Below are 57,671 nucleotides of genomic sequence, written 5' to 3' on the forward strand. Positions count from 1 at the left end.
ATCTGAGCCATGATCAAACTCTTCAATTTAAGTTTGATGCTCGTGAATTAAACTTCGTAATGAATTACGTATGTTCACTCAGAGACTTGGTATTCATTTTTCGTCCGGGGACGTTAAGAATCCATGTCACTTTGAGTGCCCACACAGATTGTCTGATAAATTGTTAAAGAGCAGTTGCAACGCGGCTTTCGCTCACCGTTGCGAGGTGGCGTATATTACGCTTTCCTCTTTCAGAGTCAACCCGTTATTTCAGGATTTTTTCTCTTCAACCGACCGGGTTGTCTGTGAAGTGATTCACATCTGCCGTGTCGATGGAGGCGCATTATAGGGAGCTGCCGAGGAATGACAAGTGGAAATATGCATTTTTATTTCGACCGCTCACCTTTTCACCAGAACGGCTATTTTTGGTGCTTTTTTATCTCTTTTGGCAGTTCGGCCAGGCTATTAATCACCCAATCCGCGGCATTTTCAGCTTCTGGCGTAACAGGCTTACCCGTGCGCACTAATATTTTGGTCCCCACACCTGCAGCTGCAGCTGCCTGCATATCTTCCAGTTTATCGCCCACCATATAAGAAGCGGCCATATCGATGTGCAGAAACTCTTGCGCGGAGATAAACATTCCCGGATGCGGTTTACGGCAATCACAGGTCTGGCGATACGCTTCTACGGTTCCCTGAGGGTGGTGTGGGCAATAATAAATGCCATCAAGATCGACCCCGCGATCCGCCAGCGACCAGTCCATCCATTCTGTCAGCGTCTCGAATTGCGCTTCGGTGAATTTACCGCGCGCAATACCAGACTGGTTCGTTACGACCACCAGCGCGTAGCCCATCTCTTTCAGCTGGCGCATTGCCTCTATAACGCCTTCGATAAATTCGAACTCATCAATCTCATGGACATAACCGTGATCCACATTAATAGTGCCATCACGATCGAGAAAAATTGCGGGTACTGATTTTGCCACCGGTTTGCTCCTGAAAAAGGCCTGTTGAGCTAGTATCTCATGAAACGCAGCGCAATAAAGTGCTCATCGTACAGAGTTGGATTGATTTAGACGTCTGGATGCCTTAACATCCGTTTTGTTTACGGTCATCACCCGTATCTGGCAGAACAAAATGCCACGGCTAACTTACATACGATAAAAATAATCTAATGATTAAACTTTCCAATATCACCAAAGTGTTCCAGCAGGGGAACCGAACCATTCAGGCGCTGAACAATGTCAGCCTGCATGTTCCTGCTGGTCAAATTTATGGCGTCATTGGCGCATCGGGTGCAGGTAAAAGCACGCTGATCCGTTGTGTTAACCTGCTTGAGCGTCCAACCCAGGGTAACGTAGAAGTTGGCGGCCAGGAACTTACCGCTCTTTCAGAGAAAGAACTCACCAAAGCGCGTCGTCAGATTGGCATGATCTTCCAGCACTTCAACCTGCTGGCTTCCCGCACCGTTTTCGGCAACGTCGCCTTGCCGCTGGAGCTGGACAACACACCGAAAGAAGAAGTGAAGCGTCGCGTTACCGAACTGCTCGACCTCGTGGGTCTGGGTGACAAACATGACAGCTACCCGGCAAATCTGTCTGGTGGTCAAAAGCAGCGTGTGGCGATTGCCCGCGCACTGGCTAGCAATCCTAAGGTATTGCTGTGTGATGAAGCGACCAGCGCACTGGATCCGGCTACCACGCGTTCTATTCTGGAACTGCTGAAAGACATTAACCGTCGCCTCGGCCTGACGATCCTCCTTATTACGCACGAGATGGATGTGGTGAAACGCATCTGCGACTGCGTGGCGGTCATCAGCAACGGTGAACTGATTGAGCAGGATACCGTCAGCGAAGTGTTCTCCCATCCGAAGACCCCGCTGGCGCAGCAGTTCATTCAGTCGACGCTGCACCTGGATATTCCGGAAGATTATCTGGAGCGTTTGAAAACTGAACCCGCGGCAGACAGTGTCCCAATGCTGCGCATGGAGTTCACCGGTCAGTCCGTTGATGCCCCTCTGCTTTCCGAAACCGCGCGTCGCTTTAACGTGAACAACAACATTATCAGCGCCCAGATGGATTACGCCGGTGGCGTGAAGTTCGGCATCATGCTGACGGAAATGCACGGCACACAAGAAGAAACCCAGGCGGCAATCGCCTGGCTGCAAGAACACCACGTAAAAGTAGAGGTACTGGGTTATGTCTGAGCCGATGATGTGGCTGCTGGTTCGCGGCGTTTGGGAAACGCTGGCAATGACCTTCGTATCGGGTTTCTTTGGTTTTGTGATTGGCCTGCCGGTCGGCGTACTGCTGTATGTCACGCGTCCGGGTCAAATCATTGAGAACGCGAAGCTCTACCGTACGCTCTCTGCGCTGGTTAACATCTTCCGTTCCATCCCGTTCATTATTCTGCTGGTGTGGATGATTCCATTTACCCGCGTGATCGTTGGTACGTCAATCGGTCTGCAGGCGGCCATTGTTCCGTTGACGGTAGGCGCTGCGCCGTTTATCGCCCGTATGGTGGAAAACGCCCTGCTGGAGATCCCGACGGGTTTGATCGAGGCCTCTCGTGCGATGGGCGCAACACCAATGCAGATCGTCCGCAAGGTACTGCTGCCTGAAGCACTGCCAGGCCTGGTGAATGCGGCCACGATTACGCTTATTACTCTGGTGGGGTATTCCGCGATGGGTGGTGCCGTAGGTGCCGGCGGTTTAGGCCAGATTGGCTACCAGTACGGCTATATTGGTTATAACGCTACCGTAATGAATACCGTTCTGGTATTGCTGGTTGTGCTGGTTTACTTAATCCAGTTCTCTGGCGATCGCATCGTCCGGGCTGTTACTCACAAATAACGTTACACACAACACAAACTCGACGAGTTAAGGATAAAACATGGCGTTTAAATTAAAGACCTTTGCAGCAGTAGGCGCGCTTATTGGCTCTCTGGCACTGGTGGGTTGCGGTCAGGACGAAAAAGATCCAAACCACATCAAAGTGGGCGTTATCGTTGGTGCAGAACAGCAGGTTGCTGAAGTTGCCCAGAAAGTGGCGAAAGAGAAATACGGCCTGGACGTTGAGCTGGTGACCTTCAACGATTACGTTCTGCCAAACGAAGCGCTGAGCAAAGGCGATATCGACGCTAACGCCTTCCAGCATAAGCCTTACCTGGATCAGCAGATCAAAGATCGTGGCTATAAGCTGGTAGGTGTCGGTAACACCTTCGTTTATCCGATTGCCGGTTACTCCAAGAAAATTAAATCATTGGACGAACTGCAGCCGGGCTCTCAGGTTGCGGTGCCTAACGACCCAACCAACCTCGGTCGTTCCCTGCTGCTGCTGCAGAAAGTGGGCCTGATCAAATTGAAAGACGGTGTTGGCCTGCTGCCAACCGTTCTGGATGTCACCGAGAACCCGAAAAATCTGAAAATTGTTGAGCTGGAAGCCCCACAGCTGCCACGTTCTCTGGACGATGCGCAGATTGCTCTGGCCGTTATCAACACCACTTACGCCAGCCAGATTGGCCTGACGCCAGCGAAAGACGGTATCTTCGTTGAAGATAAAGACTCCCCGTACGTTAACCTGATCGTGACTCGCGAAGACAACAAAGACGCGGAAAACGTGAAGAAGTTCGTACAGGCTTATCAGTCTGACGAAGTTTACCAGGAAGCCAACAAAGTGTTTAACGGTGGCGCGGTTAAAGGCTGGTAATCTCACCTCAGTGTAATATCATCAGGACGGGCTTATGCCCGTCTTGTCATTTGTGCAGTCAACTGATTCAATATCTGACGTTTTGATTATCCATTGAGGAATTATTATGCGTGCTTTACCGATCTGTCTTTTAGCACTCATGCTGAGCGGCTGTTCTATGCTAAGCAGATCTCCTGTTGAACCTGTTCAAAGCACGGCAACCCCGCCAAAAACAGAGCCTGCGAAACCGAAAGTGGTTCGCCCTGCGCCGGTTCGCATTATCACGAAAGCTGACGAACTCGTCGGTAAACCGTTCCGTGAACTGGGTGAAGTAAGCGGTGAATCCTGTCAGGCAACCAATCAGGACTCTCCGCCGAATATCCCGACAGCGCGTAAACGCATGCAGATTAACGCTGCCAAAATGAAAGCCAACGCGGTTCTGCTGCACAGCTGTGAAGTCACCAGCGGCACGCCGGGCTGCTATCGTCAGGCGGTTTGCATCGGTTCTGCGCTGAACATTACGGCGAAATGAGTGCATTTCAGTTTGAGCAGATAGGCGTTATCCACTCTCCCTATAAAGAGAAGTTCGCCGTGCCTCGCCAGCCGGGTCTGGTGACCAGCGGCGGGGGCGAGCTTCATCTTCTGGCGCCTTACAACCAGGCCGATGCGGTACGCGGGCTTGAGGCCTTCAGCCATTTATGGGTGGTATTTGTCTTTCATCAGACGATGGAAGGCGGCTGGCGACCAACCGTGCGCCCTCCTCGTCTGGGTGGAAATGCGCGAATGGGCGTATTTGCGACTCGCTCGACCTTCCGTCCAAACCCGATCGGGATGTCGTTGGTTGAACTGAAAGGCATACGTTGTCAGAAAGATCGGGTGATACTGGAATTAGGCAGTCTGGACCTGGTGGACGGCACGCCGGTTATCGACATCAAACCCTATTTGCCCTTCGCGGAAGCGCTCCCGGACGCGCGCGCAAGTTATGCTCAGGATGCACCGCAGGCGGATATGCCTGTCTCTTTTACCCCTGAGATCGCCTCGCAGCTTAGCCAGATGGAGAAGCGCTATCCTCGTTTGCGGAATTTTATCACCGAAGTGCTGGCACAGGACCCCCGTCCAGCCTACCGTAAAGAAGAGGAAGCAGGAAAAATATACGCCGTCTGGCTGCTGGATTTTAACGTGCGCTGGCGCGTCACCGGGGCAGGTTTTGAAGTGTTTGCCCTTGAACCCAGGTAATTTTGTTCTCCTCTCTTTTGGCATCTTTGCCACACTGGTAAACTAAACCACTTTTTTTGTGTCAGGCTGGTGTTTCAGCCTGTTCCAATCGTCGAAATGGAACCGTAACAACATGCGTACTAGCCAATATCTGCTCTCCACTCTGAAGGAGACGCCTGCCGACGCCGAAGTGATCAGCCATCAGCTGATGCTGCGCGCCGGGATGATCCGCAAGCTGGCCTCCGGGTTATATACCTGGCTGCCGACCGGCGTGCGCGTCCTGAAAAAAGTCGAAAACATCGTGCGTGAAGAGATGAACAACGCCGGTGCTATCGAGGTGTCCATGCCTGTGGTTCAGCCCGCTGACCTGTGGCAGGAGAGCGGCCGTTGGGAACAATATGGCCCAGAGCTGCTGCGCTTCGTCGATCGCGGCGAGCGTCCATTCGTTCTCGGCCCAACGCATGAAGAGGTCATCACCGACCTGATCCGTAACGAGCTGAGCTCTTACAAACAGCTGCCGCTGAACTTCTTCCAGATTCAGACCAAGTTCCGTGATGAAGTTCGTCCTCGTTTCGGGGTGATGCGCTCTCGCGAATTCCTGATGAAAGATGCTTACTCTTTCCATACCTCTCAGGAATCGCTGCAAGAGACCTACGACAAAATGTACGAGGCATACAGCAAAATCTTCTCCCGCATGGGTCTGGATTTCCGCGCTGTGCAGGCTGATACCGGCTCCATCGGTGGCAGCGCATCCCATGAGTTCCAGGTACTGGCGCAGAGCGGTGAAGACGATGTGATCTTCTCGGACTCTTCAGATTACGCCGCGAACATCGAATTTGCAGAAGCGCTGGCACCAAAAGAACCACGCGGCGCTGCAACGCAGGAGATGACGCTGGTTGATACGCCAAACGCGAAAACCATTGCTGAGCTGGTTGAGCAGTTCGGTCTGCCGATTGAAAAAACCGTCAAAACGCTGCTGGTGAAATCTACCGAAGGCAGCGCTTACCCGCTGGTTGCCCTGCTGGTGCGTGGCGATCACGAGCTGAACGAAGTGAAAGCAGAGAAGCTGCCGCAGGTCGCGAGCCCGCTGACGTTTGCAACAGAAGCGGAAATCCGTGCCGTGGTCAATGCAGGTCCTGGCTCTCTCGGCCCGGTTAATATGCCGGTTCCGGTTGTTATTGACCGCACTGTTGCTGCGATGAGCGACTTCTCCGCCGGCGCTAACATCGACGGTAAACATTACTTCGGTATTAACTGGGATCGCGACGTGGCGACGCCTGAAGTGGCAGACATCCGTAACGTGGTCGCAGGCGATCCAAGTCCGGACGGTCAGGGCACCCTGATGATTAAGCGCGGTATCGAAGTCGGTCACATCTTCCAGCTGGGTGACAAATACTCTCGCGCACTGAACGCCGCCGTTCAGGGTGAAGATGGCCGTAACCAGATCCTGACCATGGGCTGCTACGGTATCGGGGTCACTCGTGTGGTCGCGGCGGCCATTGAACAGAACTACGACGAGCGCGGCATCGTCTGGCCGGACAATATCGCTCCGTTCCAGGTTGCGATTCTGCCAATGAACATGCACAAATCCTACCGTGTGCAGGAGCTGGCTGAGAAGCTGTACGCCGAGCTGCGTGCTCAGGGTATCGAAGTGCTGATGGATGACCGTAAAGAGCGTCCGGGCGTGATGTTCGCCGATATGGAACTGATTGGTATTCCACACACGGTGGTCATCGGTGACCGTAACCTCGACAGCGATGAGATCGAATACAAATACCGTCGTAGCGGCGAGAAACAGATGATCAAGACAGGCGATATTCTTGATTACCTGGTGAAAGCCATCAAAGGCTAAACAAAAAACCCCGCTCAGGCGGGGTTTTTTAATGGATAATCGTCAGCTTATTGACTGTTACAGTCTTTGCCTGCGATAAATTTCGCCTCTTTATCCACCACCAGCGTTTTCACGCTCTCTCCGCTATCCGGGTTTGGCTCCAGCGTAAAGTGACCATCTACGGTCAGCAATACCGGCTTGCTGTCATTGCCACGCGCCACGGCGTAATCACGTTCAAGCTGCGCGTTGTTCGCCACGCTGACTTTCTTACCCGTTGCACAGTCGGTAAAGATCACCGCATCCGCCATATAGAAATACATACCCCGCATTGGCATCGGCGTAGCAGGCAGGGCCGCTTTCACCGGCGCAAGCGTATAATTGAACTGGGATTCAATCGGGTTGCCCTCGCGGTCGAGCATCTCCATCCCCTCACCTTTGGCGCGGAAATACGTTTTCTCACCCGTGGTATCCGTCAGGACCAGCTTTTCCGCCGTACGCGCCCAGGTTCCGTAGGTCGCAAACGAAGAGGGTTCTTTAGCGCCCTGATAACGCTGGTTCATAACCCAGGTGCCGTCTTTTTGCAGGAACAGGGACGTTTCGATGCCTTCACAGTCTGCACAAGGCAATACGCCGCGCCAGCTCTGCTGCATAGGCTTTAACGCTTCATTCTGCGAGGGCTGCAAAACCTGCGTTTCAGAACGGTTGTTACACCCGAAAAGCGCAAACAGCGTACTCACTGCCAGCGCTGAAAATAATGCTTTTTTCACAATGAATTCCTTATGAAAAGTGTGTTCCCTTTCGTCACTCCATCGGGCGACGAACTTTACCGCGTAGTGCTTTCACTGTGGATTTTTGGGCTTTCGAGGACAACCGACGCTCTTTCGATGCGCGGGTTGGCCGCGTTGCCCGGCGGCTTTTTTGTACTGCTGTTAATTCTTTAATAACGGCCACCAGCCTGGCTATCGCCGCTTCCCGGTTTAACTCCTGGCTGCGGTACTCCTGGGCTTTAATCACGATCACACCTTCGCTGGTGATCAGGTGATGGCTGGCAGCAAGCAGACTCTCTTTATAATACTCTGGCAGGCTTGATGCCCGAATGTCAAAACGCAAATGGATCGCCGTTGACGCCTTATTGACGTGCTGTCCACCCGCCCCCTGAGCACGGATGGCGGTGATCTCCAGCTCATTATCAGGGATGCTGACGTTTAGGGACAAAACAATCATGACGCAGGCTGCCAGGCCGCCAGATGAATTTCCAGATTATTCTGAGAATCGGAGAGCCAGATGGCGCCGTCCTGAATGGTTGCCTGCAGCACCATCGTCCGGCCGGCAAACTCACTGAGCTGCGCCAGCTGTTCATCATCCAGATACCAGACGGTGAGATTTTTATACTGCGCACATTTATTCTTGTTTTGTTGCCACCAGATCTCCGCCGCGCGCTGGTTATAGGCGAATAACGCCACTTCAGCGGACTGGGTACAGGCCTTTTTAATCCGACGCTCGTCCGGCAGACCGAGCTCGATCCACAGGTCGATGCCCAGATGATCGTTTCGCAGCCAGGCTTCTGGCTCGTCCTCTGCGCTTAAGCCGCGGGTAAACTGCAGCCGCTCGTTGGCGTATTTAATCCACGCCAGCAGGCGCAGCATCATACGCTCCTGGGTTTCGGAGGGGTGGCGCGCCAGCGTCAGCGACGCATCCAGAAACTGGTTGCGATCAAGATCGGCCACATTGACCACTGCTTTATAAATTGTCGCTTTAAGCGCCATGAGAGAACTCCATTCGAATCAGGGGCACATTGTAGCGAAAACAGAGGCAAAAGGCTGTCACGCGGTGATAAATCACACCTGTCAAGGCGCTGATATTGCTTAAATGAGTATGGTATAGTCACCTTGCTAAACCGAGTTTATCTTCGTAGGCTTAATGATATCTCACAGTAAGTCAGTGCGCTGGCGGGAGGGGATGTGAATAATTATTGTGAGTTAATTCGCAAACGGTATGCGGAAATCGCCAGCGGAGATCTGGGGTATGTCCCGGACGCGTTGGGCTGTGTATTGAAAGTGCTTAATGAAGTGGCCTCTGATGAGAGCCTTTCAGAGTCGGTCAGGGAAAAAGCAGCGTACGCTGCGGCGAATTTACTGGTGAGCGATTATGTCGATGAATGATACTTATCAACCCATCAATTGTGATGACTATGACAACCTCGAACTCGCCTGCCAGCATCATTTAATACTGACGCTGGAGCTAAAAGATGGCGAAGTATTGAAGGCAAAAGCCAGCGATCTGGTTTCACGTAAGAACGTGGAATATCTGGTTGTTGAAGACGGCAGTGCAGCGCGTGAGCTACGTCTGGATAAAATAGCCAGCTTCAGCCACCCGCAAATCGGCACCGTCGTGGTGAGCGAATCCTGATGACACTTACGGGCAGCCTGGCTGCCCGTTACACTTTCTGCCAATCAAAACTGCCCCCTTCTTCTGACCATCCCTCTTCCGTGATGAAAACCCCGGCAGCAGCCATCAACGTTTCACCGTAAAACAGCAGTGGCGTGGTATCACGTCGCCACGGCGGCACGCTGCACTCCTGCCATATCTTCTTAAGCTTCCGTCCCCCGTTGCGCCCGACAATATGCAGCAAACCACCAGCCTTGAAGCGTACGGTTACCGGCTCACCAGGCTTCGGCAGACGCACATGACCGGACGGGCTCAAAGAGACGCTCCCTGCATCACAGGGCAATATCAGCGGTACCTCTGGCGACGCCCAGTCGAGTACCACCTCGGTCAGTGAAGGCGTGGATTTGACCCACCAGAGTTTGCCTTTATAGCGCCTGACCTCAAAACCATTCAGATACACGCAGGGGGAAGCATCTTCCCGCGCCTGCGCGACTTCGTCCCAGATCCGGCTCAGCATCGCCCGCGACGGCATCGCTGCATGATGAGTAGCCAGCCAGCGGCGTAACAGTGCGGCGCGACGCACCGGGCTCATCGCCTCCAGGGGCGCTATCGCCAGTGCTCCGTCTTCAGAAATCAGGTCAGCCAGATCCGCACTCAACAGTTCATCCAGCAACAATTCCTGTTCAGCACACAGCATGGCGCTTCTCGCTGTCGCGTCGGCGAAATGCGGCCAGCGCTCGCTCAACAGCGGCAGGATGCGCAGGCGCAGGAAATTACGATCGTAACTGTCGTCCTGGTTACTCTCGTCTTCTATCCAGTTCAGCTGATATTCCCGCGCCCAGGCTTCCAGCGACGCCCGCGTCTCGCCCAGCAGCGGGCGCAGCAATTGCGTCCCGGCAAACTCAGATCGTGCAGGCATGGCGGACAGCCCCGCCGGTCCGCTTCCCCGCTTAAGCGCCAGCAAAAAAGTTTCGCACTGATCGTCCCGATGCTGAGCCGTGACCAGCGCTTCGCCAGGAAGTAATGCCGCGGAAAAAGCGGCATAGCGGGCTTTCCGCGCCTGTGCCTCGATGCCCTTCCCCTCATCAATGAGCGTGACGCGCTCAACGATGAACGGGATCGCCCAGGCCGCACACAAGGCTTCACAGTGCGCCACCCACTCCTCAGCGTGAGGACTTAATCCATGATGGATGTGCATAGCCCGAAGCTGGACGTCAGGCTCCCGGTCGCGCCAGCGTTTCAGGCGATGGAGCAGAACGGTGGAATCCAGGCCACCGCTAAACCCCACCAGCAGCTGGCGGTACGGTGAAACAGCTTGTGCGATAGCGGGTAAGGTCATAGGAAATTACACATAAAAAATGCCCGAACTGAGCGGGCATTATCACACAGGACAAACATTACTGCTGGTAAAGCTCCAGCGGCAAACCATCCGGGTCGTTAAAAAAGGTAAAACGCTTGTCGGTGAAGGGATCGACACGGATCGGTTCACACGTCACGCCGTGCGCTTCCAGATGTTTTACTGCGTTATCCAGGTCATCAACGCTGAAGGCAAGATGGCGCAGTCCACAGGCTTCCGGGCGCGACGGGCGCGCAGGCGGGAAGGGAAAAGAGAACAGCTCAATCACATATTGCCCGTTTAAAGCGAGATCCCCCTTCCAGGAGTCACGCTCCTCGCGGTAGGCCTCGCTCAACAGCGTAAAGCCAAGAATGTCAGAATAGAAGGCCTTACTTTTCGCGTAATCGGTAGCAATGATCGCAATATGGTGAACCGCTTTTAAACCCAGCATAGCTTCTCCTTTTTATGATGCCTGAACGTTACAACCGAGAACCCGCACCTGGCAAGCGGTCACCCTTATTTTAGGACTCGCACCCAGTAAACGCCGTGCTCATCGCGCTTCGCACCGTGAATATCCGTCTCGAAACCCGGATAGTGACGCCCCACCGAACAGAGCATCAGCAGAAAATCGAGCACTGCCCGGCTCTCCTCGGTGATCATTTCCCCCGGCATCAGCAGCGGTACACCCGGTGGGTAAGGCAGGATCATATTGGCCGACACGCGCCCGACCAGATTTTCCAGCTCAACGGTTTCTACCTCACCTTTTACCTGCCGCTGCCAGGCCTTGTGAGGCGTCAGCTTCATGTCAGGCAGGACGTCAAACGCCTGAAGCATGAGGCGCGGCAGATCGTGCTGGCGGATCAATCTGTGGATCCCCTGAGCCAGATCCTGAATGCGCATATTGCGGTAGAAGTCAGGATCTTCCGCGTAGAGATCCGGCAGCATGTTCTTCACCCGCAGGTTGAGATCGTAGGCACGCTTAAACTCCATCAGCCCGCGCAGCAGACCCATTGCCCGGGTTTTATCGATCCCGATACTGAACAGGAACAACAAATTATAGGGGCCGGTCTTCTCCACTACCACGCCGCGCTCATCAAGGAACTTCGCCACCAGCGCGGCGGGAATACCTTCATCACCCATTACACCCTGCTCGTCCATGCCTGGCGTCAGGATCGTCACCTTAACCGGATCGAGGAACATGTGGTCCGCATCGGCATCGCGGAAGCCGTGCCAGCTCTCCCCAGGCGCAACGGGCCAGCACTCGGCCTCGTCGATCTCTTCCGGCTGCCAGATATCAAAGAACCAGCCGTCTGCCTCATCTTTCAGCCGCTGGACCTCTTTACGGAAATGCAGCGCCCGCTCCACCGAGCGGTTTATCAGGCGTTTACCCGGGTTGCCGCGCAGCATCGCCGCCGCGGTTTCGATAGATGCCACCAGCGGATAGCTCGGTGAAGTGGTGGTATGCATCATAAAGGCTTCGTTGAAGGTCTCCTCGTCGTACTCGCCTTTGATGTGAATAAGAGACGCCTGGGAAAAGGCGGCCAGCATTTTGTGGGTCGACTGCGTTTCGAAGAACACTTTGCCCGGCACGCGCTCGCCGCTCATCCCGCTCTTACCCGAATAAATCGGGTGAAAATTGGTATAAGGCACCCACGCAGAATCGAAGTGGATCGACGGCACGTCCAGCGTCTGCTTGATCCAGTTGGTGTTGTATAACAGGCCGTCATAGGTGGAATTGGTGATCACCGCATGAACAGGCCAGCTTGCGCCAGGGATCGCCGCAACTTTCTTTTCAATGGTTTGATGCGTGAACTCCCGGCGTGGAATGCCGCCGAGAATCCCCAGCGCGTTACGCGTAGGGGATAACCAGAGCGGCACCACGTCGCTCATCATCAGCAGGTGCGCCAGCGATTTATGGCAGTTGCGGTCAATCAGCAGCGTGCTGCCCGCAGGCGCAGCGTACATCCCGACGATTTTGTTCGAGGTCGAGGTGCCATTGGTCACCATATAGCTCTGCTCAGCGCCAAAGGTGCGGGCAATATACTCCTCGGCCTCCAGATGCGGGCCGGTGTGATCCAGCAGAGAGCCCAGTTCCGTGACCGAAATTGACACGTCCGCTTTCAGCGTGTTGCCCCCGAAAAAATCATAGAACAGACAGCCTACCGGGCTTTTTTGATAGGCTGTTCCGGCCATATGCCCTGGCGTGCAGAAGGTGTATTTCCCCTCTTTCACATAGGTAAAAAGCGCGCGGGTAAAGGGCGGCGTAATGTTATCGAGGTATTCACCCGTGTACTGCTGAATGCGGGTCGCGATATCTTCCGCCACGCCGAGAGAATATTCAAAGAACCACAGCGCCATCCGCATATCATGCGCGCTGACGTCCATGGTCGAGTGGGTATTGATAAAGGCATACAGCGGGAGATATTCGTTCAGCTTGTTGATCTCGCTGCACAGCTCCAGATCGTATTCGTCCCAGTCGAAGATCACGCCACAGATTCGCGGGTTATGCTCAATAAACTTCAGCAGGTCGGCGCTGTTGTGCGGCCAGATGAGCTGATACCCGCGCGACTGAAGGGCTTGCTCCAGCTCCTTGATGGGCTCGTCTTTATAAAAGACGCCGTGCGGCCCCATAATGGCAATGATGTTCACGGTCTACCTCCTTGAAAAACATTAGCTAAGCATAGTTAAGGTAAATGGCGGGTATAAAAAAAGCCGCAACATTGTGCGGCTTTTCAGATAATTGTGAAGCTTACGCGTAGCCGTAAGTCATCAGACGCTGATAACGACGGTTGAGCAGGTCTTCTTTGCTCAGGACGTCCAGATCGGCCAGGTCAGCCAGCAGCTGGGCTTTCAGGGAAGCAGCCATCACTTCCGGCTTACGATGCGCGCCACCCAGCGGTTCAGGGATCACGGTATCGATCAGCTTCAGCTCTTTCAGACGTGGGGCAATGATGCCCATCGCTTCTGCGGCCAGCGGCGCTTTATCAGCGCTTTTCCACAGAATGGACGCACAGCCTTCCGGAGAGATAACGGAATAGGTGCTGTACTGCAGCATATTCACTTTATCGCCCACGCCAATGGCCAGCGCACCACCTGAACCACCTTCACCGATGACGGTACAGATGACCGGCACCTTCAGGCGGGACATCTCGCGCAGGTTACGGGCGATGGCTTCAGACTGACCGCGCTCTTCCGCGCCCACGCCAGGGTATGCACCCGGGGTGTCGATGAAGGTGATGATTGGCATGTTGAAACGCTCAGCCATCTCCATCAGACGCAGGGCCTTGCGGTAGCCTTCAGGTGCAGGCATACCGAAGTTACGACGGATTTTCTCTTTGGTTTCACGCCCTTTCTGATGACCAATGATCATCACCGGGCGTCCGTCCAGACGCGCGATACCGCCGACGATAGCTTTGTCGTCAGCGTATGCGCGATCGCCTGCCAGTTCGTCAAATTCGTCAAACGCCAGGCGGACATAATCCAGGGTGTACGGACGCTGTGGATGACGCGCCAGCTGGGCGATCTGCCATGCGCCGAGATCGGCAAAGATTTTGCGCGTCAGCTCTACGCTTTTTTCACGCAGACGATGCACTTCTTCGTCGATGTTAATATCCAGTTTTTCATCCTGACGGCTTACCGCTGTCAGAGAATCGATTTTCGCTTCCAGCTCAGCAATCGGCTGTTCGAAATCAAGGAAATTCAGACTCATAGTATTCCTGTATTAGTCAAACTCCAGTTCCACCTGCTCCGAACCAATGAGGCCACGGAGATCGTTCAGTAAACGATCGCTCGGAGAGACACGCCACGTTGCACCAAAGCGCAACCGCGCACGTGCATCCGCCCTCTGATAGTAGAGATGTACTGGAATTGTCCCCGAGCGGTGGGGTTCCAGAGACTGACGGAGTCGGTTTAAAAGCTGGTCATCAATTTGCCTGTCCGTCAGCGAGATAGCAAGCCCGCGAGCATATTTTTCCCGGGCTTCGTCAATGTCCATCACTTCGCGGGCGGTCATTTTAAGCCCCCCACTGAAGTCATCAAAGCTGACCTGTCCGCTGACGATAAGTATGCGGTCTTTTTCCAGCAATTGCTGGTATTTATCCAGCGCGTCGGTGAACAACATCACCTCCAGACGCCCGGAACGGTCATCCAACGTACAGATGCCGATACGATTGCCGCGCTTGGTGACCATAACCCTTGCAGCAATCACGAGCCCCGCAGCCGTGGTAATTTTACCACGTTCTGTCGGATGCATGTCTTTTAGCCTGTGGCCGCCGACATAGCGCTCAATTTCTTTGATGTACTGGTTGATCGGGTGACCCGTCAGGTACAAGCCTAACGTTTCACGCTCGCCATCCAGCACGACCTGTTCTGGCCATGGCTGGCAGTTAGAATACGACTGCTCAATCTGCTCCGGCTCCTCCGCCAGCACACCGAACATATCTGCCTGCCCAATGGCTTCCGCTTTCGCGTGCTGGTCCGCCGCTTTCAGGGCATCGCCGAGGGAGTTCATCAACGCAGCGCGGTGCGGCCCCAGCCTGTCGAACGCGCCGGACATGATCAGCTTTTCCAGTACGCGGCGGTTCAGTTTTTTGGTATCGGTACGGGCGCACAGATCGAACAGCTCGCGGAAATAGCCGCCGTTGTTACGCGCTTCGATGATCGCCTCGATCGGCCCTTCACCCACGCCCTTGATCGCACCGATCCCGTAAACGATCTCCCCGTCGTCGTTGACGTGGAAATGGTAAAGCCCCGAGTTAATATCCGGCGGCAGGATCTTGAGCCCCATGCGCCAGCACTCATCCACCAGGCCAACGACCTTCTCGGTGTTATCCATATCGGCAGTCATTACCGCCGCCATAAATTCAGCAGGATAGTGCGCTTTCAGCCACAGCGTCTGGTATGAGACTAGGGCATAGGCGGCAGAGTGGGATTTGTTAAATCCGTACCCGGCGAATTTCTCCACAAGGTCGAAGATTTTCATCGCCAGCTCGCCGTCAACGCCGTTTTTCTTCGCGCCGTCTTCAAAGATGGAGCGCTGCTTGGCCATCTCTTCAGGTTTTTTCTTCCCCATCGCACGACGCAGCATGTCCGCGCCGCCGAGGGTATAACCAGAAAGCACCTGAGCAATCTGCATGACCTGTTCCTGGTACAGGATGATGCCGTAGGTCGGCTCCAGTACCGGTTTCAGGCTTTCATGCTGCCACTGCACGTCCGGGTAGGAAATCTCTTCGCGACCGTGCTTACGGTCGATAAAGTTATCTACCATCCCCGACTGCAGCGGCCCCGGGCGGAACAGCGCCACCAGTGCGATCATATCTTCGAAGCAGTCAGGCTGCAGGCGCTTGATCAGGTCTTTCATGCCGCGGGATTCAAGCTGGAAGACCGCGGTGGTCTCCGAGCGCTGCAGCATGTCGAAACTTTTCTTGTCATCCAGCGGGATGGCAGCAATGTCTATCGGTTCAAGGCCCTGCTTTTCCCGGCGCGGGTTGATCATCTTCAGTGCCCAGTCGATGATCGTCAGCGTACGCAGGCCGAGGAAGTCAAACTTCACCAGCCCGGCGTATTCCACGTCGTTCTTATCAAACTGAGTGACTGGATGCTCACCCGCTTCATCGCAGTAGAGCGGCGCGAAGTCGGTAATTTTGGTCGGAGCAATAACCACGCCACCCGCATGCTTACCGGCGTTACGCGTGACGCCTTCCAGCTTGCGCGCCATGTCGATCAGGGCTTTGACTTCTTCGTCAGCTTCGTAGATTTCCGGCAGCTGAGGTTCGGCTTCAAACGCTTTTGCCAGCGTCATGCCCGGATCGGGCGGCACCAGCTTAGAAATACGATCGACGAAACCGTACGGGTGGCCGAGTACACGACCCACGTCGCGGATAACCGCTTTCGCCGCCATGGTACCGAAGGTAATGATCTGCGATACCGCGTCACGGCCATACATGTCCGCTACGTGCTCGATCACCTGATCGCGTTTCTCCATGCAGAAGTCGACGTCGAAGTCGGGCATGGAAACACGTTCCGGGTTGAGGAAACGTTCGAACAGCAGGTCGAATTCCAGCGGATCGAGGTCGGTAATTTTTAATGCATACGCCACCAGCGAGCCCGCACCGGATCCACGGCCCGGACCTACCGGCACCCCGTTATCCTTCGACCACTGTATGAACTCCATAACGATCAGGAAGTAGCCGGGGAAGCCCATCTGGTTGATAACCTGAAGCTCTATATCCAGACGCTCGTCATACTCCGGACGACGTTTTTTACGTTCTTCTTCATCCGGGAAGAGGAATTCGAGACGCTCTTCCAGACCCTCCTTCGATTTCATGACCAGGAAATCTTCCGTCGTCATGTCACCCGTCGGGAACTGCGGCAGGAAGTATTCGCCGAGGCGCACGGTGACGTTACAGCGCTTGGCAATCTCTACGCTGTTTTCCAGCGCTTCAGGGATATCGGAAAAGAGCTCGCACATCTCCTCTTCGCTGCGCATATACTGCTGCGATGAGTAATTACGCGGGCGCTTTGGATCGTCAAGGGTGAAGCCATCATGGATCGCCACACGAATTTCGTGGGCGTCAAAATCGCCGGATTCCAGGAAACGCACATCATTCGTCGCCACCACGGGCAAACCGCGCTCTTCAGCCAGCGCAACAGCGGCGTGCAGATAGCTCTCTTCGTCCTGGCGGCCGGTGCGGATCAATTCCAGATAGTAACGATCCGGGAAATATTCTTCATAAAACGAGACGCACTGATCCACCAGCGCGCTGTTGCCACGCAGCAGGCATTTGCCGACGTCGCCCATGCGGCCACCGGAGATCAGCAGCAGCCCTTCGTTCAGTTCCGCCAGCCAGTCCCGGTCGATCCACGGGCCCAGCGCACCATAGCCGCGCTGATAGGCTTTCGAAATAAGCAGAGTGAGGTTCTGGTAGCCGGTGTTGTTCATGGCCAGCACGGAAATTTGCGTCAGTTCATCGCCGATGAGATCGCTCTGAACATGAAAATCCGCACCGACGACAGGCTTCATCCCCGCGCCATGTGCCGTTCCGTAGAACTTCACCAGGCCACACAGGTTGGTAAAATCGGTGATCGCCAGCGCAGGCATGCCAAGCGCGGCCGCCTTTTTTACAAGCGGCCCGGTCTTCGCCAGCCCATCGATCATGGAGTAGTCGCTATGCACCCGCAGGTGTACGAAACGTGGTTCAGCCATCTTCAGATTCCGCGTTACTTAATTGCTTGCGTATTGATTCAGGACACCCGTCCCAGCGCGCGTTTCACCGGGCCAAAGCTGCGCCGGTGATGTTCAGTTGCGCCATGTTCAGCCAGCTTTTCCAGATGGAAAGCCGTAGGATACCCCTTGTGCTGGGCGAAGCCATACTGAGGGTAAGTGAGGTCCAGCGCGGCCATTTCAGCGTCGCGTGTCACCTTGGCAATAATAGATGCTGCGCTGATCTCGGCGACACGGCTATCGCCTTTGACGACCGCCATCGAAGGCATCGGCAGTGCCGGACAGCGGTTGCCGTCAATCAGGACATATTCCGGGGCAATTTTCAGGCCCGCTACCGCGCGCTGCATGGCCAGCATTGTAGCATGCAAAATATTCAACTCGTCGATTTCATGCGGCTCAGCGCGCCCCAGGCTCCAGGCCAGAGCCTTCTCCTGAATCTCACTGAACAGGGCCAGTCGACGTTTTTCGGATAATTTTTTTGAGTCGTTTAGCCCGACGATCGGGCGGGCGGGATCGAGGATCACCGCGGCGGTCACAACAGCCCCCACTAACGGGCCACGACCGACTTCGTCCACCCCTGCCACAAGATGCGTGTGAGGGTATACAAATTCCATCATTTTGCTAACTCCAGCACTGCATCGGCCGCTTGCTCATCTGCATTGCAGCGGATCAGTTGATGCAGTTCACGGAAGGTATCATGCATCTGGTGGCTGGTCTTGCCGTTGGCGAGCAGCGGCAGCAGGGCCTCCGCCAGCGCCTGAGGCTGGCACTCATCCTGTAAGAGCTCTTTTACCAGCTCGCGCCCGGCAAGCAGGTTTGGCAGGGAAACATAATCCGTTTTCACCAGACGTTTTGCCAGCCAGAAGGTAAACGGCTTCATACGATAACCGACCACCATCGGGCATTTCGCCAGCATACATTCCAGCGCAGCCGTGCCAGAGGCCAGCAGTGCGGCATCGCTCGCAAACATCGCTTCCCGACCTTTCCCGTCCAGCAGGCGGACGTGAAGATCCGGGGCGACTTCCGCTTTAATGCGTTCGAACTGCTCGCGGCGTTTGGCATTCACCAGCGGCACGACCACTTCAAGATCGGGATACGTCTTGCGAAGAATCTGCGCGGTTTTCAGGAAATCAGCGCTCAGCATCTCCACTTCTGCGCCACGGCTTCCTGGCAGCAATGCCAGACAGTGCACATCATGAGGGATACCGAGCACGTCGCGCGCCGCGTTTTTATCCGGATCCAGCGGCATCGCATCCGCCATGGTATGACCGATAAAACGGCACGGAACATTAAATTTGTCGTAAAACGCTTTTTCGAAAGGCAGAAAAGCCAGCACCAGGTTGGTGGACCGTCCAATTTTGAAAACACGTTTCTGTCGCCACGCCCAAACGGACGGACTGACGTAATGAATGGTTTTGATGCCCTGCTTTTTCAGATTACCTTCGAGGGTAATGTTGAAGTCGGGTGCATCGATACCGACAAACACATCGGGTTTGAGCTCGGTAAAGCGGCGGGTAAGATCGGCACGAATATGCAGCAAGCGTCGCAAACGCCCCAGCACCTCAACAATGCCCATCACGGCCAGCTCTTCCATTTCATACCAGGCTTCACAGCCTTCGGCCTGCATCAGCGGGCCAGCCACGCCAACAAAGCGGGCGTTAGGTACGCGAGCTTTGAGCGCGCGGATGAGACCGGCACCAAGAATATCGCCGGAGGTTTCTCCGGCGACCAGGGCTATCGTAAGCGGACGACTGTCGACCATTAACGAATCAGACCCCTTGTTGAACGGTCAAAGAACTCCATGAACGCGTTCACTTCCGGGAACTTATCCGCCAGTTCGGCAATGTCCGGCTTCGCCTCTTCCAGCGTTTTACCGCTACGGTACAGCAGTTTGTACGCGTTACGGATGGCCGTAATCGCTTCGCGACTAAAACCACGACGCTTGAGGCCTTCGATGTTCACGCCAAACGGCGTGGCATGGTTGCCCTGCGCAATCACATACGGTGGGACGTCCTGCGCCACACCGGAGCAGCCACCGACCATCACGTGTGCACCAATGATGCAGAACTGATGGACTGCGGTCATGCCGCCAATAATTGCGAAGTCATCAACAGATACGTGTCCTGCCAGCGTTGCGTTGTTGGCAAGAATACAGCGATCGCCCACGGTACAGTCATGCGCAATATGCGCATTCACCATAAACAGGTTATCGCTACCCACCTTCGTCAACCCACCACCCTGTACTGTTCCACGATGAATGGTGACGCTTTCGCGAATACGGTTACGATCGCCAATTTCCAGACGGGTCGACTCACCAGCATATTTCAGATCCTGGTTAACTTCACCGATGGAAGCGAACTGATAGATCTCGTTATTGCTGCCAATGGTTGTATGACCATTCACGACAACGTGAGATTTCAGTACTGTACCCTCACCAATTTCGACATTGGGTCCAACAATACAGAACGGGCCAATGTGAACGTTGGCACCAATGATGGCGCCGGTTTCCACAATAGCAGTAGGATGAATAAAGGCGGATTTATCAATCACGTATCAGGACTCCCGGCTACGAGCACACATCATCGTCGCTTCGCAAACAACTTTGCCGTCAACCAGCGCTACGCCTTTGAAGCGAGTCAGGCCACGACGCGTTTTTTCAAAAGTGACTTCCATGATCATCTGATCACCAGGCACGACAGGACGCTTAAAGCGCGCTTCATCAATACCTGCGAAGTAATAGAGTTCACCTGGCTCCAGTTTACCGACGCTTTTAAACGCCAGAATACCGGTAGCCTGAGCCATCGCTTCCAGAATCAACACACCCGGGAAGATAGGCTTACCCGGGAAGTGTCCCTGGAAGAACGGTTCGTTCACGGAAACATTTTTCACTGCGCGCAGAAAACGACCTTCTTCAAAATCCAGCACACGGTCTACCAGCAAAAACGGGTAGCGGTGCGGCAGAAGTTCTAAAATCTCTTCAATATGCAGAGTATGAGTGTCAGTAGTCAAAATACTCTTCCTGTCAAAATGTACTGATAACAATAATAACACGGCCTGCCGGTTTATTAGAAAGCCGACAGGCCGGGAAAGATAGCGTTAAACGGGTGACGTTTAGTCTTGTTGATCGATCTTACGCTCAAGAGACTTGAGTCGCTTGCTCATATCATCAATGTTCATCACCAGTGCTGCTGTTTTACGCCATACCTTGTTGGGTTGCAGCGGAATGCCCGAGGAATAGACGCCAGGTTCGGTGATCGGACGCATTACCATGCCCATGCCCGTCACCGTCACCTTGTCGCATATTTCCATGTGGCCATTAATCACGCTCGCACCGCCAATCATGCAATAACGACCAATTTTCAGGCTGCCCGCCATGATGACGCCCCCCGCAACTGCGGTATTGTCGCCAATCACAACGTTATGCGCAATCTGGCACTGGTTATCGATGATAACACCATTGCCAATGATCGTGTCGTCGAGTGCACCACGGTCGATCGTGGTACAGGCCCCAATCTCCACGCGATCGCCAATAATAACGCGACCAAGCTGCGGGATCTTAACCCAGTTACCGCGATCGTTCGCGTAACCAAAGCCATCAGAACCAATCACGGTGCTGGACTGGACGAGGCAATTTTCGCCGATTTCAACTTCATGATAAATGGACACATTGGCCCATAAACGGGTTCCTGCGCCGATTTTCGTATTTTTCCCAACGAAGCACCCCGGGCCAATCACGACGTTATCACCCAGCACAACGCCAGACTCGATAACCGCATTCGCACCAACGGCAACGTTGTTACCAAGCTTAGCCGTCGGATCGATTGCTGCACTGGCAGCAATGTTCTGAGCCGGCTGCGGCGTGGTATCAAGAATTTGAGCCATGCGTGCATACGTCAGGTAGGGGTTTTTCACTACCAGTGCACTTCCAGTGGCAAAGGGAAGATCGTCCTGCGTCAGAACAACAGCTGACGCCTGGCATTGAGCCAGTTGTTCACGGTACTTAGGGCTTACCATGAAGGTAATCGTGCCAGCTTTAGCAGATTGCATGGACGCAACAGCGGTGATGACGATATCGCCATCACCGTGTAATTCTGCATCCAACTGCTGAGCTAAATCAGCCAGTCGAATTGAAGGCATTACTTATTTAACCTGTTTCAGAACATCAGCGGTGATGTCTTTAACATCGCTGCTGTTGAAAGCAACGGCATTCGCATCAACAACCAGATCGATGCTCTGATCGGCAGCCACTGCTTTAACAGCAGTCTGAATGCGAGTGACCAGCTTGCCACGCTCTTCGTTAGAACGACGCTGACGATCCTGCTCGAAAGCCTGCGCTTTCTGAGAGAAGGTCTGGCGCTGAGCCATAACGTCTTTTTCCAGTTTGCTGCGATCGCTTGCTTTCATGGTAGAACCATCACGCTGCAGACGCTGCATTTTGGACTGAAGATCGCCTTCCATACGCTGCAGTTCGCTCGCACGGCCTTTGAATTCGTTTTCCAGTGTTGCAGAAACACCCGTTTTCTGTGCAACCTGCTGGAACAAATTACCCATGTTGACGATTGCGATTTTGTCTGCTGCCTGAGCAGAAGTTGCCATCGCTAAACCGAGACCTGCAGCTAATAACCACTTTTTCACAATTAACTCCTTACCATCCCATTGGCACCAGAAGGTACCGTTCTTTGCGTGGCAAGGCGACCGTTTTACCGATCGCCGGTTGTCAGCGCTACACTGCCAACGCATTCCTTTGCAGCGGATTATTACCAGGTTTTACCAATGTTAAACTGGAATTGCTCCGCTTTGTCTCCATCGTATTTCTTAAACGGCTGGGCGTAAGAGAAGACCAACGGTCCCAGCGGTGACATCCATTGTAATGCGATACCAGCAGACATGCGAATATTGCTCGGATCGCTGTAGTCCGGAACGCCAGCATCACGCATCTGTGCAGTATTCTGCCAGTTGGTGTCCCACACCGTACCGGCATCCCAGAAGAAGGACGTACGGACGGAGTTCGCGTATTTATCACTGATAAACGGCGTTGGTGTGATGAACTCGAGGCTCGCCACGGCCATGGCGTTACCGCCCACTGCATCATCAGAGCTACACACTTCGGAAGATGAAGATTTATAGCAGTTATCTTTATCGTTACCGCCGTAGTAAACCGCTTTCGGACCAATGTTGTTGGACTGGAAGCCACGCACGGTGCTGGAACCACCCGCGTAGAAGTTCTCGTAGAACGGCAACTCTTTACTGCCGATACCATCACCATAGCCCCAACGGGTACGACCCAGAACGACCCACTTGTGGTCATCATCAATTGGGAAGTAGGACGCGGTATCCAGGGTTACCTTGTAGAACTCATTGTCAGAGCCCGGAACGGTCACTTTACCGTTCAGGTTGACGCGAGAACCTTCCGTTGGGAAGTAACCACGGTCGAGGCGGTTATAGGTCCAGCCATAGTTGAAGGTGAAGTCATCCGCGGCGAAGCCATTGTTATCGCCGGTTTTACTCGCAGACTGGCCAATAGAGTCCAGATAACGCCACATCGCCACCTGAGGTTGCATGTTGGACAGGTCGTTATGCACGTAACCTAAGCCCGCACGCAGGGTGTTGTATTCGTTAACCGGGAAGCCGAGCGTTCCGTCTACACCATAGCTCTTGTTGGTATAGGAGGAGAGATCCGCGTCGTCTGCTTTAAAGTCGTTATAGAAGATACGACCGCCCAGGCTTACACCGTCAACGGTGAAGTATGGGTTGGTAACAGAGAACTCAGAGTAGGTCTGGTAGTCGTTTTTGGTGCCGTTAATACCGACAGAGTAACCTGTACCCAGCCAGTTATCCTGCTGGACGCCAACCTGGAAGCTCACGCCACTTTCAGTACCGTAGCCCACACCGAAGTTGAAGCTACCGGTGTTACGCTCTTTCACCTTATACACGACATCAACCTGATCCGGGCTGCCGGGTATACGCTGCGTTTCCGTGTCCACGGTTTCGAAATAGCCCAGACGGTTCAGACGCTCTTTACCCTGGTCAACGAGGTCGCTACCCAACCATGCCCCTTCCATCTGACGCATTTCGCGACGCAGAACGGAGTCTTTGGAGGTATCGTTACCGACGAAGCGGATCTTACGTACGTAGAAACGGTTACCCGCATCAACGTTAACATGCAGCTTAACGGTTTTATCCGCGTCGTTGATTTCCGGCTGTGTTTGTACACGCGGGTAAGCATAACCATAGCGGCCGAGCAGCTTCTTAATGCCGTCTTCCATTTTGGTGACTTTAGAACCGCTGTACAGATCGCCCGGCTGAATTTTAGTCAGCGCTTCAATTTCAGCTGAATGCCCGGCCAGGTTACCACTGACTTCAACACCGGAAAGCTTGTACTGATCGCCTTCAGTGATGTTAATCGTGATGTAGATACCTTTCTTGTCCGGCGTCAGACTGACCTGAGTCGAATCAATGTTGAAACGGGCGTAACCGCGATCCAGATAGTAGCTGCGCAGGGTTTCGAGATCCCCCGCCAGTTTCTGTTTCTGGTATTTACGATCGCCAACCACGTTCCACCACGGCACTTCATCGCGCAGCTGGAAAGTGGAGATCAGTTCGTCGGTGCTAAACGCGTGGTTACCCACGATGTTGATCTGCTGGATCTTCGCGGAAACACCTTCCTGGAAGACCAGCTTCAGGTCAACACGGTTACGTGGGAGCGGCGTAACCACCGCTTTCACGCTGGCACTGTATTTACCGACGCTGTAGTAGAAGTCTTCCAGACCTTTTTCAATGTCTGAAAGGGTTGTGCGGTCCAGAGATTCCCCCACACGAACACCGGATGCTTCAAGGTTTTGCTTGAGCATGTCATCTTTCACCGACTTGTTACCGGAGAAAGTGATACTGGCGATCGTTGGACGTTCTTTTACCTGTACCAGCAGCGTATCACCATCGCGCAGGACGCGGACATCCTCGAAGTTGCCGGTGGCAAACAGAGCACGGATGGTGTTACTGATATCTTCATCATTAACCGTATCGCCGGGGCGCACAGGCATACTGAGGAGGGCCGCACCAACGGCGACACGCTGAAGGCCTTCGAAATGAATGTCTTTCACTACGAACCCGTCAGCACCGTATACGGTGGCGCTGCTAAACAGCAGCGACGCTATGAGCAACTTTTTCATCGCCATCGTTATTATGCGTTCTTCCTAACTAACTCTCTTACAACCGAGAGAAATCATTGAAAAGTGCAAGCCCCATTAACAGCACCAGCAAAATCGAGCCGATGCGGTAACTAAAGTCTTGAACTCGCTCGGATACCGGTCCGCCTTTTAGCTTTTCAATCGCTAAAAACAGCAGATGACCCCCGTCTAACACGGGAAGCGGGAACAGGTTGATTATCCCAAGGTTCACGCTAATGAGCGCGAGGAACATGAGATAGTAAATCACCCCGAATTCCGCTGACATCCCAGCCCCCTGAGCAATCGAGATTGGCCCACTGAGGTTGTTCAGTTTCACATCACCGGTTATCAATTTCCCCAACATGTTGACCGTCAGCTTCATCAGTTGCCATGTTTTATCCGTGGCTTCAAGGATGGCGCTGAACGGCCCATACTGGCGTATTGTCTTGTACTCATCTGGCAGCGGGATCACTTTTGGCACAACGCCTGCGAACCCTTCTGCCTTTTTGCCGACCGACTTCGTATCCGGGATCAGCGTCAGCGAAAGCGGACTGCCTTGCCTTTCAACTTCAAGCGCGAGGGACGTCCCCGGATTATCGCGCACCAGAGTAACAAAGGTCATCCACTCTGTTAATGGTTGACCATCGACTTTAACGATCCTGTCGCCCGCTTGCAAACCCGCTTTGCTCGCCGCCGAATTTGGCTGGACTTCAGCTAATACCGGCTCAATCTGCGCACCGCGGGGACGAATACCCAGCGCTGCGACGGGATCTTCTTTATCGGGCTCGAAACGCCAGTGGCGTAAATCCAGTACTTTGTCCTGACGCGCGTCTGACCCAAACGGCGATACGCTGAGGGTTGTCTGCGCATCGCCAATTTTGGCTACCAGTTGCAGTCGCACGGCATCCCAATCAGGGGTTTCGATGCCATCAATCGCTTTAAGTTCCATCCCGGACGTAATTTGCGCATTCGCCGCGATAGAGTTGGGCGCAATTTCCCCCACCACCGGACGCACGCCAGGGACGCCGATAATAAACACCAGCCAGTAAGCGAAAATTGCAAAGATGAAGTTGGCTACCGGTCCGGCAGCGATGATGGCAGCGCGTTGTCCAACGGTTTTGTTGTTAAACGCACTGTGTCGCAGCTCGGGTGCGACAGGCTCGACGCGTTCGTCGAGCATTTTGACGTAGCCGCCAAGCGGGATAAGTGCAATGACAAATTCCGTGCCGTGACGGTCGGTGCGCGTCCAGAGTGATTTGCCAAAACCAATGGAGAATCGCTCTACCCGCACACCACAACGGCGAGCAACCCAGAAATGGCCAAATTCATGCACGGTAATCAGCACACCCAGTGCAACAATGAACGCCGCCAGATTCCAGAGAATGCTCAGCATAAAACCTTCCGTTAAATCGTCCCGAATACCAGTAAAAGCAGGCAAGCAAACACTGGAACAGCCGCTGTCAGGCTGTCAATGCGATCCAGTATACCGCCATGCCCTGGAATCAGATGTCCGCTGTCCTTAATCCCTGCTTCACGCTTAAACATACTTTCGGTTAAATCACCGAGCACTGAGGCAAGCGCTGCAAAAATAGAGCATACCAGCAGTATTGACGGAGCCACTGCCAGATCCGCCCAGACGCCATAGCCCCAGGAGATAACTGCAGCCGTAAACAAGCCGCCGATGAATCCTTGCCAGGTTTTCCCTGGAGACACCTTCGGCGCCAGTTTATGTTTGCCGAACAGTTTACCAAACATATAGGCCCCGGAGTCAGCCCCCCAGACGAGAATCATCACATAAAGCAGCCAGATCGCACCGCTATAGTGGTTTTCGTCATAGTGCCAGGCGCGTAGCGCGACCATCCCCCAGAAAAAAGGCACAATGGTGAGCAGACCAAAAATGAGTCGCAACACTTTTGAATTACGCCATAACGCCGCAGAGCCTGGATAAAAAAGAACCAGCAGCAATGCAGCCACCCACCAGGCCAGCGATATCCACAAGGAACCGGCAACCAGCGGCTGATGAATATCGTGGTGATATTCAGGCAACGTAAACAGCATTATGGCCAGAATAAAGCCACAGAGTACCGCAAGCCATACTCGCTGATTGCGCGAGGAAAAGCCGCTAAACTGTCCCCATTCCCACGCCGCGAGCATGCAGACCACCAGCGTGACAATAGCGAATCCCACCGGGGGCAGTAAAAACAGCGCCGCAATGACAATGGGTATTAATACAAAAGCGGAAATCAGGCGATACTTCAGCAAAAGCTACCCCCATCAGGCATTGTCGCCACCTGGCTCGGTGCCGCCGAAACGACGCTCTCGATTGGCAAAGGCATGCAGCGCACCTTCAAAGTCTTGTTCATCAAAATCGGGCCAAAGAACATCTGTAAAGTAAAGTTCGGCATAGGCAATTTGCCATATCAAAAAGTTACTTATGCGATGTTCCCCCCCTGTCCTAATTACCAAATCCACAGGTGCCAGCTCATTCATGCAGATTTGCTTGCTCAGCGCCTCTTCATCAATCTGGTCGGGTCTCAACAGCCCTTCCTGAACCTGTTCGGCCAGATGCCGAACGCCCTGGATAATATCCCAGCGTCCGCCGTAATTCGCCGCGATATTGAGCGTCAGACCGGTATTATTTTCAGTCAGCGCTTCTGCTTTACGAATCCGTTCCTGCAAACGTGAGTTAAAACGACTGGTATCGCCAATGATACGCAGGCGGACGTTGTGGCGGTGCAGGCTTTTTACTTCGCTGTCGAGCGCCCACACAAACAGTTCCATCAACGCAGTCACTTCCTGCGGCGGTCGATTCCAGTTTTCACTGCTAAAAGCATAGAGCGTTAACGCATCAATGCCGTTATTCGCGGCAAAAGAAACGGCGCGGCGAACGGATTTCGCCCCTGCTTTATGCCCAAAGGCTCGTATCTTCCCTTGTCTTTTCGCCCAGCGGCCATTGCCATCCATAATGATTGCTACATGACGGCAGCCATGAGCTGGCAAGTTTTCGCTTATTGGTTGATTCGCAGACAACATAACGCGTTTTTTGTCCCTGAAAAGGATTTAACGGTACTCAGGAATACTTAAGCCTGTACATAAAAAAGCCGTGTCAAACCACGGCTTACCTGATCACATAAAGTCAAATTCCTGCGATCAGGTGGCGCAGACTATATCACTGAAGCCCAAAGCTAACAAATAGCACGACGACTAGTGCTTGCTTTATCACCAGCTTGCGAGGCGGCTCACCTGTTTACGCGCAATATCACGTGCAGCAGCATCGACCGCCAGCACCTCTTCCACACTTTGAGGCTCACGCAAATCCATTATTTCCAGTACCGATAAATTCAACGTTGCGATATCGGTAAAGCGGATTTGCTGATGCAGAAATGCGTCAACGGTAATTTCGTTGGCTGCATTCAGTGCCGTCGTCGCCGCCTGTCCCTGGTCGAAGGCGTTCATCGCAAGCTTCAGACAAGGATAGCGATCGTAATCGGGTTCACTGAACGTCAGGGAACTTAGCTTACAAAAATCAAGCGGCTTCACGCCCGATTTCACCCGGTTTGGCCACGCCATTGTATGGGCGATGGGCGTACGCATATCCGGCTCGCCCAGCTGTGCCAGCACGCTGCCATCCTGATAGCGCACCATCGAGTGAATGACCGATTGCGGGTGAATCAGAACTTCCATCTGTTTCGCTGACGCATTAAACAGCCAGCGAGCTTCAATGTATTCCAGACCTTTGTTCATCATGGTGGCGGAGTCAACGGAGATTTTACGCCCCATTGACCAGTTCGGATGACGACACGCCTGATCCGGCGTCATTGCGCTCAGTTCAGACAGTGGCGTTTCACGGAACGGGCCACCAGACCCGGTAAGCAGAATCGACACGACGCCATTCTGCTCCAGGTCAGCGTACCCCAGGTTCTGTTGAAAAGGTTGCGGTAAACTCTGAAAAATGGCGTTGTGCTCGCTGTCGACCGGCAAAAGACGCGCCCCGCGCTGCTTCACCGCGTCCATAAACAGGCGTCCGCAGGTCACCAGCGACTCTTTGTTGGCCAGCAGAACATCTTTACCCGCATCTATTGCCGCAAGCGTCGGCAACAACCCGGCCGCACCGACAATGGCCGCCATGACCTGGTCAACCTCATCCAGCGCCGCCATGTCGCAGGCCGCCTGCGACCCACTCAGCACCTCGGTTCGACTGCCCTTCTCAAGCAGCAGAGTTTTCAGCTGACGCGCGCTCTCATCGTCATCCATCACCGCATAACGTGGCATAAACTCCAGGCACTGCTCGACCATGCGCTGCACGTTCTTACCGGCGACCAGCGCGGTCACGGTATAATGTTCAGGATTGTGGCGGACGACGTCGAGAGTACTGCAACCGATAGAGCCGGTTGAGCCAAGGAGAGTTAAATGCTTCATGGGATGCCCGAAAAAGTTAGACCAGATAAAAGCAAAACGCCGCCAGCAAGACCCGAAGTCCCTCTGAACGGCGTTTATCAGTGTACGATAGAAATCAGAACTGCATCAGTTCCGCTTCTTTATCTGCCAGCGCCGCATCAATTTTCTTGATCGCTGCATCGGTCATTTTCTGAATGTCGTCCTGAGAACGACGATCGTCATCTTCACTGATCTCTTTTTCTTTCAGCAGCGCTTTCACTTTATCGTTCGCGTCGCGGCGAACGTTACGCACGGATACGCGACCCTGCTCAGCTTCGCCACGCACCACTTTGATCAGATCTTTACGACGCTCTTCCGTCAGTGGAGGCAGTGGAACGCGGATATCAGAACCGGCAGAGCTTGGGTTCAGACCGAGGTCAGAGGCCATGATCGCTTTCTCAACCGCCGGGCTCATAGAGCGATCGAACACGTTGATTTTCAGCGTACGGGTATCTTCTACCGTCACGCTCGCCAGCTGACGCAGAGGGGTTGGCGTACCGTAGTATTCCACGATGATGCCATCCAGCAGGCTTGGGGAAGCACGGCCAGTACGGATTTTGCTGATTTGGGTTTTGAACGCTTCTACGCATTTTTCCATGCGTACTTCAGCATCTTTTCTGATGTCGTTAATCACGTTACGAATCCTTGAAAACTTGTCTCAGGCAGACTATCCGCCAGCACAGCGCTACAGGTGTGCTAAGTATAGTCGCGTTTAATTCATGACAACGCCAAAGGCGCGCCCGGGTAAGATACCACTACAAAATAAAGCGGAATCTTACCTGTATTTATCGCCGACGGAAATTATTCCGTGATCAAAGTGCCTTCTTTTTCGCCCATGACCACGCGACGCAGTGCGCCTGGCTTATTCATGTTGAAGACACGGATCGGCAGTTTGTGGTCGCGAGCCAGCGTGAAGGCTGCAAGATCCATCACTTTCAGCTCTTTTTCCAGCACTTCGCCGTAGCTCAGCTGATCGTACATGGTGGCGGAAGGATCTTTTGCCGGATCGGCAGTAAACACGCCGTCTACTTTGGTCGCTTTCAGTACCACATCGGCTTCGATCTCAATACCGCGCAGGCAGGCAGCGGAATCGGTCGTAAAGAACGGGTTACCCGTACCGGCGGAGAGGATCACCACGCGGTTGTTGCGCAGCAGGCTGATCGCCTCTGCCCAGCTATAATTATCGCATACGCCATTCAGTGGAATCGCGGACATCAGGCGGGCATTCACATAGGCGCGGTGGAGCGCATCACGCATCGCCAGGCCATTCATGACGGTTGCCAGCATACCCATGTGGTCACCCACAACGCGGTTCATCCCCGCTTTCGCCAGACCAGCACCACGGAAAAGGTTGCCACCGCCAATGACCACGCCAACCTGGATACCCAGTTCGACCAGTTCTTTGATTTCCTGTGCCATGCGATCAAGGATGCTTGCGTCAATACCGAAGCCTTCCGATCCCTGCAGCGCTTCGCCACTCAGCTTAAGCAGAATGCGTTTGTACACGGGTTTTGCATTGGTAGCCATGTTTCTTTCCTGAGACTGTCAACGATTAAGATGGGAGTTAATTCTGGCGACATGATATGCCGCAAATCAGCACAGCGATACTGGAGCCTGTCTGATTTCATATGACGGGTGACAAAAAGAAGCCGCCCTCAGGCGGCTCCTTTTCAATCATTAAGACTGCTTGGACATTGCAGCAACTTCTGCTGCGAAGTCAGTCTCAACTTTCTCGATGCCTTCGCCCACTTCGAAGCGGATGAAGCCAGTTACGTCAGCGTTGTGCTCTTTCAGCAGCTGAGCAACAGACTTGCTTGGATCCATAACGAAAGGCTGGCCAGTCAGAGAAACTTCGCCGGTGAATTTCTTCATACGGCCTTCAACCATTTTCTCTGCGATTTCTTTTGGCTTACCAGACTGCATCGCGATGTCCAGCTGAACCTGGTACTCTTTTTCTACCACTTCAGCAGACACGTCTTCTGGCTTAACGAATTCTGGTTTGCTTGCAGCGATGTGCATAGCCAGCTGTTTAACCAGCTCTTCGTCAGCGCCTTTAGCCGCAACCAGAACACCGATACGTGCACCGTGCTGGTAAGAGCCCAGAACGTCGCCTTCCAGAGAAGAAACGCGACGGATGTTGATGTTCTCACCGATTTTAGCAACCAGCGCAACACGTTCTTCTTCGAACTGTGCTTTCAGAACTTCAACGTCAGTGATTTTGCCAGCAACCGCTGCGTCCAGAACTTTGTTCGCAAATGCCTGGAAACCGCCATCTTTAGCAACGAAGTCAGTCTGGCAGTTAACTTCCAGAATGATGCCGTAGTTGCCGTCGATTTTGGTGATGATCACGCCGTCAGCAGCAACGTTGCCTGCTTTTTTAGCTGCTTTGATCGCACCGGATTTACGCATGTTTTCGATTGCCAGCTCGATGTCGCCGTTCGCTTCAGTCAGCGCTTTTTTGCAATCCATCATGCCTGCGCCAGTACGCTCGCGCAGCTCTTTTACCAGGGATGCGGTAATTTCAGCCATTCTTAAATCCTCGGGAGATGTGAACTGCCCGGCCGGGGGCCAAACAGTGTAAATTGAAAAAAGGGGCCGGTAATGGGCCCCTATTCATACACGGTACTAATAAGGGGTAAAACCTTATTATTCAGCTTCTACGAAGCTTTCTTCCGCCTGAGAAGCCAGATCCTGGGAACGGCCTTCACGAACGGTAGCAGCTACAGCGCTCAGGTACAGGCTAACAGCACGGATTGCGTCGTCGTTACCCGGGATAACGAAGTCAACACCGTCCGGATCGGAGTTGGTATCAACGATAGCGAATACCGGGATACCCAGGTTGTTAGCTTCTTTGATAGCGATGTGCTCGTGGTCTGCATCGATTACGAACAGCGCGTCTGGCAGGCCGCCCATATCTTTGATACCGCCCAGGCTGTTTTCCAGCTTGTCCAGTTCACGAGTGCGCATCAGCGCTTCTTTCTTAGTCAGCTTGTCGAAAGTACCGTCCTGAGACTGGGTTTCCAGATCTTTCAGGCGCTTGATGGACTGACGAACAGTTTTCCAGTTGGTCAGCATGCCGCCCAACCAGCGATGGTTCACGAAGAACTGGTCGCAGCTGTTAGCAGCATCTTTCACAGCTTCGCTTGCAGCGCGCTTAGTACCAACGAACAGAATCTTACCTTTACGGGAAGAGATCTTGTTCAGCTCAGCCAGGGCTTCGTTGAACATTGGTACAGTTTTCTCAAGGTTGATGATGTGAACTTTGTTACGCGCGCCGAAGATGAAAGGCTTCATTTTCGGGTTCCAGTAACGGGTCTGGTGACCAAAGTGAACACCAGCCTTGAGCATGTCGCGCATGGAAACAGTTGCCATGTTTAAAACCTCTATATTGAAAGTTGGGGTTATGCCTCCACGTATCCCATATTACCGACCCCGAAGGGCACCCCGGAATATGTGCCGATACGTGTGTGTTGTTACACAAAGTGAGATTTGTCGCTCCCGTCCAGCCTGTGTATCTGAGATGGATCGGAAGTCCGGCGCGCTTTATACCACAAAACACGACCAGAAACCAACAGTTGTTGGCGGAGTGTGCTGTTAATGATTCTCAATTTGGCACGGAGCGTGCCTGACTGATACCATTGACGACACTTAGACTAGTATTGTCGAAAAAATCGACACCGATGGACAGATTACATGGCTATCTCTATTAAGACACCTGAAGAAATTGAAAAGATGCGCGTCGCCGGTCGTCTGGCCGCGGAAGTGCTGGAAATGATCGAACCGTTCGTGAAGCCGGGCGTCAGCACCGGTGAACTGGACCGCATCTGTAACGACTATATCGTGAACGAGCAGCACGCGGTTTCCGCCTGCCTCGGCTACCACGGTTTCCCGAAATCCGTCTGCATTTCTATTAATGAAGTGGTTTGTCACGGTATCCCGGACGACGAAAAACTGCTGAAAGATGGCGACATCGTCAACATCGACGTGACCGTCATTAAAGACGAGTACCACGGTGACACCTCTAAGATGTTCATTGTCGGCAAGCCAACGATTCTGGGCGAGCGTCTGTGCAAAGTGACACAAGAGAGCCTGTACCTGGCGCTGAAAATGGTTAAGCCGGGTATTCGCCTGCGTACCATTGGTGCTGCCATCCAGAAGTTTGTAGAAGCGGAAGGGTTCTCCGTCGTGCGCGAATACTGCGGTCACGGTATTGGCCGCGTTTTCCATGAAGAACCCCAGGTTCTGCACTATGATGCCGATGACGGCGGCGTGGTGCTGCAAAAGGGTATGACCTTCACCATCGAGCCGATGGTGAACGCCGGTGACTACCGCATCCGCACCATGAAAGATGGCTGGACGGTGAAAACCAAAGACAGAAGCTTGTCTGCTCAGTACGAGCATACTATTGTGGTAACAGACAACGGCTGCGAAATTATGACGTTGCGCAAGGATGACACCATCCCGGCGATACTGACGAACATTGAGTGATAAGAAGCCGGCAAATGCCGGCTTTTTTAATGGCGATAGCTTTTTCTTATGGGTGGCGCACGATGAGTAATCTCTTACCCGAACAGTATGCTAACACAGCACTTCCCACCCTTCCCGACCAGCCCGATAACCCGGGCGTCTGGCCGTCGCACGAGCTGACCTGCGCGCATATCAAAGCCCATATGGATGTTTTCCATCGCTGGCTGGGCAGCGCGTTCGACGCAGGGGTCTCAGCCGAGCAACTTATTGAAGCGCGCACCGAATTTATCGACCAGCTCCTGCAGCGTCTGTGGATCGACTACGGTTTCGGGCAGGTGAGCGACATCGCGCTGGTTGCCGTCGGGGGCTATGGCCGCGGTGAACTTCATCCACTTTCCGATATCGATCTCCTGATCTTAAGCCGTAAAAAGCTACCGGACGAACAGGCGCAGAAGATTGGCGAGCTGCTGACCCTGCTCTGGGACGTGAAACTGGAAGTGGGACACAGCGTGAGAACCCTGGAAGAGTGCCTGCTGGAGGGCTTATCTGACCTGACCGTCGCCACCAACCTGATTGAAACCCGTCTGCTGATCGGTGACGTGGCGCTGTTCCTGGAGCTGCAAAAGCACATCTTCAGCGACGGCTTTTGGCCGTCAGAAAAATTCTTCGCCGCGAAGGTCGAGGAGCAAAATCAGCGCCATCAGCGCTACCACGGCACCAGTTACAATCTTGAACCCGATATTAAAAGCAGCCCCGGCGGCCTGCGCGACATCCACACGCTACAGTGGGTGGCCCGCCGCCACTTTGGCGCCACCTCAATGGACGAGATGGTCGGCTTTGGCTTTTTAACCGAGGCCGAACGTAACGAACTGAACGAGTGCCTGCATCTGCTGTGGCGCATCCGTTTTGCCCTGCATCTGGAAGTGACCCGCTACGATAACCGCCTGCTGTTTGACCGCCAGCTCAGCGTGGCGCAGCGATTGAATTATCAGGGCGAAGGTAACGAACCGGTTGAGCAGATGATGAAGGATTTCTTCCGCGTCACCCGCCGGGTGACCGAGCTGAACCAGATGCTGTTGCAGCTGTTCGACGAGGCCATTCTGGCCCTGACGGCGGACGAAAAGCCGCGCCCAATTGATGACGAATTCCAGCTGCGCGGCACGCTTATCGACCTGCGGGACGAAACGCTGTTTATCCGCGAGCCGGAAGCGATCCTGCGAATGTTCTACACCATGGTGCGCAACAGCACGATTACCGGGATCTACTCCACCACCCTGCGCCATCTGCGCCATGCGCGCCGTCATCTGACGCAGCCGCTGTGCTATATCCCGGAAGCGCGCTCGCTGTTTTTGAGTATGCTCCGTCATCCTGGCGCCGTCAGCCGTGGTCTGCTGCCAATGCACCGTCATAGCGTGCTGTGGGCCTATATGCCGCAGTGGTCGCACATCGTCGGACAGATGCAGTTCGATCTCTTTCACGCCTACACGGTGGATGAGCACACGATCCGCGTCATGCTCAAGCTGGAAAGCTTTGCGAAAGAAGAGACGCGATCCCGCCACCCGCTTTGCGTGGAGCTGTGGCCGCGCCTCACCCATCCGGAACTGATCCTGATTGCCGCCCTGTTCCACGACATCGCCAAAGGCCGCGGTGGAGACCACTCGGTGCTGGGTGCGCAGGACGTGCTGAAATTTGCCGAGCTGCATGGGCTCAACTCGCGCGAAACGCAGCTGGTCGCCTGGCTGGTACGCCATCACCTGCTGATGTCAGTCACTGCCCAGCGTCGTGATATTCAGGATCCAGAGGTGATTAAGCAATTCGCCGAAGAGGTCCAGACGGAGAACCGTCTGCGCTATCTGGTGTGCCTGACGGTCGCGGATATTTGTGCCACCAATGAAACCCTGTGGAACAGCTGGAAGCAAAGCCTGCTGCGCGAGCTCTATTTCGCTACCGAAAAACAGCTGCGTCGCGGGATGCAAAACACCCCGGACATGCGCGAACGCGTGCGCCATCACCAGCTGCAGGCCCTGGCGCTGCTGCGGATGGATAACATTGATGAAGAAGCACTGCATCAGATTTGGGCCCGCTGCCGTGCCAACTATTTTGTCCGCCACAGCCCAAACCAGCTTGCCTGGCACGCGCGACATCTGCTGAAGCACGATCTGTCGCAGCCGATGATCCTGCTTAGCCCACAGGCGACGCGCGGCGGGACGGAGATCTTCATCTGGAGCCCGGATCGGCCTTATCTGTTTGCTGCGGTCTGCGCCGAGCTGGACAGGCGTAACCTGAGCGTTCACGACGCGCAGATTTTTACCACCCGCGACGGCATGGCGATGGATACCTTTATCGTGCTGGAGCCGGACGGCAGTCCGCTCTCGTCGGACAGACATGAAGGGATACGCTTCGGTCTGGAACAGGCGATCACTCAGCGCAGCTGGCAGCCACCGCAGCCGCGTCGCCAGTCGGCGAAATTGCGCCACTTTACCGTCGATACCGAGGTCAATTTCCTGCCGACCCACACCGACCGTAAATCGTTCCTGGAGCTGATCGCGCTCGACCAGCCAGGGCTGCTCGCCCGCGTCGGCCAGGTTTTTGCCGATCTGGGAATTTCGCTTCATGGCGCCCGAATTACAACCATTGGCGAGCGAGTAGAAGATTTATTTATAATCGCCACCGCCGACCGGCGTGCCCTTAATAATGACCTGCAACTTGAAGTGCAACAACGGTTGACAGCAGCCCTCAATCCAAACGATAAAGGGTGACGTGTTTTTTAGTGAAATGGAAAGAGTAAACAATGCAGCAGTTACAGAACGTTATTGAGTCCGCTTTTGAGCGTCGCGCCGAGATTACCCCGGCAAATGTGGATACCGTGACCCGTGAAGCGGTAAACCAGGTGATTTCCCTGCTGGATTCCGGCGCGCTGCGCGTGGCAGAAAAAATCGACGGTCAGTGGGTTACTCATCAATGGCTGAAGAAAGCGGTGCTGCTCTCTTTCCGTATCAACGATAACCAGGTTATCGACGGAGCAGAAAGCCGCTACTTCGATAAAGTCCCAATGAAATTCGCTGATTACGACGAAGCGCGTTTCCAGAAAGAAGGCTTCCGCGTGGTGCCGCCTGCGGCAGTGCGTCAGGGCGCGTTCATCGCACGCAACACCGTGCTGATGCCATCCTACGTGAACATCGGTGCCTACGTTGACGAAGGTACGATGGTGGATACCTGGGCTACCGTCGGTTCCTGTGCCCAAATCGGTAAAAACGTTCACCTGTCCGGCGGCGTGGGCATCGGTGGTGTTCTGGAGCCACTGCAGGCTAACCCAACCATCATCGAAGACAACTGCTTCATCGGCGCGCGTTCAGAAGTGGTTGAAGGCGTGATCGTGGAAGAGGGTTCCGTGATCTCCATGGGCGTTTACATCGGCCAGAGCACCCGTATTTACGATCGCGAAACCGGCGAAGTTCACTACGGCCGCGTTCCGGCGGGTTCCGTGGTCGTTTCCGGTAACCTGCCGTCGAAAGATGGCAAATACAGCCTGTACTGTGCCGTTATCGTGAAGAAAGTGGATGCGAAAACCCGCGGTAAAGTCGGTATCAACGAACTGCTGCGCACCATCGACTAATCGCTGACCCGTTGATACACCGGGACCCGCCTGTGCGTCCCGGTGTAATCATCAAAGACGTCCGTTTCCGCAGTCACGATTGCCATTCCCTTTCTTCTCAACCCTGCAATATCCGCCGCCATACGCTGGCTCCCCAACCAGAAAAGCCCGTCAAGCGCAGTCACAGCCAGACCCGATTCCAGCGCCAGCTTCAGTCGCTCACGCGGCGCTTTGACCTCTCTGGCAATCTGCCGGAATGGCTCCGCCGTAAGCCCGGTGGGATCGACCCGTCGAATGCGGGTGGTCATGCGGTATTGAAAAGCGTCGGGGATCGCATCCAGATCGCCTTTCAGGCTGTAAACGCAGCCAAAGCGCTTGCCGTTGAAGATGACGTTCTTCTGGTTTAGCTGAAACTCATCGCGCAGCCCGGCGATTAGCTGCGGGGCGCGGGTCAGTATCAGCCGAAATGGCAGTTCGAAGCTGGTGACATAATCCACGTTGAGCAAGGCAATGCGTAAACGCTCCTCCGCCCCCGCCTGAAGCTGGCGGCATTCGGCGGCGACTTCTGCCCACTGATGCGTGAGTCTTTGGTTCTCCTCTACGGCACCAAAGCTATATTTTTCGATTTGATAATCAATGCGTCCTGACATGTCATTATCCCCGCAGCCTACGCTTTCGTGCGATAACTTTGCCTGAATTCCCCGGCTTTGAATACCGTCTCGCTCGCCTTTTCTCACGACTCTCACGATGCTGCATTAACGTTGAGAGAAATGATTACCTTATTACGTTGATTTCCGCTTGACGTGGTCGTTAAAAACAACAATAAACGAGTGGGAGCATTTATTTTCCCTGCTCGGTAATGTCAGTGAAAGGTAATCAGGATCGACCCCGCTTTTTTTGAACCCGAGGGTGGCAAAAAGGAATTTTTTCATTAATTATTCAAAGGTTATGTTGAGATAAGGGTACCGCTATGTACGATAATCTGAAAAGTCTGGGCATTACCAATCCTGATGAAATTGATCGTTACAGCCTCCGCCAGGAAGCCAACAACGACATCTTAAAAATTTATTTTCACAAGGATAAAGGCGAGTTTTTCGCCAAAAGCGTGAAGTTTAAATATCCACGCCAGCGTAAGACCGTCGTCGCGGACGGCGTAGGCCAGGGGTACAAAGAAGTTCAGGAAATCAGCCCTAACCTGCGCTATGTGATCGATGAACTCGATCAGATTTGTCAGCGCGACCGCACTGAAGTCGATCTCAAGCGTAAGATCCTTGACGATCTGCGTCACCTTGAAAGCGTTGTTACCAATAAGATCAGCGAGATTGAAGCGGATCTTGAGAAGTTAACTCGGAAATAAAAGCAAAACGGCAGTCCCTGATTGCCGTTTTTAATGTTTGCGCCCTCTCCCCGTGGGAGAGGGATGGGGTGAGGGCACCAGCCCGCACTCAGTCATCTCTGCTCATCCAGCTGCAACGCCACATACAGCAGCAGCCTGTCGTCAAAATTCCCCAGATCCAGCCCCGTTAGCTCCGAAATCCGGTTAAGCCGGTACTCCAGCGTATTGCGATGAATAAACAACGCCTTCGACGTCGCCAGCGGCTGCACGTTATGGCGGAACCACGCCTGCAGCGTCCGGCGCAGCAGGCCGTTGTTGTCCATCGCTTTCAGGCGCGCTAAGGGCCGCGCCAGCTCGTTGGCCTGCCAGCCGCCACGCAGGCTGTCGAGCAGCACCGGCAGCATCAGGTCCTGATAGAAATAACTGCGGCTCTCCGGCATCCGCTGCTTACCCACCATCATGGTGGTGCGTGCGGTGCGCCAGGAGCGGGCAATACTGCCCGGCCCGGAAAAGTAATTGCCGAGCGCAACGCGAAAACGCAGTTGACCGTTCTCCTGCATCCGGGAAATCAGCAGTTCCACGCGACGGCGATGATCTTCGGCATCCCAGCGGCCAAACGGATTGAGCGCGGGTTTGAGCACCACCATTTCCGTCAGCGAGACTATCGCCACCAGGTTATCGCGTTCCGGTGTCGTCAGCGCATTTTGCAGCTGCTGCAGTTCGGCCATCGCGCTGTCTACGCCAAGCTGACCGCTATCGACCTCGATCACCGCCACCACGCGCGGCTGATTGAGGTCGATCCCCAGGCGCTGCGCCCATTCGCTGAGTGCAGGCGTAAGCTCTTCCGCCTGAATAAGGTTCATCACCAGCTCTTCGCGCAGGCGGCTGTCCTGGGCGAGCAGATGCATCAGGCGCGACTGCTCCAGCATCATTTCCGCCGTCATACAGACCAGCTCGCCATATTTACGCAGGGACTCCGGCTCGCCGGTCAGGCCGATAACCCCCACAATCTCGCCTTCAAGGCGCAGCGGTAAATTGATGCCCTGACGCACGCCGTGCAGGTGTTTCGCAACCGCATCGTCGATATCAACCACACGCCCCTGAGAGAGCACCAAAAGCGCGCCTTCGTGCAATTCACCAATGCGCTCACGATCGCCACTACCAATAATGCGCCCACGGGCATCCATTACATTGATGTTGGTATCAATGATGCGCATCGTGCGCGCCACAATATCCTGCGCCATTTTGGTATCAAGATGCCAGCCAGCCATGTCACCCTCCTCTGAGCAGAGCTCAAGCATAGGGAAGTTCATTGACGGCTGCATTGTGCGAATGCACAAAGAGAGCGGAAGAAGTATGGAGTTGTGGGAAAAGTCACAGAAACAAGAAAGCCCCTGCGTACAGGGGCTTAAGAGGATTACTGCATCAGCAGGTAGATAGAGGTATCACCACGCTGAATATTCAACGCCAGCACGGACGGTTTGCTGTCGAGAATTTTGCGCAGTTCAGCGATGTTTTTCACCGGCTGCTGGTTAGCGCCCATGATCACATCCCCTTTTTTCAGGCCGATACGGGCAGCAGGTGAATTCGCCTTCACGTTATTCACTACCACACCTTTGTCTGCGCCCTTATTGCTCATCTCAGCGCCTTCAATACCGCTGAAGATGGTGCTGGAATCAACCTGATTCTGGCTGCTCTGCTGCAGCTCCAGGCTCACGTTGACCGGCTTACCGTCACGCAGCAGACCGAGGGTCACTTTGCTGCCAATCGGCATAGAGCCGACTTCCGCACGCAGGGCTGCAAAGCTGCTGATCGGTTTACCGTTCAGGGAGGTGATCACGTCACCCGCTTTAATCCCTGCTTTCGCCGCAGAGGAGTTCGGCATCACCTGGCTGACGAACGCGCCGCGCTGGGCATCCACTTTCATCGCTTTTGCCAGCTCAGAGTTCAGCTCGGTGCCCAAAATGCCCAGCTCGCCGCGTTTCACCTGGCCGTACTGCACCATCTGCGCGGTCAGGTTTTTCACCATGTTGCTCGGGATAGCAAAGCCGATCCCGATGTTGCCGCCGTCCGGCGCCAGGATCGCGGTGTTAATACCGATCAGCTCGCCGTTCAGGTTCACCAGCGCACCGCCGGAGTTACCGCGGTTGATGGCCGCATCCGTCTGAATAAAGTTTTCATAGTTCTCTGCGTTCAGGCCGCTACGGCCCAGCGCAGAGACGATACCTGAGGTCACGGTTTCGCCCAGACCGAACGGGTTACCGATAGCCACTGTGTAGTCACCTACGCGCAGCGCATCAGAGTCGGCAATTTTAATCGCCGTCAGGTTTTTCGGATCCTGAATCTGGATCAGCGCAATATCGGAACGCGGGTCTTTGCCGACCACTTTTGCGTCGAACTTACGGCCATCGCTCAGCTGAACCTTAATGCTGTTCGCGTTATCAACCACGTGGTTGTTGGTCACGACGTAGCCTTTCGCTGCATCGATAATGACCCCCGAGCCAAGCGCCATGAATTTCTGTTGCTGGCCGCCGCCCTGGCTGTCATCCCCTGCACCACCGCCCTGACAGAACGGGGAACTCTGGAATGGCGAACCGTCCTGGCAGAACGGTGAGTTGTCACCAAAGAACTGCTGGAAGTTACGCGGCATACGCGGCGTATTGACGGTCGTACTCCCCTCAACGTTAATACTCACCACCGATGGCATCACTTTTTCGAGCATCGGTGCCAGGCTTGGCATCTGCTGCGCGGTTGCTGCCGATGACGCGGTCTCGGCTGCGGTAGCAGTCAGAGGAGACAGCGCTAAACCTAAACTCAGAGCCAGTGCACTCATTGCTAATGTGGTTTTTTTCATGTTTCTCAATCTCGATTTACAGGTAACGCAAAATTGCTGTGTAACTCAGATTCATTTTATACCGCTTAGTTCCGGCCATAAGTTTATGGAAAAGGTAAAAATTTATTGGCCGTCTTTACAAAACTCAGCGTTTATTCCACGGCCATTAGCTTGCGGTATTCATCCCAGGCATACAAATCCGTCATGCCGCTGATATAGTCCTGGATAAGACGGCAGCGATAATAATATTCCATTACCGGCCACTGCGTAGCGTGACGATCCAGCTTACTTATCGCTTCGACATAGGCCAGCCGATGACGGGTTGAAAGTTTTTGATAAAGCCGGGATTCGATAGGAATTCGTCGCACGCGTTCTTTTTCCACCAGCTCACTGAATTCGTCGACGGACAGCTGAAGCAACGGAGAATAAATTTCCAGTAACCCACTGATTACCCGGTAGCCCTGCAGTTCGAGCTGCTCAACATCCGGATGGCTGAACACATGCCGCATCGCCACATGTTTATAGAGCTCAAGGAGTTGACTAAAACTGCTGTCATCTTCCAGCAGCGCGTGATTGAATTCCCCGCTGAAAATCTGCGGCAGATTATCGATAAAGCGCGAGGCTGCGTAGGGCACCAGTTTATTTAATGTATTGACGCGCAAATACATAAAGAACTGGTCTTCCGTGCTGCGGCTTAATGTATTTGAGCGCGACTTTTCCCAGGCATTTTCGACAACCTGAGCAAACAGTGAACCTTTTTCGTGGTTTCCCCAGGCGGCATAAAGGTGCTGGTAAAGCTCCTCGACGCTGAATATTCTTTTCTCAACGGCGTCTTCCAGGTCAGCGACGCAATAGGAAATATCATCCGCGGCTTCCATAATCCAGGTTAATGGAAAGCGACCGTTTGGCGTCAATGAAAGTTCTTTACGCAGCCGTTCAATATAGGCCTCTTCGGAAAGGTAGTAGCCCGGTTTCTTCATTAAATAGCTGTGGGATGCGGGCGTCTCTCCCGTCCACCACGCGGGACGCGTATATTTCAGGATACAGCCGACCTGCGCCCAGGTCAGGTTCATGCGCATCAGGGAATGTACCAGTCGGATACCCTGGGCATTGCCCTCGAAGTGACAGAGATCCTGACGCACTTTGCGACGCAGATCGTTAAGCCGTTCTTCACCTTCACGCAGACGTAAATCCCGCACGATGCAGCGGTCATCGCTGAGCGGCTGGCTTGCCGCATCCGACGGATGAAGGCGTTGTTTAAACCAGTCATTAATTGCCGCCTCGCCAAAGTGACCAAAAGGCGGATTGCCGATGTCATGCATCAGGCAGGCCATCTCAACGATGCTCTCGAAGGGCCCCGTCAGCTCGTCCAGACCATAGGTTTCCAGTAAACGTAGCTCTTTGAGACGGCTTAAAATCTCTTTGGCAATATACCGCCCGACCTGCTGCACTTCCATTGAGTGGGTTAAGCGCGTGCGTACAGCGGCATTACGCTCCAGCGGAAACACCTGCGTTTTTTGCTGCAAACGCCGGATGGCGGGCGAGTTAATAATCCTTCCTCGATCGCTTTCGAAGATACGCAGGATCTCATGTTCGCTCTTCTCGCCCTGTGGCGAGCGGAAACGTCGGTGCCAGTTAATTTTGGTACGAAAATCGATTGGTGACATGTGCTCCCCCGCGTGAGAATGCGTTTCCCCTTAACCGCATGATAGACTATGCATCTTAACAAGGCACATCGCGAGTAAATCTATGAAAATCGGCATTATTGGTGCAATGGAAGAAGAAGTTACGCTCCTGCGTGACAAAATTGAGAACCGTCAGACCCTCTCTCTGGGGGGGTGTGAGATCTACACCGGTCAGCTTAACGGTGTTGACGTGGCTCTGCTGAAATCAGGCATCGGTAAAGTGGCTGCTGCGCTGGGTGCGACCCTGCTGCTTGAGCGCTGCAAGCCGGACGTGATCGTGAACACCGGTTCGGCTGGCGGCCTGGCGCCGACGCTGAAAGTGGGCGATATCGTTGTCTCCGACGAAGCGCGTTATCACGATGCCGACGTCACCGCGTTTGGCTACGAATACGGTCAACTCCCGGGCTGCCCGGCAGGGTTTAAAGCTGACGACAAACTGATTGCGGCGGCTGAAACCTGCATTGCTGAGCTCAATCTTAACGCGGTACGCGGCCTGATTGTCAGCGGTGATGCGTTCATCAATGGCTCCGTCGGTCTGGCAAAAATACGTCATAACTTCCCGCAGGCGGTTGCCGTTGAGATGGAAGCGACCGCGATTGCGCACGTTTGCCACAACTTCAGCGTACCGTTCGTGGTGGTTCGCGCCATCTCTGACGTCGCAGACCAGCAGTCTCACATCAGCTTCGACGAGTTCCTGACCGTTGCGGCAAAACAGTCCACCGTGATGGTGGAACGCCTGGTGCAGAACCTGGCACGTGGCTAAACCATCCCTCAGGGCGCTCGCCGCCCTGCTTCTGCTTGCTTCAGCGTGGCTCTGTGCCGCGCCTCGCGTAATTACGCTCTCTCCCGCTAACACCGAGCTGGCCTTTGCCGCTGGCATCACCCCCGTTGGCGTGAGTAGCTTTTCGGATTACCCCCCCCAGGCGGCCAACATTGAACACGTTGCGACCTGGCAAGGGATGAACCTTGAGCGCATCGTGGCGCTGAAACCCGATCTCGTGCTGGCCTGGCGTGGCGGTAACGCCGAACGGCAGGTCAATCAGCTTACCTCGCTTGGCATCAAGGTCATGTGGGTTGACGCCGTAAGTATTGAGCAAGTCGCTCAGGCACTGCGCGCCCTTGCCCCTTATAGCCCTGCGCCTGAAAAAGCCAGGCATGCGGCGAGCCAGATGCTCAATGACTATGCTGCGCTGAAAGCTCAATACGATACGTCCGTTAAAAAGCGCATCTTCCTGCAGTTTGGCAGTCAGCCGCTGTTTACCACAGGTAAAGGGTCAATTCAGAACCAGGTCCTGGAAGTGTGTGGCGGTGAAAATATTTTTGCTGCCAGCCGGGTACCGTGGCCGCAGGTTAGCCGTGAGCAGGTTCTGGCGCGCCAGCCGCAGGCCATCGTCGTGGTCGGAAATGCGAGCGAGATTCCTAAAATTAAACAATTCTGGCAAAGCCAGCTAAAAATTCCGGTGATCCCACTCAACAGTGACTGGTTTGAACGCGCCAGCCCGCGTATTATCCTCGCCGCAAAACAGCTCTGTGCCGCACTGGCAGAGAGTCACTAACAGAAGACCTTTTCGAGGATTTAACGATGCTCGTTTATTGGCTGGATATTCTTGGCACAGCCGTTTTTGCTATCTCCGGCGTTCTGCTCGCCGGAAAACTACGCATGGATCCGTTTGGCGTGCTGGTGCTTGGCGTAGTCACTGCCGTTGGCGGCGGGACTATCCGTGATATGGCGCTGGCGAATGGCCCGGTGTTTTGGGTGAAAGATCCGACCGATCTGGTGGTAGCCATGGTGACCTGTCTGTTAACCATTGTGCTGGTTCGCCAGCCCCGCAGATTACCGAAATGGATACTCCCGGTGCTGGATGCCGTGGGTCTGGCCGTGTTTGTCGGTATTGGCGTCAATAAAGCCTTCAATGCCGGAACCGGCCCGATGGTCGCGATCTGCATGGGCGTATTAACCGGCGTGGGCGGCGGCATTATTCGCGACATTCTGGCGCGTGAAGTACCGATGATCCTGCGTACCGAGATCTATGCTACTGCCTGTATTATTGGCGGGATTGTGCACGCCACGGCGTATTACACCTTTGCGGTGCCGCTGGAAAATGCTGCGATGCTGGGGATGGTCGTGACGCTGGTGATTCGTCTGGCGGCAATACGCTGGCACCTGAAGCTGCCGACGTTTGCGCTGGATGAAAATTCAAGATAGGCGTGGTTTATAAGCCCGGTGGCGCTTCGCTTACCGGGCCTACAAATCCGCATTCAGGCTTAAATACTGAACGAAGAACCACACCCGCAGGTGCTGGTTGCGTTCGGGTTAGTCACCACAAAGCGTGACCCTTCCAGACCTTCGGTGTAATCCACTGAACCGCCGACCAGATACTGCAGGCTCATCGGGTCAACCACCAGCGCAACGCCCTGCTTCTCGATGGTCATATCACCATCGTTCACCTGATCGTCAAAGGTAAAACCGTACTGGAAGCCGCTGCAGCCGCCACCGGTAATATAGACACGCAGTTTCAGATCCGGATTGTCTTCGTCGGCAATCAGGGTTTTCACTTTGTTGGCTGCTGCTTCGGTAAATTCCAGCGGCACAGCTACGTCATCACTCATCTTATGCTCCCATGAATACTGCTATTGGGTAAAATTCACCCAATTCTTTTCGTCATTATCTAATACCCTGGTAATTCATTCAAGTATTCTGCGCGGCGGCCCGCTCCGCCTCTTGCTTTGCCAGGGTACGCGCGAGGATGGTGGAGTATAGCGGTTTCCCGCCCAGGAATTGGGCTAATAGTGTCGCCCCGAGACAGGTAATGATCATTGGCAAAATGAGCTGGTAATTATCTGTCATCTCCAGCACCAGCACGATACCGGTCAACGGTGCACGCAGAGACGCTGCCAGCAGTGCCCCCATACCGGCCACCGCGAAGGTGCCAGCATCAAGGTGATACGCCGGGAAGCCCACTTTAGCTGCCATACCAAACGCGGTGCCCAGCAGCGTACCAAGCGCCAGCATCGGGGCGAAAATCCCGCCGGGTGCACCGGAGGAGAAGCACAGAACCGTTGTGATAACCCGGGAGATAAACATAAACAGCAGCAGACCGACGCTGAAATTTCCCGCTGCGGCGATGGGGATCAGCCCGAAGCCGCCGCCTGCGGCATTCGGCTCAACAAAGCCGAGCACGCCGCACATCCCGCCCAGCAGGCCGCCCATCAGCACCCATTTCGTCGTATTGCCGCCATGAATACGCTGGAACATATCCTGAGCACGTAAGATGCAGGTGTTAAACAGCGGCCCCACCACGCCAAAAATCATGCCGAGGATCAGGTAAAGCCACAGGGTGTTGACCGGCGCGTTGGTCAGTTTACCCACCTCAATTACCGCCCCTTCGCCATTGAAGAGGCGGAAAACAATGCTCGACATAATAACGCCGGTAAACACGGCTTTAATGGAGATCAGGTTGTAGCGGAACTGCGCGCGCATCTCTTCGATGATGAACAATATGCCCGCCAGCGGTGCGTTAAACGCCGCTGAAAGACCCGCCGCCGCACCGGTGGCGAGCAGCGTATGGCGCGCTTCGGCGCTTCGCATCCGGAACAGATCGCCCACCATGCGTCCGACGTTGCCCCCCAGTTGTACCGTTGGCCCTTCCCGGCCCAGCACCATCCCCGCGCCCAGCGTCCCCATACCGCCGATGAATTTAACCGGGATCACGCGCCACCAGCGCACCGGGCGCAACTCTTCCAGTGCACCTTCAATTTCCGGGATGCCAGACCCGCCGGCCTCCTGGGCGAATTTACGCACCAGAAAATACCCCACCATGGCAAACAGCGCCGACAGTCCAAATGCCCCGACCCAGACCAGCCACCGGCTATCGGCAAAACCCGCGACGGTGCCCACTCGCCAGTTGAGTACGGCATTGACCGCTTTTTCAAACGCCACGCCAACCAGACCGGCGAGAGTCCCCACCACGGCTGCAGCCAGCAGGATCGCCAGCGGCGTTTTATCGCGATTGAGCAGCCGCCGAATACTGATCCGGTGCTGAGCGCGCGTAAACTGTTGTTCTTCAAAAGACGGAGAATCTGATTTCATGTCCTGTTCTTATTCGTCATACAAAAAGCCGAGGAGATTTTACCAGAGACCTTCCCTCCGTCCCCTTAAAAATACTTAACAAATCTTAAAGCATTATCTGGCTAAAAATTTCATAACCTACTGCGAATCACTTAGAATAGTGTGCTTAATCATTTTATACGAACCAGGAACGACGCCATGAGCAAGTCTGAAAACCTCTACAGTGCAGCCCGGGAGCTTATTCCAGGTGGTGTGAACTCGCCTGTTCGCGCCTTTACCGGCGTGGGCGGTACGCCGCTGTTTATTGAACGTGCTGACGGCGCGTATCTGTATGATGTCGATGGCAAAGCCTATATCGATTATGTCGGTTCCTGGGGACCGATGGTGCTCGGGCACAACCACCCAGCCATTCGTAACGCGGTCATTGAAGCCGCTCAGCGTGGCCTGAGCTTCGGTGCGCCAACCGAAATGGAAGTGAAGATGGCGGAGCTGGTGACCGAACTGGTGCCGACCATGGACATGGTACGTATGGTGAACTCCGGTACCGAAGCGACCATGAGCGCGATCCGCCTGGCGCGCGGTTTTACCGGTCGCGATAAAATCATTAAATTCGAAGGCTGCTACCACGGCCACGCAGACTGTTTACTGGTGAAAGCAGGCTCCGGCGCGCTGACCCTCGGCCAGCCAAACTCGCCTGGCGTGCCGGCGGATTTCGCTAAGCATACCCTGACCTGTACCTATAACGATCTGAACACCGTTCGCGCGGCGTTCGAGCAGTATCCGCAGGAGATCGCCTGCATCATCGTTGAACCGGTAGCGGGCAACATGAACTGCATTCCACCGCAGCCGGACTTCCTGCCGGGCCTGCGCGCCCTGTGCGATGAGTTTGGTGCCCTGCTGATCATCGACGAAGTGATGACCGGCTTCCGCGTAGCGCTGGCGGGTGCCCAGTCTTATTATGGCGTTGAGCCGGACCTGACCTGCCTCGGCAAAATCATCGGCGGCGGAATGCCTGTTGGCGCATTCGGCGGCCGTAAGGATGTGATGGAAGCGCTGGCGCCAACGGGCCCGGTCTACCAGGCAGGTACCCTTTCCGGCAACCCGATTGCGATGGCCGCAGGCTTCGCCTGCCTGACCGAAGTGGCGCAACCAGGCATTCACGAAACCCTGACCGACCTGACGACTCAACTGGCTAACGGTCTGCTGGAAGCCGCGGAAGAGGCGGGTATCCCACTGGTGGTCAATCACGTCGGCGGCATGTTCGGGATTTTCTTCACCGATGCGCCAACCGTGACCAGCTATCAGGACGTCGTGAAGTGCGATGTTGAACGCTTCAAGCGCTTCTTCCACCTGATGCTGGAAGAAGGTGTGTACCTGGCGCCGTCGGCGTTTGAAGCGGGCTTTATGTCCGTGGCGCACAGCGAAGAAGATATCAATAACACCATCGACGCGGCGCGTAAGGTGTTTGCGAAGCTTTAAGGTCCGTGCGGGGTGATGCCCTCACCCCAACCCTCTCCCACAGGGAGAGGGAACAAACCCTAAAACGGAAATCTAAGGATTGCCGTTTTACTTTTATTACCGACTCTGCTTTCTCAACAGATAAATAAAATACGGCGCGCCTATAAAGGTCGACAGCAGTCCCGCCGGGATTTGGTAAGGGAACAGCACCATCCTTCCACACCAGTCCGCAAATACCAGAATGACTCCGCCCGTCAGGGCTGACATCACAATGTGCGGCATTGTCCGGCGGAACCCCATCATTCTGGCGATATGCGGTGCCATCAACCCGACGAAGCTCAGCGGGCCAATAGTCATGGTTGCCGTTGCCGTGAGGCACGCTGCCAGCAGGAGAAGTGCGACACGCGTAGGCGTCAGCGCAATGCCCACAGCCCGCGCCGTTTCGCCGCCGAGCGGCAGAATGGTCATCCAGCGACGACACAGCGGCACAATCGCCAGCAGCACAATCATTACGATCCCGGAATGCACAACCTGGCTGGCGGTAGCGTTGTAGGTTGAGCCAGAAATCCAGGTCAGGATCTTCGCCATTCGCGGATCGCCACTCGCCTGCAGCATCATCAACAGCATCGTAAAGGCCGTGCTGAGCGCCATCCCGGCCAGCAACATCCGGTGCGGGGAAAATCCGCCGCGGCCAGAGGCAATCAGAATAATCATCAGCGTCACCGCCGCACCGATACTCCCGGCAGGCATCAACCAGCCAAACGCGTTCCCTGGCACCAGGAACAGCATCAGCACCACGCCAAAGGCGGCACCGGAGCTGATCCCCAGCACTTCCGGGCTCGCCATCGGGTTACCGGTCAGACGCTGAATAATACAGCCCGCAACCGCCAGCATCACACCGGCAATAAGCGCGGAGAGGATCCGCGGCCAGCGCCATTGCAGTAATTCGTTGAGTAAATCACCCGTCGCCCAGTGCCAGCCTGCGGCATCGCGCCCAAACGCGAGTGCGGCAAACGAGGCGAGAAGCAAGACTCCCAGACCGGCAAGGCTAAACCACAGTACCGACTGACGTTCCGCGTAGACCTTATCGCCCGTGTCCATCGCAGGCGCGCTGATGCTGCGCAAACGCGGGAGCAACCACAGCAGCAGCGGCGCACCGATAAGCGCCGTTGCTGACCCGGTAGACACTTCCATCCAGACGCGGGCCAGCCAGAGAATGATCTGATCGGAAAGCCAGAGGATCAGCGCCCCGATCAACGGTGCGAGCAGCAGACGCGCCAGCAGCCGACGCGCCCCGAGCATTTTTGCCAGCAGCGGCGCAAAGAGACCGATAAAGCCGATAATGCCCACCGCGTTAACCAGCAGAGCGCTCAGCACAATCGCCAGCGTGAGCGCCGCCAGGCGTGCCAGCGACAGTGCCAGCCCCAGGTTGCGCGCCACGCCATCATCCAGCCCCATGAGCGTCAGCGGACGCAGGAGCAGCAGCGTCAGCACGACCCCGCCCGCCAGCTGCGGCCACAGACGCTGCACGATGCTCCAGTCGGTCTGGGTGAGCGTGCCGGTGCTCCACAGGAACATACTTTGCAGCTGATCGTGATGGAACAGCACCAGCAGCTGGTTAATCGCACCGCAATAGAGGCTGACAACCAGCCCGGCCAGAATCAGCGTTACCGGAGAAAGGCGTTTTCCCCAGGCCACACCAAAGACCAGCGCCCCTACGACACACGCCCCCGCGAGGGCCGCAAACTGCGAGGTTAACGCGCCGGGCAATGCCCACAGCGTGGTGATCGTGATCCCAAGCTGTGCCCCGGTAGCGACGCCCAACGTGGTTGGCTCCGCCAGCGGGTTACGTAATACCTGCTGGAATAAGACGCCTACCAGGCCTAAACCGGCCCCGACCAAAAGGGAGATCGCCAGACGCGGCAGCAGGCTGTAGTGGAACAGCATCTGCTGAATATTGTCGATATCCGGCGAGACCAGCGCGGCTCCCCACTGCGCACGCGGTAACGCCGTCGAGAGATTGAACCCGGTGAATGACAGTGCAGCCAGAAAAAGCACGGACAGCAGTAGAACCGGGAAACGCGCGATACGGGTACTCATGCTTTACCTCCAAGCGCGTTATCCAGTACGCGGGCAAAATGCATGGCCGATAGCGTCGCGCCGTAGAACCACACAGCGGGCGCACGCTGGAAGCGCTTCTCGCGCACAAACGGCATCGCCTGCCAGAGCGGCGTCGCCATCAGCGTTTGCATTTCGCGCTCGTTGCCGTGGTCGAAGCACAGCACATCCACATCACGAAACGCCGCCAGACGATCGATACCGACGGCGGTACTGCCCCAGAAGGTCATCTCCCCTTCCCACGCATTGCGAATGCCAAAGCTGTCCAGCACCTCCTGGAACAGACAGTTTTTACCGAATACCAGCATATGGCGGGCATCCAGCAGCGTCACCATCAGCAGCGGGCGATCGCCCCGCCCGGCAAAGCGCGGCTTCAGGGCGTCAATCAGGGCATCGAATTCATCGAGATGCTTTTTGGCTTCCGTTTCACGGTTGAGGAAATGCGCCATCTCGTTGATCGAGTTTTTCGCCACGGTCAGCGGTTTTTTACCGTCGCTAAAGGAAAAACCGCGCCCTGGCGCAATACGTGCCATGGTCTCTTCTGACGGGCCATAGCCCGCAGACCAGAACAGGAATGACGGTTTCATTTGGGTAAGCAGTTCGAGGTTTGGCTCCGTACGCAGGCCGATGTCAATCACCGAGTCCGGCAGCTTCGGCTCGTTCACCCAGAGGTTATAGTTAGGGATGTCCGCCACGCCATAGGGCGTGACACCCAGCGCCATCATCAGCTCTACCGGCAGCCACTCCAGCGCCACAATGCGGTGAGGATCGACTGCGGCAGCACGCGCCGTCGTCATGTTAAACAGCAGGGGTGAGAGCGCCATTGCCGTCAACAGGCGACGACGGCTGATAAATGTGTTGTCCAGCATCAGTACACGAAGCTCACCGGTGCAGCCCCAGCCGGGTGAGGCAAGATACCCATTGGAATACCGTAAATGTGTTCCAGCGTTTTGCTGCGCATCAACTCTGACGGTGTTCCCTGCGCAATCATTTCGCCGCCGCGTAGCGCGACAAGATAATCGCAGTAGCGAGCCGCCATGTTGATATCGTGCAGGACCGCAATCACCGTCAGGCCACGCTGCTGGCTTAACCGGTGTACCAGCGCCAGCACGTCGACCTGATGGGCAATATCAAGCGCAGAGGTAGGCTCATCCAGTAGCAGGCAACGGCTGTCCTGAGCCACCAGCATTGCAATCCACGCCCGCTGACGCTCACCGCCAGACAGGCTATCCACCAGACGGTGCGCCAGCGGTTTTAGCCCAACCAGCGCAATCGCCTCTTCCACTTTCTCCCGGTCAGCCACGCCGAAGCGCCCAAGCGCCCCGTGCCACGGATAACGCCCAATCGCCACCAGCTCACGCACCGTCATCCCTTCCGCCTGCGGCAACTGTTGCGGCAGATAGGCCACTTTGCGCGCAAAGGCTTTGCTGCTCCAGCTCTCCAGTTGCTGTCCGTCCAGCAGGATATCCCCTTCGGACGGCGGCTGATGGCGTCCCAGCATCTTAAGGAGCGTGGATTTACCGGAACCGTTGTGACCAATCAGGCCCGTCACTTTACCGGCCGGGAACGTCAGAGAGAGCGGATGCAGCAACGTGCGTCCGGGTACGCGAAAGGAGAGATGATTGAGCGTGAAGGTGGTGTCGGATTGCGTTTGATTATCCTGCATATCAGCCAACTTAAATAAAAAGGGCACGGCGAACCGTGCCCAAAGAGAGATTAGAAGCGGAAGGTCGCGGTGGCGACAACCTGACGTTCAGCACCCCAGAAGCAACCGTAGGTGTTAAAGCAGCTGGCAACATACTCGCGATCAAACAGGTTGTTCACGTGAAGTGCGACGTTCGAGCCTGCCATGCCCACGCGCGCCAGGTCGTATCTCACCAGCGCATCGACAACGGTGTAGCTGCCTACCGTGAAGGTGTTCGCCGGATCGCCTTTGCTGGAGCCGGTGTAACGCACCCCGGTACCCAGCGTCAGGCCGGACAGCGGGCCATCAAACAGCGTGTAATCGCCCCATACGGATGCCATGTGTTTAGGCACCTGAGCAGGCGTGTTGCCTTTGTAATTTGTATCGGTGGTGTATTCCGCATCGGTATAGGTGTAGGAACCGACAACGTTCACGCTCGCAGACAGCGCCGCTTTCGCTTCCAGCTCTACGCCACGCGCGCGGATTTCTCCCCCTTCAACCGAGAAGAACGAGCCAGCCGGGTCCGCCATCAGGTTGTTGGTTTTGGTCAGTTGGTACAACGCACCGGTGACAACGATCGGACGGTCATTCGGCACGTATTTCACGCCCGCTTCGTACTGCTTACCTTTAGACGGGGAGAACAGTTTGCCCTGAGCATCGGTCTGCGAAGCGGGCTCAAACGATTCGCTGTAGCTGAAGTACGGGGTTACGCCATTATCAAACAGGTAGTTAACACCACCACGCCAGGTGAACTGGGTATCATCACGTTTGGAGGTGGTATTCAACACGCGGTTATACGATTCCTGATCCGCCCAGTCATAACGGCCGCCCAGCGTAACCAGCACTTTATCCCACTGCGCCTGATCCTGAACGTACAGACCGGTCTGTTTCTGACGGTTGAGGATCTGATAAGGGCCGGAGGTCGCCGGATCTTTTGAACCGAAATCAAAATCGCTGTTCACCGGGTTGTAGAGATCCAGCAGCGGCACCGAGTCGTCATAGCCGAACCAGGAGTTAATGTCATTACGCATGCGCATAAAGTCAACGCCGGTCAGCAGGATGTGGTCCACCTCACCGGTAGCGAATTTGCTTTGCAACTGGGTATCAACGGTGAAGTTCTGCAGCTTTTCATTATCGACAACGTATTTACGCGCCAGATAATGGCCTTTGTCAGCAGGGGCTAACGCGGCGCACTGTTTGTTGCCTGCATTCGCCGGATCGGTACAGACGCCATAGCCGTAAACACTGTTTTGTGAGGTTTTATTCTCAGCAAAGCGCAGGTTCTGGCGTACGGTAAAGGTATCGTTGAATTCGTGATCGAAGCTGTATCCCACCATTTTCTGGTTGCGGGAATAGGTATTGTTCTTCGCGCCTTCATTGAAGTTCGTCGGCAGACGATCGCCGTTCGGCAGCGGATCAACCGTCCCCTCTTTTGGCAGCCAGCCGTAGTAGCCGGTTTCAGGCTCGTTCTGGAAGTAAGAGAGGAACGTGAAGGTAGTCTTATCATCCGGACGCCAGGAGAACGATGGCGCGATGGCGTAACGCTGCTCTTCCGCACGCTCCTGCTGAGCGTTATTAGAACGCGCAACACCCGTTAAGCGGTAAGAGTATACGCCGTCGTCATCGATGGCATCGCTGAAGTCAAACCCGGTCTGGAACAGGCTGTCCGTACCGACTTTGAACTGGATTTCTTTCAGCGGCTCGGTGGTTGGGCGCTTGCTTACCATGTTCAGCAAACCGCCAGGGCTGCTTTTGCCGTACAGAACGGAAACCGGACCGCGCATGATCTCGGCGCGTTCCAGCATGTAAGGGTCGATTACCGCGTCGTTATAGAAGTTGCCCTGCATCTTCATGCCGTCGAGGTAGTTATTCTGGCTCTGGCCGTCGGCCGCAAAGCCGCGAATCACCAGATAGTCATAGGTATTCGACGCACCACGGGTGCCAACCGCCACGCCCGGCGTATAGCTCAGGGCTTCTTTTACCGAACGCGGCTGGTGCAGCGCCATCTCTTCGGCGGTGACGACTGAAATAGACTGCGGCACCTTCTGAATTGGCGTATCGGTTTTCGTGCCGGTCGCGGATTGTCTTGCCGCGATAGTTGCCGCCGGTCCCCAGGCACTTTCCTGTGCCGCAGGCGCTGCGGTTACCGTAATGGTTTCTTCTTTTTTCGGGGTTTCGGCAGCATGTGCATAAGCCGACATGCCGGCAACCGCTGTGGCTACGACGACCGCGACTTTTCGCAGCGACGTGTTGATTGGCTGAGCAGTATTGGAAAGCGCCATGTTGTATCTCTGATGGAAAGGTTAATGATAACGTAAACGAGAATTATTATTATGAGCGCAAGAATAATAGGCGAAACGCCGGTTGCATAGCAAGCAATAAGCGGCCCTACGAGAATTGAGGGATTAAGAATTAACCAGATGAAAACAGGGGGTTAATGATGTTAGCGAAAGGATCGCCAAAACCCGCCGGAGCGGGCGGGAAGCATTAGCGGTAAAACAGCTCGAACGTGGCGACCGCCTCGACTTTTCCGGGTTTGACCTCCCCCGTTTTTACGTAGCGGGCCTTCAGGGGGATCTCTGCGGGCACCTTGTCCTGCGTAGCGGATATCGCAGTATAGGTCTGGTCAAACTGAAGGACGGTATCGTTGCTGTCGAGAATTTGAATCCCCAACCCTTGTGCGGCAGCATCACCGGATGCAATGCCCAAAACCGAGCCGTTGGTCACCCCCGTCGACCCCGTGCGGGTGAACTGATAGTCAATCTTTTTTCCCGCCGCGCAGTCGTTTATTGCGATCTTAAAGCTACCATCAGTCAGTATCTCTGAGTATTGCCCGTCAAAATCCTGAGAATTGACCGTTTTGAGAGGAACAAAAATGTTACGGTCAACCAGATTACAGGTATTGGTCGTAATATGGACGCTGGTGGGCGAAAAACGCATTTCACCGACCACGACACCGCCGAGCGTATCCTGCGAGGTCAGGCGCGAGGTATCCAGCATCCCGTCCTGGACCTGGCCGATGACCACCAGTTGAGCGGCGGCCCGAAAGACGTGGGTGCCATCAGACCCGCCATGTTTGTAGCCATAATACTGCCAGGGACGAATGAGGTCCTGCTCTATATAGTCGGGCAACCGTTCGCTTGACGCCGCCGCACGGATGCCAATCCCCGGCACGTTGGTTTTATAGACTCCCGGCAGAACGTCCTCACGCGCGTCGGCATCCGTCAGGGTCAAATAGCCGCGCCGGATTTGCGCGTCAGCTCCGCCACAGTGCACCGTAATTTCATTGGATTCGACGGCATTGTCATAAATTACGGTCCCCACAGGGGTATCGGGATCGAGCATAAAGACCGCTGGAAGCTGAAAGGTAACAATGCCGCCAGATCCATCCCCGCCGCTGAAAGTACATTGAGCAAATGCCGGATGTACCCGCGCGGCGGCGACCAGCAGTACGGCAGAGATAACGGTTCTCACCAGAATAGTCACGCGCATTTTCACTCCAGCCTCATTGGCAATTGACCGCGGTATTAATGATTCCCTCGCCATTGTCATCGGGTAAATCGATGACGCCATGACACTGTTCGTCGCCCGCCTCTCCCCACTGCGCGCTGAACGATGTGTGTCCGTTAAGTCCTGAGAGGTAGACCTCGCCCTCATCCCCGACAATCGCGGTGGTGTTATCAAGCGCCACGATGGCACCAAACGGCACCGGTTTACCCTGATGACGCAGAGTGACCAGCGCACGACGCCCAACGCGGGCCTCGAAGTTCGCCAGTATCGCCGCGCCTTTTGTCGGCACGAGATCTAACGTTGCCGCGTCAATATCAATATCGCTGCGTTCCTGCGTGTTTACCGTGAGGGTGTTGTGTCGGTAAGCGGTAAGCGACGGCACGATGGCATTACCAAACGCATCGGTATAAATGCCGCGGCCGCTCTGAACGTTGACATCCTCTCCGTCGTTGATGTGTACAATCGCGAAAGCGTCCCGCACGGGCTGCCCCAGCGTAACGCCCTGACCGTGAGCCACGATGGATCCCTGAGCGTTATAGTTCCACTGTCGGTTATCCCCGCCGTAGCTGTACCCCATGCCAACTTCGCCGGACGAGCCGCGATAGCGCCCGGATACGCTGCCGCCATAGCCCGTATCTTTGTTGGCGTAGGTCTGCTGGAGGTTATAGCTCAGCTTGTTATCCTCAAGCGCGGTCCCCCCGATCCCCACCTGGTGCGAGACATACCCGCCGCTTGCGGTATTTACGCTGTAGTTTGCCCACGCGTTAGAGAGCCAGTGCGATAACGGGATATTGACGTTCAGCGCCAGTTGCCGATCGGAATCGGCATCTGGCGTGCGGGTCAGGTTGTAGCTTATCGACCAGGTAATATCCCGCCAGCTGGAGCTCAGCCCGGCGCTGACGCTGCGCTCGTGGCCGTCCATATCCCAGTAATCCTGCTGATAGCCGTTAAGATACGCAGAGCCCCAGTCAGAAAGCCGCTGGGAAAGGTTTACCTGCATGCGGCTTCGCCGGTTGTTGGTTCTACGATAGGTATAAATGCCGTCATCAATCTCGCTGTCGCGCTGATCGATAGCCTCCTGAAAGGTATAAAACCCGGAGGTGGAATAGCGGTAGCTGGCAAGCGTGACGGTGGTATCTGTGTCAGGAATATCTTTTGAATACTGCGCTCGCCATGAGAGTCCATTTGCGTCATCACGTCCGTCATCAAAGGCGGTTCGCGCGGTAGTGATATCCACCGAGGCTGAGCCCAGATGACCCAAATCCGCGCCAACCCCCAGCAACAGCGCATGATATATCGACGCACCCTGAGCGCCGGTATAGGCCGTCACGCCATACGGCAGACCATAAATAGCCGTACCTTGCACAAAGGTGGGCTCATCTTCCCCTTCATTGCCGCGATAACGCCCGGCCGCCAGCGAATACTTAAACCCGCCCTCACGCTGGAGGACCGGCACCGACGCGCTGGCCTGTATGAAGCTATGCTCCGAGCCATCCGCCTCTTCAACGGTGACTTCCAGATCCGCGCCGGAGGCGACCTGGCTTAAATCACGGATCTCAAATGGCCCCGGCGAGACGTTGGTTTGATAAAGGGTGTAGCCGTTTTGCTTAATGGTGACTTTTGCATCGCTGTTGGCAATCCCCCGCACGACTGGC

General features: G+C 54.9%; 52 protein-coding genes (1 of these 52 running past the window's edge). 16 read left to right on the plus strand and 36 right to left on the minus strand.

The genetic code is table 11. From position 1 onward, the window contains the following. Window positions 1-398: 398 nt before the first annotated feature. Entirely contained in the window at window positions 399-965 is a 567-nt protein-coding gene (gene gmhB / locus ACOTY9_RS14550; protein ID WP_023336781.1) for a D-glycero-beta-D-manno-heptose 1,7-bisphosphate 7-phosphatase, read from the minus strand. 188 nt (window positions 966-1,153) lie between these two features. Here gmhB and metN point away from each other — a divergent pair, with 188 nt between their 5' ends. From metN to proS, 6 genes are all read left to right on the plus strand, one after another. Continuing rightward, entirely contained in the window at window positions 1,154-2,185 is a 1,032-nt protein-coding gene (gene metN / locus ACOTY9_RS14555; protein WP_023332146.1) for a methionine ABC transporter ATP-binding protein MetN, read from the plus strand. Further along, the gene (locus tag ACOTY9_RS14560; RefSeq protein WP_003856130.1) at window positions 2,178-2,831 is read left to right on the plus strand and encodes a methionine ABC transporter permease MetI; all 654 of its coding nucleotides are present in this window, start codon (window positions 2,178-2,180) and stop codon (window positions 2,829-2,831) included. Before metN ends, ACOTY9_RS14560 begins: the two co-directional genes overlap by 8 nt. Before the next feature lie 40 nt (window positions 2,832-2,871). Continuing rightward, on the plus strand, window positions 2,872-3,687 hold the full coding sequence (gene metQ / locus ACOTY9_RS14565) for a methionine ABC transporter substrate-binding lipoprotein MetQ (protein ID WP_014168729.1): 816 nt from the start codon (window positions 2,872-2,874) through the stop codon (window positions 3,685-3,687). Window positions 3,688-3,793: 106 nt separating this feature from the next. Next, window positions 3,794-4,198: an Rcs stress response system protein RcsF gene (gene rcsF / locus ACOTY9_RS14570; protein WP_008501883.1), complete on the plus strand. Its 405-nt coding sequence runs from the start codon at window positions 3,794-3,796 to the stop codon at window positions 4,196-4,198. After that, window positions 4,195-4,902, plus strand: coding sequence for a tRNA (N6-threonylcarbamoyladenosine(37)-N6)-methyltransferase TrmO (gene tsaA / locus ACOTY9_RS14575; RefSeq protein ID WP_348565748.1), 708 nt, complete (start codon window positions 4,195-4,197; stop codon window positions 4,900-4,902). The genes rcsF and tsaA overlap by 4 nt, the downstream gene beginning before the upstream one ends. Window positions 4,903-5,014: 112 nt before the next feature. After that, entirely contained in the window at window positions 5,015-6,733 is a 1,719-nt protein-coding gene (proS, locus tag ACOTY9_RS14580) for a proline--tRNA ligase (RefSeq protein WP_023332143.1), read from the plus strand. Between the two features lie 47 nt (window positions 6,734-6,780). On the opposite strand, the gene nlpE is transcribed toward proS, so the two are convergent. From nlpE to ACOTY9_RS14595, 3 genes are read right to left on the minus strand one after another with little or no spacing between them, the layout of a single operon-like run. Next, entirely contained in the window at window positions 6,781-7,479 is a 699-nt protein-coding gene (nlpE, locus tag ACOTY9_RS14585; RefSeq protein WP_348565750.1) for an envelope stress response activation lipoprotein NlpE, read from the minus strand. A 34-nt stretch (window positions 7,480-7,513) separates the two neighbouring features. After that, entirely contained in the window at window positions 7,514-7,936 is a 423-nt protein-coding gene (gene arfB / locus ACOTY9_RS14590; protein WP_348565751.1) for an alternative ribosome rescue aminoacyl-tRNA hydrolase ArfB, read from the minus strand. Then, window positions 7,933-8,478 (minus strand): YaeQ family protein, encoded by a 546-nt coding sequence (locus ACOTY9_RS14595; RefSeq protein WP_023339027.1) that lies wholly within the window; start codon window positions 8,476-8,478, stop codon window positions 7,933-7,935. Before ACOTY9_RS14595 ends, arfB begins: the two co-directional genes overlap by 4 nt. 195 nt (window positions 8,479-8,673) lie before the next feature. On the opposite strand from ACOTY9_RS14595, the gene ACOTY9_RS14600 reads away from it, so the two are divergent. Together ACOTY9_RS14600 and rof are read left to right on the plus strand one after the other, a co-directional pair. Further along, window positions 8,674-8,874, plus strand: coding sequence for a YaeP family protein (locus ACOTY9_RS14600; protein WP_008501889.1), 201 nt, complete (start codon window positions 8,674-8,676; stop codon window positions 8,872-8,874). After that, window positions 8,861-9,121: a Rho-binding antiterminator gene (gene rof / locus ACOTY9_RS14605; protein ID WP_348565752.1), complete on the plus strand. Its 261-nt coding sequence runs from the start codon at window positions 8,861-8,863 to the stop codon at window positions 9,119-9,121. Before ACOTY9_RS14600 ends, rof begins: the two co-directional genes overlap by 14 nt. Before the next feature lie 28 nt (window positions 9,122-9,149). Here the strand turns inward: rof and tilS are convergent, their stop codons facing one another. The 20 genes from tilS to rpsB form a co-directional block, all read right to left on the minus strand. Continuing rightward, window positions 9,150-10,439, minus strand: a complete 1,290-nt coding sequence (gene tilS / locus ACOTY9_RS14610; RefSeq protein ID WP_421637374.1) for a tRNA lysidine(34) synthetase TilS — start codon at window positions 10,437-10,439, stop codon at window positions 9,150-9,152. Window positions 10,440-10,497: 58 nt separating this feature from the next. Beyond that, window positions 10,498-10,887: a VOC family protein gene (locus ACOTY9_RS14615; RefSeq protein WP_348565754.1), complete on the minus strand. Its 390-nt coding sequence runs from the start codon at window positions 10,885-10,887 to the stop codon at window positions 10,498-10,500. 65 nt (window positions 10,888-10,952) lie between these two features. Beyond that, complete coding sequence (locus ACOTY9_RS14620) at window positions 10,953-13,085, minus strand: lysine decarboxylase LdcC (protein WP_047343996.1); 2,133 nt, start codon at window positions 13,083-13,085, stop codon at window positions 10,953-10,955. 100 nt (window positions 13,086-13,185) lie between these two features. Next, window positions 13,186-14,145 (minus strand): acetyl-CoA carboxylase carboxyl transferase subunit alpha, encoded by a 960-nt coding sequence (gene accA, locus ACOTY9_RS14625; protein WP_013095666.1) that lies wholly within the window; start codon window positions 14,143-14,145, stop codon window positions 13,186-13,188. Window positions 14,146-14,157: 12 nt separating this feature from the next. Then, a complete protein-coding gene (gene dnaE, locus ACOTY9_RS14630; RefSeq protein ID WP_023336775.1) occupies window positions 14,158-17,640 on the minus strand; it encodes a DNA polymerase III subunit alpha in 3,483 nt (1,160 codons plus the stop codon). A 38-nt stretch (window positions 17,641-17,678) separates the two neighbouring features. Continuing rightward, a complete protein-coding gene (gene rnhB / locus ACOTY9_RS14635; protein ID WP_014882639.1) occupies window positions 17,679-18,275 on the minus strand; it encodes a ribonuclease HII in 597 nt (198 codons plus the stop codon). Beyond that, window positions 18,272-19,420, minus strand: a complete 1,149-nt coding sequence (gene lpxB, locus ACOTY9_RS14640; protein WP_023332133.1) for a lipid-A-disaccharide synthase — start codon at window positions 19,418-19,420, stop codon at window positions 18,272-18,274. Before lpxB ends, rnhB begins: the two co-directional genes overlap by 4 nt. Further along, window positions 19,420-20,208 (minus strand): acyl-ACP--UDP-N-acetylglucosamine O-acyltransferase, encoded by a 789-nt coding sequence (lpxA, locus tag ACOTY9_RS14645; protein ID WP_014882637.1) that lies wholly within the window; start codon window positions 20,206-20,208, stop codon window positions 19,420-19,422. The genes lpxB and lpxA overlap by 1 nt, the downstream gene beginning before the upstream one ends. Window positions 20,209-20,211: 3 nt before the next feature. Continuing rightward, a complete protein-coding gene (gene fabZ / locus ACOTY9_RS14650) occupies window positions 20,212-20,667 on the minus strand; it encodes a 3-hydroxyacyl-ACP dehydratase FabZ (protein WP_010426706.1) in 456 nt (151 codons plus the stop codon). Between the two features lie 102 nt (window positions 20,668-20,769). Continuing rightward, window positions 20,770-21,795, minus strand: a complete 1,026-nt coding sequence (gene lpxD, locus ACOTY9_RS14655) for a UDP-3-O-(3-hydroxymyristoyl)glucosamine N-acyltransferase (RefSeq protein WP_045134605.1) — start codon at window positions 21,793-21,795, stop codon at window positions 20,770-20,772. Window positions 21,796-21,798: 3 nt separating this feature from the next. Continuing rightward, the gene (skp, locus tag ACOTY9_RS14660) at window positions 21,799-22,293 is read right to left on the minus strand and encodes a molecular chaperone Skp (RefSeq protein WP_014882635.1); all 495 of its coding nucleotides are present in this window, start codon (window positions 22,291-22,293) and stop codon (window positions 21,799-21,801) included. Between the two features lie 122 nt (window positions 22,294-22,415). After that, a complete protein-coding gene (bamA, locus tag ACOTY9_RS14665) occupies window positions 22,416-24,833 on the minus strand; it encodes an outer membrane protein assembly factor BamA (RefSeq protein ID WP_014882634.1) in 2,418 nt (805 codons plus the stop codon). A gap of 31 nt (window positions 24,834-24,864) precedes the next feature. After that, window positions 24,865-26,217, minus strand: a complete 1,353-nt coding sequence (gene rseP / locus ACOTY9_RS14670; RefSeq protein ID WP_014882633.1) for a sigma E protease regulator RseP — start codon at window positions 26,215-26,217, stop codon at window positions 24,865-24,867. Between the two features lie 11 nt (window positions 26,218-26,228). Beyond that, window positions 26,229-27,086 (minus strand): phosphatidate cytidylyltransferase, encoded by an 858-nt coding sequence (gene cdsA / locus ACOTY9_RS14675; RefSeq protein WP_348565755.1) that lies wholly within the window; start codon window positions 27,084-27,086, stop codon window positions 26,229-26,231. 12 nt (window positions 27,087-27,098) lie between these two features. Then, window positions 27,099-27,857: a (2E,6E)-farnesyl-diphosphate-specific ditrans,polycis-undecaprenyl-diphosphate synthase gene (ispU, locus tag ACOTY9_RS14680; protein ID WP_014882631.1), complete on the minus strand. Its 759-nt coding sequence runs from the start codon at window positions 27,855-27,857 to the stop codon at window positions 27,099-27,101. Window positions 27,858-28,043: 186 nt separating this feature from the next. Beyond that, window positions 28,044-29,243, minus strand: a complete 1,200-nt coding sequence (gene ispC, locus ACOTY9_RS14685) for a 1-deoxy-D-xylulose-5-phosphate reductoisomerase (RefSeq protein WP_023332130.1) — start codon at window positions 29,241-29,243, stop codon at window positions 28,044-28,046. 94 nt (window positions 29,244-29,337) lie between these two features. Continuing rightward, window positions 29,338-29,895: a ribosome recycling factor gene (gene frr, locus ACOTY9_RS14690; protein WP_014882629.1), complete on the minus strand. Its 558-nt coding sequence runs from the start codon at window positions 29,893-29,895 to the stop codon at window positions 29,338-29,340. 167 nt (window positions 29,896-30,062) lie between these two features. Next, entirely contained in the window at window positions 30,063-30,788 is a 726-nt protein-coding gene (pyrH, locus tag ACOTY9_RS14695) for a UMP kinase (protein ID WP_023332129.1), read from the minus strand. A gap of 150 nt (window positions 30,789-30,938) precedes the next feature. Then, complete coding sequence (gene tsf / locus ACOTY9_RS14700; protein WP_014882627.1) at window positions 30,939-31,790, minus strand: translation elongation factor Ts; 852 nt, start codon at window positions 31,788-31,790, stop codon at window positions 30,939-30,941. Window positions 31,791-31,907: 117 nt separating this feature from the next. After that, window positions 31,908-32,633, minus strand: coding sequence for a 30S ribosomal protein S2 (rpsB, locus tag ACOTY9_RS14705; protein WP_003856207.1), 726 nt, complete (start codon window positions 32,631-32,633; stop codon window positions 31,908-31,910). Window positions 32,634-32,954: 321 nt separating this feature from the next. On the opposite strand from rpsB, the gene map reads away from it, so the two are divergent. The 3 genes from map (at window position 32,955) to dapD (ending at window position 37,344) form a co-directional block, all read left to right on the plus strand. Beyond that, on the plus strand, window positions 32,955-33,749 hold the full coding sequence (gene map, locus ACOTY9_RS14710; protein WP_014882626.1) for a type I methionyl aminopeptidase: 795 nt from the start codon (window positions 32,955-32,957) through the stop codon (window positions 33,747-33,749). A gap of 62 nt (window positions 33,750-33,811) precedes the next feature. Next, window positions 33,812-36,487, plus strand: a complete 2,676-nt coding sequence (gene glnD, locus ACOTY9_RS14715) for a bifunctional uridylyltransferase/uridylyl-removing protein GlnD (RefSeq protein ID WP_348565756.1) — start codon at window positions 33,812-33,814, stop codon at window positions 36,485-36,487. 32 nt (window positions 36,488-36,519) lie between these two features. Next, entirely contained in the window at window positions 36,520-37,344 is an 825-nt protein-coding gene (gene dapD, locus ACOTY9_RS14720; protein ID WP_008501915.1) for a 2,3,4,5-tetrahydropyridine-2,6-dicarboxylate N-succinyltransferase, read from the plus strand. Here dapD and ACOTY9_RS14725 read toward each other — a convergent pair. Beyond that, the gene (locus tag ACOTY9_RS14725; RefSeq protein ID WP_023332126.1) at window positions 37,341-37,973 is read right to left on the minus strand and encodes a hypothetical protein; all 633 of its coding nucleotides are present in this window, start codon (window positions 37,971-37,973) and stop codon (window positions 37,341-37,343) included. The genes dapD and ACOTY9_RS14725 overlap by 4 nt on opposite strands. A 320-nt stretch (window positions 37,974-38,293) precedes the next feature. Between ACOTY9_RS14725 and ACOTY9_RS14730 the strand changes: the two genes are divergently transcribed. Continuing rightward, window positions 38,294-38,680, plus strand: coding sequence for a DUF3461 family protein (locus ACOTY9_RS14730; protein WP_014168696.1), 387 nt, complete (start codon window positions 38,294-38,296; stop codon window positions 38,678-38,680). 92 nt (window positions 38,681-38,772) lie between these two features. On the opposite strand, the gene cdaR is transcribed toward ACOTY9_RS14730, so the two are convergent. The 3 genes from cdaR to dgt form a co-directional block, all read right to left on the minus strand. Further along, window positions 38,773-39,930: a DNA-binding transcriptional regulator CdaR gene (gene cdaR / locus ACOTY9_RS14735; RefSeq protein WP_014882623.1), complete on the minus strand. Its 1,158-nt coding sequence runs from the start codon at window positions 39,928-39,930 to the stop codon at window positions 38,773-38,775. 146 nt (window positions 39,931-40,076) lie between these two features. Further along, the gene (gene degP / locus ACOTY9_RS14740) at window positions 40,077-41,513 is read right to left on the minus strand and encodes a serine endoprotease DegP (protein WP_014882622.1); all 1,437 of its coding nucleotides are present in this window, start codon (window positions 41,511-41,513) and stop codon (window positions 40,077-40,079) included. A gap of 131 nt (window positions 41,514-41,644) precedes the next feature. Further along, window positions 41,645-43,159, minus strand: a complete 1,515-nt coding sequence (gene dgt, locus ACOTY9_RS14745; RefSeq protein WP_348565757.1) for a dGTPase — start codon at window positions 43,157-43,159, stop codon at window positions 41,645-41,647. An 82-nt stretch (window positions 43,160-43,241) separates the two neighbouring features. On the opposite strand from dgt, the gene mtnN reads away from it, so the two are divergent. Genes mtnN through ACOTY9_RS14760 form a run of 3 tightly spaced genes read left to right on the plus strand, consistent with a single transcriptional unit; the run spans window position 43,242 to window position 45,383 of the window. Next, entirely contained in the window at window positions 43,242-43,940 is a 699-nt protein-coding gene (gene mtnN, locus ACOTY9_RS14750) for a 5'-methylthioadenosine/S-adenosylhomocysteine nucleosidase (RefSeq protein ID WP_014882620.1), read from the plus strand. After that, window positions 43,933-44,733, plus strand: coding sequence for a vitamin B12 ABC transporter substrate-binding protein BtuF (gene btuF / locus ACOTY9_RS14755; protein ID WP_032637474.1), 801 nt, complete (start codon window positions 43,933-43,935; stop codon window positions 44,731-44,733). Before mtnN ends, btuF begins: the two co-directional genes overlap by 8 nt. Before the next feature lie 26 nt (window positions 44,734-44,759). Then, window positions 44,760-45,383 carry a TRIC cation channel family protein gene (locus ACOTY9_RS14760; RefSeq protein ID WP_014882618.1) on the plus strand — a complete coding sequence of 208 codons (624 nt, stop codon included), beginning with the start codon at window positions 44,760-44,762 and terminating at the stop codon, window positions 45,381-45,383. A 59-nt stretch (window positions 45,384-45,442) separates the two neighbouring features. Here ACOTY9_RS14760 and erpA read toward each other — a convergent pair whose 3' ends face one another. Then, window positions 45,443-45,787 carry an iron-sulfur cluster insertion protein ErpA gene (gene erpA / locus ACOTY9_RS14765; protein WP_008501923.1) on the minus strand — a complete coding sequence of 115 codons (345 nt, stop codon included), beginning with the start codon at window positions 45,785-45,787 and terminating at the stop codon, window positions 45,443-45,445. Window positions 45,788-45,866: 79 nt separating this feature from the next. Continuing rightward, on the minus strand, window positions 45,867-47,267 hold the full coding sequence (gene clcA, locus ACOTY9_RS14770) for a H(+)/Cl(-) exchange transporter ClcA (protein WP_348565758.1): 1,401 nt from the start codon (window positions 47,265-47,267) through the stop codon (window positions 45,867-45,869). 177 nt (window positions 47,268-47,444) lie between these two features. Between clcA and hemL the strand changes: the two genes are divergently transcribed. Next, the gene (gene hemL, locus ACOTY9_RS14775; RefSeq protein ID WP_050861694.1) at window positions 47,445-48,725 is read left to right on the plus strand and encodes a glutamate-1-semialdehyde 2,1-aminomutase; all 1,281 of its coding nucleotides are present in this window, start codon (window positions 47,445-47,447) and stop codon (window positions 48,723-48,725) included. Between the two features lie 96 nt (window positions 48,726-48,821). Here the strand turns inward: hemL and fhuB are convergent, their stop codons facing one another. The 6 genes from fhuB to ACOTY9_RS14805 form a co-directional block, all read right to left on the minus strand. Beyond that, a complete protein-coding gene (gene fhuB, locus ACOTY9_RS14780) occupies window positions 48,822-50,804 on the minus strand; it encodes a Fe(3+)-hydroxamate ABC transporter permease FhuB (RefSeq protein ID WP_348565759.1) in 1,983 nt (660 codons plus the stop codon). After that, complete coding sequence (gene fhuD / locus ACOTY9_RS14785; protein ID WP_014882614.1) at window positions 50,801-51,691, minus strand: Fe(3+)-hydroxamate ABC transporter substrate-binding protein FhuD; 891 nt, start codon at window positions 51,689-51,691, stop codon at window positions 50,801-50,803. The genes fhuB and fhuD overlap by 4 nt, the downstream gene beginning before the upstream one ends. Then, a complete protein-coding gene (gene fhuC, locus ACOTY9_RS14790) occupies window positions 51,691-52,488 on the minus strand; it encodes a Fe3+-hydroxamate ABC transporter ATP-binding protein FhuC (protein WP_348565760.1) in 798 nt (265 codons plus the stop codon). Before fhuC ends, fhuD begins: the two co-directional genes overlap by 1 nt. A gap of 50 nt (window positions 52,489-52,538) precedes the next feature. Then, the gene (gene fhuA / locus ACOTY9_RS14795; RefSeq protein WP_045281029.1) at window positions 52,539-54,788 is read right to left on the minus strand and encodes a ferrichrome porin FhuA; all 2,250 of its coding nucleotides are present in this window, start codon (window positions 54,786-54,788) and stop codon (window positions 52,539-52,541) included. 205 nt (window positions 54,789-54,993) lie between these two features. After that, window positions 54,994-55,998 carry a fimbrial protein gene (locus tag ACOTY9_RS14800; protein WP_348565761.1) on the minus strand — a complete coding sequence of 335 codons (1,005 nt, stop codon included), beginning with the start codon at window positions 55,996-55,998 and terminating at the stop codon, window positions 54,994-54,996. Between the two features lie 13 nt (window positions 55,999-56,011). Continuing rightward, window positions 56,012-57,671 carry the 3' portion of a fimbria/pilus outer membrane usher protein gene (locus tag ACOTY9_RS14805; protein ID WP_348565762.1) on the minus strand. It continues 818 nt past the right edge of the window, so 1,660 of the gene's 2,478 nt are visible here — the last part of the coding sequence; its start codon lies beyond the right edge, outside the window; its stop codon occupies window positions 56,012-56,014.

The sequence above is a fragment of the Enterobacter cloacae complex sp. SHL012 genome (genome assembly GCF_049237505.1).
GTDB lineage: Bacteria > Pseudomonadota > Gammaproteobacteria > Enterobacterales > Enterobacteriaceae > Enterobacter > Enterobacter kobei.

Coding starts and splice junctions, on each gene's coding strand:
- metN (WP_023332146.1), top strand. CDS start 1,154: ATGATTAAACTTTCCAATATCACCAAAGTGTTCCAGCAGGGGAACCGA.
- ACOTY9_RS14560 (WP_003856130.1), top strand. CDS start 2,178: ATGTCTGAGCCGATGATGTGGCTGCTGGTTCGCGGCGTTTGGGAAACG.
- metQ (WP_014168729.1), top strand. CDS start 2,872: ATGGCGTTTAAATTAAAGACCTTTGCAGCAGTAGGCGCGCTTATTGGC.
- rcsF (WP_008501883.1), top strand. CDS start 3,794: ATGCGTGCTTTACCGATCTGTCTTTTAGCACTCATGCTGAGCGGCTGT.
- tsaA (WP_348565748.1), top strand. CDS start 4,195: ATGAGTGCATTTCAGTTTGAGCAGATAGGCGTTATCCACTCTCCCTAT.
- proS (WP_023332143.1), top strand. CDS start 5,015: ATGCGTACTAGCCAATATCTGCTCTCCACTCTGAAGGAGACGCCTGCC.
- arfB (WP_348565751.1), bottom strand. CDS start 7,936: ATGATTGTTTTGTCCCTAAACGTCAGCATCCCTGATAATGAGCTGGAG.
- ACOTY9_RS14595 (WP_023339027.1), bottom strand. CDS start 8,478: ATGGCGCTTAAAGCGACAATTTATAAAGCAGTGGTCAATGTGGCCGAT.
- rof (WP_348565752.1), top strand. CDS start 8,861: ATGTCGATGAATGATACTTATCAACCCATCAATTGTGATGACTATGAC.
- tilS (WP_421637374.1), bottom strand. CDS start 10,439: ATGACCTTACCCGCTATCGCACAAGCTGTTTCACCGTACCGCCAGCTG.
- ACOTY9_RS14615 (WP_348565754.1), bottom strand. CDS start 10,887: ATGCTGGGTTTAAAAGCGGTTCACCATATTGCGATCATTGCTACCGAT.
- accA (WP_013095666.1), bottom strand. CDS start 14,145: ATGAGTCTGAATTTCCTTGATTTCGAACAGCCGATTGCTGAGCTGGAA.
- dnaE (WP_023336775.1), bottom strand. CDS start 17,640: ATGGCTGAACCACGTTTCGTACACCTGCGGGTGCATAGCGACTACTCC.
- rnhB (WP_014882639.1), bottom strand. CDS start 18,275: ATGATGGAATTTGTATACCCTCACACGCATCTTGTGGCAGGGGTGGAC.
- lpxB (WP_023332133.1), bottom strand. CDS start 19,420: ATGGTCGACAGTCGTCCGCTTACGATAGCCCTGGTCGCCGGAGAAACC.
- lpxD (WP_045134605.1), bottom strand. CDS start 21,795: ATGCCTTCAATTCGACTGGCTGATTTAGCTCAGCAGTTGGATGCAGAA.
- bamA (WP_014882634.1), bottom strand. CDS start 24,833: ATGGCGATGAAAAAGTTGCTCATAGCGTCGCTGCTGTTTAGCAGCGCC.
- rseP (WP_014882633.1), bottom strand. CDS start 26,217: ATGCTGAGCATTCTCTGGAATCTGGCGGCGTTCATTGTTGCACTGGGT.
- ispU (WP_014882631.1), bottom strand. CDS start 27,857: ATGTTGTCTGCGAATCAACCAATAAGCGAAAACTTGCCAGCTCATGGC.
- ispC (WP_023332130.1), bottom strand. CDS start 29,243: ATGAAGCATTTAACTCTCCTTGGCTCAACCGGCTCTATCGGTTGCAGT.
- pyrH (WP_023332129.1), bottom strand. CDS start 30,788: ATGGCTACCAATGCAAAACCCGTGTACAAACGCATTCTGCTTAAGCTG.
- tsf (WP_014882627.1), bottom strand. CDS start 31,790: ATGGCTGAAATTACCGCATCCCTGGTAAAAGAGCTGCGCGAGCGTACT.
- rpsB (WP_003856207.1), bottom strand. CDS start 32,633: ATGGCAACTGTTTCCATGCGCGACATGCTCAAGGCTGGTGTTCACTTT.
- map (WP_014882626.1), top strand. CDS start 32,955: ATGGCTATCTCTATTAAGACACCTGAAGAAATTGAAAAGATGCGCGTC.
- glnD (WP_348565756.1), top strand. CDS start 33,812: ATGAGTAATCTCTTACCCGAACAGTATGCTAACACAGCACTTCCCACC.
- dapD (WP_008501915.1), top strand. CDS start 36,520: ATGCAGCAGTTACAGAACGTTATTGAGTCCGCTTTTGAGCGTCGCGCC.
- ACOTY9_RS14725 (WP_023332126.1), bottom strand. CDS start 37,973: ATGTCAGGACGCATTGATTATCAAATCGAAAAATATAGCTTTGGTGCC.
- ACOTY9_RS14730 (WP_014168696.1), top strand. CDS start 38,294: ATGTACGATAATCTGAAAAGTCTGGGCATTACCAATCCTGATGAAATT.
- cdaR (WP_014882623.1), bottom strand. CDS start 39,930: ATGGCTGGCTGGCATCTTGATACCAAAATGGCGCAGGATATTGTGGCG.
- degP (WP_014882622.1), bottom strand. CDS start 41,513: ATGAAAAAAACCACATTAGCAATGAGTGCACTGGCTCTGAGTTTAGGT.
- dgt (WP_348565757.1), bottom strand. CDS start 43,159: ATGTCACCAATCGATTTTCGTACCAAAATTAACTGGCACCGACGTTTC.
- mtnN (WP_014882620.1), top strand. CDS start 43,242: ATGAAAATCGGCATTATTGGTGCAATGGAAGAAGAAGTTACGCTCCTG.
- ACOTY9_RS14760 (WP_014882618.1), top strand. CDS start 44,760: ATGCTCGTTTATTGGCTGGATATTCTTGGCACAGCCGTTTTTGCTATC.
- erpA (WP_008501923.1), bottom strand. CDS start 45,787: ATGAGTGATGACGTAGCTGTGCCGCTGGAATTTACCGAAGCAGCAGCC.
- clcA (WP_348565758.1), bottom strand. CDS start 47,267: ATGAAATCAGATTCTCCGTCTTTTGAAGAACAACAGTTTACGCGCGCT.
- hemL (WP_050861694.1), top strand. CDS start 47,445: ATGAGCAAGTCTGAAAACCTCTACAGTGCAGCCCGGGAGCTTATTCCA.
- fhuB (WP_348565759.1), bottom strand. CDS start 50,804: ATGAGTACCCGTATCGCGCGTTTCCCGGTTCTACTGCTGTCCGTGCTT.
- fhuD (WP_014882614.1), bottom strand. CDS start 51,691: ATGCTGGACAACACATTTATCAGCCGTCGTCGCCTGTTGACGGCAATG.
- fhuC (WP_348565760.1), bottom strand. CDS start 52,488: ATGCAGGATAATCAAACGCAATCCGACACCACCTTCACGCTCAATCAT.
- fhuA (WP_045281029.1), bottom strand. CDS start 54,788: ATGGCGCTTTCCAATACTGCTCAGCCAATCAACACGTCGCTGCGAAAA.
- ACOTY9_RS14800 (WP_348565761.1), bottom strand. CDS start 55,998: ATGCGCGTGACTATTCTGGTGAGAACCGTTATCTCTGCCGTACTGCTG.